The sequence below is a fragment of the Clostridium cellulovorans 743B genome (assembly GCF_000145275.1).
Classification (GTDB): domain Bacteria; phylum Bacillota; class Clostridia; order Clostridiales; family Clostridiaceae; genus Clostridium_K; species Clostridium_K cellulovorans.
Map to the genome: position 1 here is coordinate 3748648 of NC_014393.1, position 57671 is coordinate 3806318.

Sequence of the window (57671 nt, forward strand, 5' to 3'; positions counted from 1 at the left end):
TAAACTCTGGCAATACCATCTCCAATTTGAACAATAGTACCAGAATCAATAGTGTCTAACTTTTGGGTATAACCTTGAATTTCTTTTTTTATAATAGAAGTAATTTCTTCTGGTTTAATATTCATAGGTTCACCTCTATTCTTCCTTATACATTATATTTCTCATCTCTTCAAGTTTCGTCTTAAGAGTTCCATCAATTACATCATCACCAACTCTTACATAAACTCCACCTATAATACTTTTATCAACTTGTTCAACTAGTATTATGTCTTTATCGTACTTCTTTTCTAACTTATTTATTAATGCACGCTTTTGAATTTCATTCAGTTGCAATGCAGTAACTACAGTTGCTTCGATTTTATTATTTTTCTCAAGATGGATTTTTTCCATCTCTCTTAGTTTCTCTTCCAAGAACAGAATTCTACCTCTTGTTATTAGAATAGTTAAAAATCTTAACAAATCCGCATCTATCTTACCTTCAAAAAGTTCTTTGAAGATAACCTTCTTTTTATGGGAACTTATTTGTGGATGCTCAATCATTCTTGCTAACTCTTCATTTGTTTTAATGAGAGTAACAATTTCTTTTAAGTCATCCATAAATTCTTTAATCTTGCCTTTTTCCTCTGCAACCTCGTATAAGGCTAACGCATATCGTCTATCAAGATATTCATACATATTAACTACCTACCTTCGATAAATAGTCATCAATAAGTCTTCTATGTTCTTCCTCATCAATTGCAGCTTCGAGGGCTCTTGTAGACATTGCTACAGCAAGATCTATAGTTTCAGTTCTTAATTCTTCTATTAGCTTTTCCTTTTCTCTCTTAGCTTCTTTTTGAGCTCTATCTATAATCAATTTAGCTTCATTTTGAGCAGAGTCAAGTATCTCCCTTGAAACAACTTCAGCATTCTTTTTCTGCATTTCTACTATCTCTCTGCCTTGATCTTTAGATTTAGCTAATAACTCTTCTCTTTCTTTAACTAATAATTCTGCCTTTGCTTTTTTCTCTTCAGCTAAAGAATAATTGCTTTTTATACTTTCTTCTCTTTCTTCTATTACTATTAGAATCTTTTTCCAAAAAAACTTTTTTACTACTGCTAGTAGAATTATAAAATTGATTATCGCAGCTAAAATTACTGCAAGATTAATATCTACCATAGAGCTTTTAGCCTCCTTTCAGGCTAGAATTTAAAACTTTTTATAAAGTGTAAGCTTATATTAGGCAACAAATATAAGTAAAATAGCTATGATTAAAGCATATATTGCAGTAGCTTCTGAGAAAACTATACCAAGAATCATTGTTCTAGTAATATCACTACTTGCTTCTGGTTGTCTTGAAACTCCTTCAACAGCTTTTGCAGCAACGTTACCACAACCAATTCCTGCTCCAACAACTCCTAAAGCCGCTAACCCAGCAGCAAGTACCTTCATTCCATTTACAAAACTTTCATTCATTTTACATACCTCCGTTATTTTTATTATTCTTCTGCTATAATTTTTGTGTTTATAGTTACTAGCATTAAAACGATATACGTCTGGATTAATCCATCGAATATATCAAAATACATGTGTGGGAAAATTGGTATTACCAATGAAAAAAGATTAAACGTTAACACATGTGAAAATTCAACAGCTGTAGATGTTGCTTCTGATAAATGCGCTAAGGCTTCATAAATAAGTTCAACTAAAATAGTACCTGCAAGTAAATTTCCAAAAAGTCTGAGACTTGTAGATAATAAGAATGTTAATCTTTCTACAATATTCAGTGGAAAAATAAAAGCTACTGGTTGAGCAAAACCTTTTAGATAATGACCCAGTCCATTGACTTTAATAGCATAACCATTGATTACACCAAATGCAATTAATCCAAAAGACAACGCTATATTTATATTCGCTGCTGGTGGTTTAATCCCTATTAGTCCTATGAGATTAAGTAATCCTAAATATAATGCTAAGGTTCCAACAAAAGGCACAAACTGCTTATACTGACTTCCCATATTTTGATCTACTAATCCTCGTATAAAGTTTACAAAAGTTTCTGCAACTGCTTGCCTTCTGGATGGAATAACTTTTAAATTTCTTGAAAAATAAAAAGTTACTGCGATTATTATTAACATCACTGACCACATCATTATATTAAGTCTGATAAAGGTTGTGTCTATTTTAAATGGAACCTTTAATACATCGGTAGACCAGTATACTACATCTGCTTCTTTTCCTCCCATAAAACTATCACTCCCCTTTCTTTTTAATTATTGAAACTATTAATGGTACTTGATATAAAGTATAACCTATTATGTATGGGAAAGCATAATTGGGTACTTTCAAAATAAGGTAAATTGCCACTAATGCTATTATTATTATTCTTAATATAAAAGAAATTATTATAAATAAAACAAATGCTTCTTTATAATTATTAAGAAAATAAAAGCTCCCATGGTAATTCAATACATAAGATAGAATTCCTAACAAAAACCCTACCAAAAATGGCATAATAAATTTGGGGTTTATATATCCAAATATTATGCTCATTAAAACTAGAAGAATCATTAAAATTTTTATGAAGTCCTTTGTTATTATCTTTTGTCTCAGCAATTAGCATCATTCCTTACTACTTGATTATTATAATCTCCATTCTAACACAAATAAACTTCTAAATTTTCCTAATTTCCTATAATAGCGTTGATTTTGCAAGTTTAAGGTTTATTCCTTCACTTTTAAGCCACTATACTCATGTTTTCTATAATATATTCATTTTTTTTGCAAGTTCCTTCATTTTTAAATAAAGGCTCAATTTTCTGAAAATTGAATAAGTTATCCATAACTCCTTTACCTAAATTATTAAACTTTATACAATAGCTTTCTTAAGCATGAAATCGTCTCCGTAAACATTTACATGAGAATTTCTATCAATATATATGTTTTTTCATATATATACAGTAAAAAACTGGAGTTATTATAAAAATTATAAATAGATTATAAATTGCAATAACACTTTTAAATTATTCAAAAATTTTTTAAATTAATCATTAATTTATGTACTTTTTTAATAACTTATATGCCTTAATTATTTTTATCGTATTAACATGACAAAACTTTAACGTTTTCAATTGATAAGCTAATTATTTTTTGTTGCTTTTGGCCTTTTTATAGTAACAAAAAACAGTCTATTTACCGTAAAATACCCTGTAGTAAATAGACTGTTTTATTAAATTTTAACTAATTAGCATTTTTCAACTATTACAGCTGTTCCTTGTCCGCCACCTATACATAATGTAGCAAGACCTAATTTAGCATCTTCTCTTTTTTGTAATTCGTGAATTAATGAAACTAATATTCTAGCACCTGAAGCACCAACTGGATGTCCAAGAGCAATAGCTCCACCATTTACATTAACTTTGCTCATATCGAATTCTAAATCTTTAGCAACTGCTAAACTTTGAGCAGCAAAAGCTTCATTTGCTTCGATAAGATCTAAATCAGCAACTGAAAGGTTTGCTCTTTCAAGAGCAACTCTTGTTGAAGCAACTGGTCCGTATCCCATGATTTGTGGATCTAATCCTTTTGATCCCCATGAAACAATTTTAACTAAAGGTTTAACACCTAATTGAGCTGCTTTTTCAGCACTCATAACTACTAGTGCAGCAGCACCATCATTGATACCTGATGCATTACCAGCTGTAACTGTTCCGTCTTTCTTGAATGCTGGCTTTAATTTACCTAATGATGCAGCTGTTGTTCCAAATCTTGGGAATTCATCTGTATCAAATACTATTGGGTCACCTTTTCTTTGTGGAATAGTAACTGGTACTATTTCATCCTTGAATCTACCTGCTTTAACAGCAACTTCAGCCTTTTGTTGTGAACTTGCAGCAAATTCATCTTGCATTTCTCTAGTTAAGTTCCATTTTTCTGCTATGTTTTCAGCAGTAATACCCATGTGGTATCCATAGAAAGCATCTGTTAACGCATCATTTATCATAGCATCAACGATTTTTCCATCACCCATTCTTTGTCCCCATCTAGTTGTTGGTAATATATATGGTGCTAAAGACATGTTTTCCATACCTCCAGCAACTACAACATCAGCATCACCAGATTGAATCATTTGGCAAGCTAATGATACAGATCTTAAACCTGAACCACAAACTTTATTAATTGTCATTGCAGGAACTTCTTCTGGAAGACCTGATTTAACTGTAGCTATTCTTGCTACATTTTGTCCAAGTCCTGCTGATATAACGTTACCCAATACAACTTCGTCAACTTGGTCTCCGCTTATACCTGCTCTGCTCACTGCTTCTTTAATAACGATAGCTCCTAACTCTGCTGCTGGAACAGATTTTAATGAACCTCCAAAAGTACCTACTGCAGTTCTAACTGCACTTACGATTACTACATCTCTCATGGAATTACCTCCTAAATTTATTTAAGCTTATTGCTTTAAAACGAATTTACATTTGTCAACATATTTATTATAACTATTTAAAGCTTTTTTATCAATATAAATTGTTAAAATTTTAACTAATTTATGTATTATTTTCTTTATCCAATAAAATATTGATAATTTGCTAACAAAAAGCTACCTTAATTTAGGTAGCTTTTTTACATACATATTAGTAATACTTAAATTTGATGAATATTCTTAATATAAACTCCTCATTTAACAAAGTAAATTTTAAGAATCATCATTAAAATGATAGTTAATTTTTTATTATAGGTTAAACTGTAAATATCTTAATTTCAAATTAAATTCTAACATTTTGTTAAATAAAATATATCATCCTAAATAAATTCTATATCTGGCATTTATTTAGAACTCTTTAAATCCATAGCTGGAACATCTCTTTTACCAAAATAATATAAAATATCTTCAGCAATTCTCTTTGAGGCTTTTCCATCACCATATGGATTTGCTGCCTTACTCATAAGTTCATAAGCTTTTGGATCACGTATAAGCTTATTTGCCTCATTTACTATATATTCAGTATCTGTACCAACAAGCTTTACAGTACCAGCTTTAACAGCTTCTGGTCTTTCCGTTACATCTCTAAGCACAAGTACAGGTTTTCCAAGGTGTGGCGCTTCTTCTTGAAGTCCACCTGAGTCTGTCATAATCATATATGCATTATTCATAAGGTTATGAGTCTCTTTTGTATCTAAAGGATATAATAGATGAATTCTTTCTTCTCCATCTAGGTGCTTATATACAACATCCTTAACAACTGGATTTAAATGTACAAGATACACAAGTTCAACATCTTTATTTTCTCTAACAATTGTTTTAAGAGCCTTACAGATATTTTCTATCCCATCTCCCCAGTTTTCTCTTCTATGAGCTGTAACCATTATAACTTTTCTTTTTTTATAATTTATATAATTTAATTGTTCTGTTTTAAATTCATAATTATCTTCTACAGTATGAGCCATAGCATCTATTACTGTGTTTCCAGTAACAAAAATATCCTCTTCTTTAACACCTTCTCTAAGAAGGTTATTTTTAGCTACTTCCGTTGGAGAAAAATTTAAATCAGCTACAGCGCAAGTTAATTTTCTATTCATCTCTTCTGGGAATGGGAAATATTTATCAAAGGTCCTTAATCCCGCCTCAACATGTCCAACTTTAATTTGCTTATAAAACGCAGCTAAAGCGCTAGCAAAAGTAGTTGTAGTGTCTCCATGCACAAGAATCATATCTGGATTTTCTTGTTCAAATATCTCCTCTAAATTTTCTAGAACCTTTGTAGTTATACTTGTAAGCGTCTGTTTTGTTTGCATTATATTTAAATCATAATCTGTCTTTATCTCAAAAAGTTCTAATACTTGGTCAAGCATTTCTCTATGTTGCGCAGTTACACATACCTTTGATTCAATTTCTTCATGCTTCTCAAGTTCTTTTATTAATGGGGCCATTTTTACTGCTTCTGGTCTAGTTCCAAATATAGTTATTATCTTGATTTTTTCCATTTTACATCCTCCATGCTATACTACTCTTTAGATTTAAAGAAACCTACTTTCCAACCGATTAATACTATTGCTGCCATAACCGTAGCTAATATTATATAGGAATTTGTAGAACTAACTTCTAAAGCTATTATAGATACAATTCCCAATATGCCACTTATTATATAAATAATAACAACAGCTTGAACCTGTGATAAACCTAAATCAAGAAGTCTATGATGAAAATGCCCTTTGTCAGCTTGTAAAATCGGTTTACCATTAACCTTTCTTCTAATCATAGCGAAAAGTGTATCATATATAGGAATTCCTAAAGCTAAAATTGGTACTGCTACCGCGAAAGCTGTTGCAGATTTCACTGTTCCTACCATTGAAATTGCTGCTAAAAGAAATCCTAATAACTGTGATCCTGTGTCACCTAAAAAAATCGTTGCTGGATGAAAGTTAAACATTAGAAATCCTAAAATACTTCCACATAAAATTATTGTTAATGCAGCTACCATAGGTCTTCCATTTAAAATTGACATGAAAAAAATCGATAAAGAAGATATAAAAGCTACACCACCACACAAACCATCTAAGCCGTCGATTAAATTAAATGCATTTGTAACACCAATAATCCACAATATTGTTATTGGAATACTTAAATACTGTAGTGAAAAAAACTGGTCTCCAGTTCCAAAGGGATTGGTCAATAGTTGTATCTTTACTCCCATGACAATTAACATAACAGCTCCAGCTAACTGAAACATTATTTTGTATAATGGTCTTATTTCATATATATCATCCAATATACCACCTACAACTATAGGAAGTGCACTAATTACAATGATAAATTTTAGTTTATCAAATTCACCAGTAAAAAACAGACTAACAACAGCAAAAGCTATGTATATACTTAGTCCACCAAGAAGCGGAGTATCTTTTGAATGTATTCGCCTTCCACCAGAAGCTATATCAACCGCTCCAATGACAAAAGCTATCTTTTTCACTAACGGCACTAAAAGAAGGCATATTATGAACCCTAATAAAAATAGTTTTATGCTTATCATATTTTTTCCTCAACTCATACTAAATTACTAATATTTTAATATACATAATTAATAATTTAAAGTTTATTTCGTTATATCATTATTATTTTTTCTCTTTATATCTAAATAATACTAATAAATATTATCAATCTTTATCAGCTATTAGTAAAAAAATTCAGCATAGCTGAATTTTCCCACTATTAACCATATAAACTAATCTATTTTGTCCCAAATAATCTATCTCCAGCATCACCAAGTCCTGGAACAATATATCCTTTTTCATTTAGCTTTTCATCAATAGATGCTAAATAAATATCTACATCTGGATGAGCAACTTGAACTGCTTTTATACCTTCTGGAGAACCTAAAAGACACATCAATCTAATATATTTAGCGCCTCTTTTCTTAAGAAGTGATATCGCATCAATAGCAGATCCACCAGTAGCTAGCATTGGATCTGTTACTATTATATCTCTTTCTTCAATATCCTGAGGTAACTTACAGAAGTATTCCACTGGTTGAAGTGTCACTTCATCTCTATATAAGCCTATATGGCCAACCTTTGCAGCTGGTATAAGTTTAAGCATACCATCTACCATACCAAGGCCAGCTCTTAAAATTGGCACTATAGCAACTTTTTTACCTGCTAACATTTTGCAATCTGTTACGCAAATTGGTGTTTCAACCTTTACAGTTTCTGTTGGCATTTCTCTTGTTACTTCATAAGCCATAAGCATTGCAACTTCATTAACTAATTCTCTAAAATCTTTCGATCCAGTATTCTTATCTCTTATAAGTGCTAATTTATGTAGTATCAATGGATGTGTTATTTCAATTACTTTACTCATGGAAAACGTCCTCTCTAAACTATTTGTTATATTTTTGTTCTATTAAACTTATTTTATCGATTCTTCTTTGATGTCTTTCACCTTCAAATTCTGTGTTTAAAAATATATCTACTATATCTAAAGCTAAACCTTCACCTACTACTCTTGCACCCATAGCCAATATATTAGCATTATTATGTTGTCTTGTAGAATGAGCACTAAAAGTATCATGGCATAAAGCAGCTCTTATTCCTGGAACTTTATTTGCTGCAATACTTATTCCTATTCCTGTTCCACAAACAAGAATTCCAAAATCAAAATTCTTATCTTTAACTTCTTCTGCAACCTTTAAAGCAAAATCTGAATAATCACAAGAAGCTTCTGACTCTGTTCCAAAGTCCTTAACTTCTATTCCTTTTTCTATAAGATGTTTTTGTATTGCATTTTTTAGTTGAAATCCAGCATGGTCTGATCCTAATGCTATTTTCATATTTACACCTCCAAATTTATAAGAAAAACTAAATATTCCAAATACCTTTTTTAAGTTTTTCAATTACTAATTCAATGTTATCTTTTAACTGCATAAAGGTTCTATGATATATATCTAAATTCCCTCCATAAGGATCGGAAACTTCATCATCACTCTCAGAAAATTCTTTTAAGGTAAAGGTTTTTTCTGACACTTCCGGAAAGTATGAAAGTAAAAACTCTTTGTGCCTTGATGTCATAGTTAATATTAAATCACTGCTATCTACTAATCTTTTATTTACTTGAACAGCTTTTCTATCAATTAGTTCTACATCTAAATTATTTTTTAGTGATAAAGATGCATTTTTAGATATACTGCTGTCGGGAATTGCAGATACACCAGCAGAATAAGCTATTAGTCCTTCAACATCATTGATCTTATTAAATATAGCTTCTGCCATGCAGCTTCTACAAGTATTTCCAGTGCACACGAATAATATATTCATAAAATCCTCCTTCTCCCTTTGATCAATTAACTCTCTAATGCTGTAGAGTCATCATTATAACGAAATTATGTTATATCCAGCAGCTTTGTTTAATCGATTCATAATGGCTAATCCATATTCCTTTTCCTCAAAAGCTTCAGAAATTATGTATTCTACTCCTAGATCATCAAAGGTTCTAAGTACTCCAAAGAGATTCCTCCCTATAGAAGTTAAGTCACTTCTACTTCCTAAAGAAATAACCTCACCTTTTTTATAATAAGTTTTGGTTTCATCAGTCGCCATTATTCCAACTTTAATACCATCATCTATATAATTTTGCACTATTTCGTTTATTTTTTCAACTGTTTTATTAATTTCACCTTTAATAATTATCACAGAAGCCTTTGGTGCATAATGTTTATATTTCATTCCTGGTGCCTTTGGTTTGAAATTCTGATCTGCTTTATTTAATAATGCTGGATCAATATACGCCTCTGGCTGGATTTTCCTAATCATTTCAATGGTAATAGCTCCTGGCCTTAATACACATGGCGGCTCTACAGTACAATCAACTATGGTTGATTCTAAACCAACCTCTGAATTGCTTCCGCCTATTATACAATCTACCTTTCCCTCCAAATCCTCGATACATCTATTTATATCTGTTGGACTTGGCTTTCCAGATAAATTAGCTGAAGGTGCAGCAATAGGCACGCCCACTTCTTTAATTAAAGCTCTTGCTAAAGGATCTGAAGGCATTCTTATTCCAATTGTTTCAAGTCCTGCACTTGTCTTGTATGGTATACATGTTTCTTTATTTAATATAAACGTAATAGGACCTGGCCAAAAGTTATCCATAAGCATCTTTGCTGATGATGGTATCTCTTTTACTAAGGGGAAAATATCATCTAATTGACTAATATGTACTATTAATGGGTTATCTTGAGGTCTTCCCTTTGCAATGAATATTTTTTCCACAGCATTTTCATCAAATGCGTTAGCTCCGAGACCATATACAGTTTCTGTAGGAAATGCTACAAGTCCACCATTTCTAATAACCTCTGCAACTTCTCTAAGTTTATCCTTTTCGATATTATTTTCCTTAAAAATTAAAACTTTTGTATCCATTTCTTCACTATCCTTTTAAGTTTGTGTATGTAAAATTAAAAAATATTTGATATAAAAACGCCTAAAATAAATCCAATAAGAGTAGATATAGTTCTTGTCCTTCCATTCCATAGCTTTGTGGATTCAGGCAACATCTCACCAGTTATTACATATAGCATTATTCCTGCTGCAATAGCAATTGATAAACCTATGAGATTAGGTGATACATTTCCAATATAGGCTCCTATAAATGTTCCTATAACCGTAGGCACCGCTGTTAAAAATGCATAAAGAATTATCCTACTCCTTTTTTCTCTTGCAACCATCAATGGTGCTGAGAAAGATATGCCCTCCGGAATATCATGTATCATAATTATCAATGACATTTTAAACCCAATTGCTCCACTTGCAAAAAAACCACATCCCATTATTATTCCCTCAGGAAGATTATGAAACATAAGTCCTAAAGCTATCATAGCTGCTACCTTTTTATGGTCATTATACTTGCTATCATTTCTTCTTATTACACTCTCAAGTACCATTAAAGTTAGCACTCCTATCAAAGAAAAAATTAATGTTCCAAATAAACTCCACTTTACCGCCTCTGGTATAAGATCAAAGGCAACTACAGATAACATTAATCCCGAGGCAAATCCAACAACATTACCAAGAAATTTTTCTGACGGTTTCTTAATAATAATTCCAAGAAATGCGCCTAACACAGTTCCTAATATAGCCATAATACTGGCAATAAAAATGATATATACTACATTCATAAAATCCCCCCTATACTAATATGGTTATTTATATAGACAACATTTTATGATGTTTGTTTTTAATTATTAGAAACTTTATTAATTATTGAAATAATTACTTAATATAAGATTTGTAACATTAAAGTTAACCTATGCATTTAATTGAAACATATATAAAAACATTTATTACTTAGAACTAGCTATCTCTCTCATTGCTCCTTTAGAGAAAAATGCATCTAAAGCCCTTACATAAAGATGACTTAGTACTTCTTGCTTTATAAAGCCTCCACTAACTATACTTAAATAAAACAATTGATCTATTTCTTTAACATTTTGTATTCTTTCCGCTAACTCAACAAGTTCTTTATCATTTTCACTTAACTTATTAAGCCTTTTCCAAACCTTACCTCTAAGTTTTCTGTCTACGATTATATATAGAATAGAATTATTTTTCATATAAGAAAAATGAACTCCCTTTATAGCATCATAGGGTATAGTATTTGTTCTTTTAGGAATTCGAGTCATAATTTTTATATTTTTTAATGTAACTTCATATTTTAAATTCAACTCTTTATATTTTGTTACCATCGATAAAGCGCAAAGAATTTCTACTAAAACCAACAATAATATCAAATGCCAATCAAATATCCTTGTAACATATAACAAACTAGGAAATAAAACAAAAACAAAACCCATAGATAGCATAAATCTTTTATAAGATTTTCTTTGCTTTCTAAGAGCTTTGTTTATTTTCATCTCGGCACCTCTTAATCTATTATTGTTTTCCCATAGCTTCCATCTTTTTAGCTTGGTCTTCAGTTATTAAAGCATTAATAACTTCATCAATTGCTCCATCTAAAAATGAATCTAGTTTATATAATGTTAACCCTATTCTATGATCTGTAACTCTTCCTTGCGGATAGTTATAGGTTCTTATTCTTTCACTTCTATCACCAGTACCAACTTGGCTCTTTCTATCTTCAGCGATGGATGCGCTTCTTTCTGATTCTGCTTTTTCAAATAATCTAGCTTTAAGAACATTTAATGCCTTTTCCTTGTTTTTAAGCTGACTTTTTTCATCTTGACAAGATACAACTATACCAGTAGGTAAATGTGTAATTCTTACAGCTGAGTCAGTGGTGTTAACGCATTGTCCTCCGTGTCCGGAAGCTCTGAATACATCTATTCTTAAATCATTTGCACTTATTTCTATTTCTACATCATCCACTTCTGGCATTATAGCTACAGTAGCTGTTGATGTATGAATTCTTCCTGATGATTCTGTGTCTGGAACTCTTTGTACTCTGTGGACTCCACTTTCATACTTAAGCTTGCTATAAGCTCCAGTGCCCTTAATCATCATTACTATTTCTTTAATACCACCAAGGTCTGTTGGGTTTATAGATATCGTTTCAACTCTACATCCATGAGTTTCTGCATATCTTGCATACATTCTTGTTAGATTATTCGCAAACAATGCAGCTTCTTCTCCACCAGCACCTGCTCTAATTTCTACATAAACGTTCTTATCATCATTAGGATCCTTTGGCAGTAATAAAATTCTTAATTCTTCTTCATATTTATTCTTTAATATTTCTAACTCTTTTATTTCTTCACTTGCTAATTCTTTAAGTTCTGGATCTAATGACCCATCTTGAATCATTTCCTTGTTATCCTCAATGTCTTCAATTGTTTTTTTATATTCTTTATATTTATTAACAACTATACCTAAGTCAGAATGTTCTTTACATAGTTTTTGCCATTCTTTTTGGTTTGACATAATTGATGGATCACTTATCTTAATGGATAACTCATCATATTTATTTTCGATGAAGTTTAATCTCTCTAACATTCATTAATCACTCCGTATGAAAATTTTTTTCAATTCAACATTATAACACATAATTTTGCATATAACAACCTTATAGGTATCTTCCTAATACAACCCTGTCGTTATTTCCAAGATCTTTCTTTACTATAACATCTATAAATCCATATTCTTTTAACAATTCAGACACTTCTTCGCCTTGATCATAACCAATTTCAAAAGCCAAAAGTCCTCCCTTATTTAAAAATTTACAGCTATCCTTAGTGATTTTTCTATAAAAAATTAATCCATCTTCTCCACCGTCTAAAGCTAAATGTGGTTCATAATTCTTTACATCCTCCATAAGTGCTTCTATTACACTGGTTCTTATATACGGTGGGTTTGATACTATAACATCGTACTTCTTATGTAATCCCTCTGCAAAGCTTAAAAGATCACTTCGGTAAAACTCAACATTTTTTTCAACTTTTAATTTAAATATATTTTCTTTAGCTATTTCCTCAGCAATCTCAGAAATATCGCAAATATCTATCGTTGTAGTTGGTCTATGATATCCAATTGCTATACCTATAGCTCCAGTGCCAGTACATACATCACATATATCTTTATAGTTATTTTTATCAATATAGTTTAACACTTCCTCAACCAATATCTCAGTGTCAGCTCTAGGAATCAAAACGCCTTCTTTAACCTTAAAGGATAATTCCATAAATGTCGCATTTCCTAATATATATTGAAGAGGCCTTTTTCTTCCTCTTTCTTCGATGAAATTGAAAAATATATCTTCCGACTCTTTATCTACTTCATCCAACCCATTGATAATTAAATATAGTCGATCTTTTTTTAAAATATTAGAGAGAAGATCTAACGCATCTTCTCTACCATATTCTACATTATTATCAATTAAAGTCTTAGTTCCTATGTTTAATAGTTCCTTAATATTCATAGTAGTTCCTCTTTTTTATTCCACACTAAAATTATTTTCTTCTACAACTTCCTTATCGCTTAAACCTGCTTCCTGTTCTGATACAGATTGCTCTAATTTCGTTCCTTCTTCAGCTTTTTCATCAGACTTATCTCTTTGCATATTTTTAATTTCCTCAACAGTTTTTATACCTTCTGCTACTTGCAAGGATACTATTGCAACCTCTAGCATCTCTAAATCTGGTTGCTTTGTTGTAAGTTTTTGGAGCATCATTCCAGGATATGCTATTACATGTCCTAATTTACTTTTAGTATTTCCAAGCCATCTAATCAATTCATAGGTGATTCCCGAAACCACAGGGAGCAATAAAAGCTTAAAAAACATTCTTTCTAATATACTTCCCCAATTTAAAAAGGAAAATAGAAAAATACTTACTGCCATGACAAGAAACATAAAATTTGTTCCACATCTTGGGTGAAGAGTTCCAAACTTGTCAGCATTTTCTGGTGTTAATTCTAACTGATTCTCATAACAATATATGGTCTTATGTTCTGCACCATGATACTGAAACACCCTATAAATATCCTCCATTTTACTTATAGCAAAAAGATATAACAAAAATATAACGAGACTCATAATCCCTTCTATAAAACTTAGGATAAAACTACTATCTACATTCATCTTCTTTATTAATCCAGTTATTGCAGTTGGGACTACCATAAACAATAACATTGCCAATGCAACTCCAAGAAGCATTGATATTCCTACCACAATATCCCCTGCTTTATCCTTAAACACCTTATAAAACCATTGTTCAAATTTAGATGGTTCTCCATCCTCTTCATCATCTTCAAAGAAAGAAGATGAATAATTTAAACTTTTAACTCCTACTATTAACGAATCTATCAAATTTAAAAAACCTCTGATAAAAGGTAAAGCAGTTATCTTATTCTTTTTTGTTATAGGAAATATAGGTTCAAGTTTTATCTCAATTTTGCCATCAGCTTTTCTTACCGCTGTAGCTATACCTTTTTCGCCACGCATCATAACGCCTTCAATTACTGCTTGTCCTCCAACCTTCGCTTTTTTACTCATATAATTCTCCTTCTCGTGGCACCTGATGACAGTTTCTACATCTTGCCTCATAGGATTCCGTTGCCCCAATCAAAACTATTTTATCTTCATATTTAGCTGGCATTCCGTTAATTAATCTTTGAGTCCTTGTAGCAGGATTTCCACACTTCATACATATAGCGGTTATCTTATCAACGAATTCAGCAATAGCCATAAGCTTAGGCATAATCCCAAAGGGTTCCCCTCTAAAATCCGTATCCAATCCTGCACATATTATTCTTTTATGTTCATTTGCAAGTTCAGAAACAACATCAACTAATTCATCATCAAAAAACTGAACCTCATCTATAGCTACGACCTTTGTATCATCTTCTAATAGTTCTAATATTTCTCTAGAAGAACTGACAGCCACTCCATCAACTCTTTCTCCACAATGTGAAACCACAGCTTCATCATCATACCTATTATCAATAGCAGGTTTAAAAACTTGCACCTTTAGATTACCTATCCTAGCTCTTTTTACCCTTCTGATAAGTTCTTCTGATTTACCACTATACATAGGTCCACATACTACTTCAATCCAACCATGATCCGTAGGTCTATACATTTATACTACACCTCCACTAAATTAACAAACCTATTGTAGCAGATAAAAAAATTAATATAAAGTCTTTTATTTTTTCAAAACAGTCAAATTTTTATCAAATAATCACATACAAATAATTATGTATGTTTTTTAATTAAATCTTCTTAGTACATACAATTTAACTAACATCGATATCATAAAATAATTTTATTAAAATATCTATTAACGTTTATTTTAATTTGGGACCACCAAAAGAAAACATTAATTGGAACATCTATATGTTACCCTAAAACTTGTATTTATTTTATTGACCTGTTCAAATACTTATGCTATACTTTTAAGGGTTAAAGACTAAACATAATAATGTTTAAAATATGTGAGGTGAACAATAATGAGAGAAGGCATACATCCAGAATACCATAGCGATGCTTTGGTTAAGTGTGCATGTGGAAACACTTTTACAACAGGTTCAATTAAGAAAGAATTAAAAGTGGAAATATGCTCTAAATGCCATCCATTCTTCACTGGTAAGCAAAAACTAGTTGACGTTGGTGGAAGAGTAGAAAAATTCATGAAGAAATTCAACTTAGAGAACAAATAAAAAACGAAGCAGCTTCTAAAGAAGCTGCTTTATTTTTATCTTATATAAAACTTATAAAAAAAGTGCCATTACTTAGTTTCATCTAAATAATGACATTTTTTCAATTAATAATTAAACTGATCCGAGTAAGCACTTAAAAATGCAGCACCTAAAATTAATAATACAAGACATATTATAAGTCCTATAACAGATAGTATAATTCCCGCAGTAGAAAAACCACTTCCACCTTGTTTTTTTACTTTACTTACAATTCCTAGTATTAATCCTATTAATCCACATGGACCTGCAACAAACCATAAACATGAAGTTACTACAGAAACGATTCCTAATATCATAGAAGCAATAGCTAAACCCTTGCTTTCATTTTGATACCCATTTTGGTTAAATTCTGACATTTTTTCTCCCCCTTTGCAATATTGTAAAGAATAATTTCATTATATTCATGTATAAAGATCAATTCATAAGATTACCTATTTTATTATACTTTATTTATAATGAATCAAACTTTAATCAAAATATATTAGAATTCCACATATTATTTTACTATACTTTTTATTTTTCTTCAATCAAATAGTAAATCTTCGAAAAATCATTACGATTAAGCGCTAGTTCCACTAAATGTTAACTAACTTATTTTATATTGTTTAATCTCTTAATCAATTCATCATTCGATTCTGTTTCACTTAGTATATTTAAAACCATCTCCGTTACAGCTTGAGGATTATTCTCGTTATATAGTTTTCTTCTTACGTTTATTGCAGCATTGCGTTCATCTGTTGAAAGTAAATATTCTTCTTTTCTAGTACCAGACTTATATATATCAATAGCAGGGAAAATTCTTCTTTCTTGAAGTTTTCTATCTAAATGAACTTCCATATTACCAGTTCCTTTAAATTCTTCAAAAATAACATCATCCATTCTACTGCCTGTCTCAACAAGAACCGTAGATAGAATTGTTAAACTTCCACCATTTTCCACATTTCTCGCTGCTCCAAATAACCTCTTCGGAAGATGAAGTGCTGCAGGATCAAGACCACCAGATAAAGTTCTTCCTGTTGGATCAACTCTAAGGTTATTAGCCCTTGTTAATCTAGTCAAACTATCTAATAAAATTACTACATCTAATTTTTGTTCAACCATACGTTTCGCTCTTTCAAGAACCATATTAGCAATTCTTATATGGCTTTCTGTTTCTTGATCAAAGGTAGAATATACTACTTCACCTTTTATGCTTCTTTGCATTTCTGTAACTTCTTCTGGTCTTTCATCAATTAAAACTACTATTAATTTTACCTCTGGATGATTTTCAGTGATACTATTTGCAACATTTTTTAGAAGTGTTGTCTTACCAGCTTTAGGGGGAGCAACAATAAGACCTCTTTGACCTTTTCCGATAGGACAGATGAAATCCATCAGTCTAGTTGATAATTCAGAACTTTTTGTTTCTAACTTTAATCTGTTTTCAGGATAGATTGGAATCAACTTTTCGAAGGGAATTCTTCCTATTGCTTTTTCTGGATTTTCACCGTTTACCTTCTCAACAAAACGTAATGCTTTAAACTTTTCGCCTTCTTTTGGTTCTCTTACCTTTCCCTCTACCTCATCACCAGTTCTAAGATTGAATCTTCTTATTTGAGATGGTGATACATATATATCTTCCGATGTGCTTACAAAATTTCCAGCTCTTAAAAATCCAAAGTTATTAGATTCATTTATTTCCAAAACACCTTTAGCACTATTAAGATCTTGAATAGGTTCGTAAGATACATCCCTTTGTTCCGTTCCTTGACTTAAATTATTATTATTATTATTATTTTGTTCTCTAACTACCGGGGGCACTTCTGATATATTTCTCTCACTAAGCTCTACACTAGCAACCTTTGGTTTAATATTCTCCCTAAGAATCACTCCCTCTTTTTCAATGGAAGGAGTTGAAAAAACTTTTGTAGTCTTAGCTTTTTCTTTAAGGATTTCGTCTATCAGCTCAGTTTTTTTATATTTTGAAGTATTTTTTATTCCTAATTCCTTTGCAATTATCTTGAGTTCGTCTAATTTCATTGTTCCATATTCATTTATATCCAAATTTACACCTCCAACCCAATTTACATTGAGCTTAAATCCGAAAAATCTACCATAAAAGTACTTTTATGATTATACCCCATTTATAATTTTTTATCCACAAAAAAATATGAGCCTTAGCTCATATTTATAACATTGCATAAATATACCTTTCAATACTATTATTTACACTAATATATTCATTAACAAGTTCATCTTTCCCTACAATAATTATCGGGCTTCCAGAAGATACGCAACCTCTTATCGTGATACTTTCTTCCTCATCAAAGAGCTTAAACTTATAGAAGTGAAGATTATCACAAATAGGGCACTTTATGCTTATCTCAAGTTCTTTATCCTTATTTATTTTGGCTCCTTTGATTAGCTTAATCTTATTTAATGCTTCCAGCTGAAATAATGAAATCCTATATAATCGATACCCGCCGTCATCACATTTAATAGCAATAGATATTTTAGTATCATATATCAATAGTGTCTCACCTCCAAAACCTTCTTCACTAAATATAATTCTATAATTTCTTTTTAATTCCTCTAAATATAATGGTGATTTTACAAATTTTTATTCGACTTTTTTCTGCCTTTGATACATATTTAAACACATTTGTGTTTTATATTACTTTTTATTTAATTAAAACCACTTTTTCATAAAACTATAAAGAAAAGAGAGACTCATAGCAGTCTCTCCATACAATATAACTCATGTATACAAATTGATAAAAAATCTTATACACAATATAAACACCTATTTATATCTTATCCAAACACTCATTTCTCCAAGACCTCTATTCCCCCACATAAAATATGGTATAGCTGTTATATTAAAAGGCATCTCTTTTACATTAAAAGAAGTGTATAAATCTTGGCTTTCAGAAGAAACAATATATCCGCTTGCTTTTAATTCAATAGCTCCACCTAAAACTTCTGGATTATACTGTTCCTTAACAGGTTTTGAAGTGTCTATAAGTATAGATGATAGATTTTTACAATTATCTATTTCTTCAAGACAATAAACTAATGGGCCTCTGCAGATAGCTACCTTCCCAGCATTTGCTCTAACTAATGGGTTACTTGCTACAAGCACAGTTTCAATTTCCATAGATATTTCAACAACATCTGAATTTAAGAATTCTCTTGTTATATAAAGGTATCCTTTATTTAAGTCTAATTCTCTATATTCTTCATTGTTAATAAAAATCTTATAATTTTTACACCATTCTGGAATTCTTAATGCAAAGGTAAACTCATTATTTTCAGACATATCAAAAACAAAAGTAGCCTTACCCTCTGAAGGATAATTTGTAGTTTGTTTTACTGTTACCTTTTTATTGTTAACTGTAAAATCTGCCTTGCTTCCTATATATAGATGAGTAAATATAGTATCATTACTTTCTGTATAAATATACTGTCCTAAAGAAGTAAGTAATCTTGCAACATTAGGTGGACAACAAGCACAACCATACCATTTTTGTCTTTCTGCTTTTACATGTCGCTTAATTGGGGATTTTTCTGAAGCTTCTGGTTGAACTTCAAGTGGATTAACATAGAAGAAATGTCTGCCATCCAACGCCATTCCACTTGTTACCGTATTATACAAAGCTCTTTCTAATACATCTGCGTATTTCCTATCTTGATCAAGCTTCAGCATTCTTTGAGCAAAGAAAATCAGTCCGATTGCAGCACAGGTTTCTGAATACACTGTATCATTAGGAAGATCATAATCATAGGTAAAAGCTTCTCCATGAGCTGTAGAACCTACCCCACCTGTAATATACATTTGTTTATCTTTTATGTTATTAAAAATAGTCTCGCAAGCTTTTTTAAGAGTTTCATCATTAGTTTTTGCTGCAATATCAGCCATTCCAGAATACATATATACTGCGCGCACAGCATGACCTACAGCTACTTCTTGTTCACGAACTGGCTTATGAGCTTGATTATATGGTAGGTCTAGAGGAATTTTAGTTTTAAGAAAATGAGATACTCCATCTCTTTTTTCATATTCTTCCTTAAAGTAATTAGGCTCCTGCCCTCTTTGATCTATAAAATATTTAGAAAGGGCAAGATACTTAGAATTATTAGTTACATCATATAGTTTTACTAATGCCATTTCTATAACTTGATGTCCTGGATATCCTTTAGCTTTATGTGGTTCCGGTCCAAATATAGTGTCAACATAATCAACAAATCTGCAAGCAATATCTAAAAACTTTCTTTTTCCCGTTGCATTATAATATGCTACAGCAGCTTCAATCATATGTCCTAAACAATACAATTCATGACACTCACATAAGTTATACCATCTTTTATCTGGTTCCTTTATAGTAAAATAAGTATTTACATATCCATCGTCACCTTGAGCAGCCTCAATTAAATCAATAGCTTCGTCAGCTATTGCCATAAGTTCAGGATTTGGATTAGTTTCTAAACTATAAGCTACTGCTTCTAGCCATTTATAAAGATCACTATCCTGGAATACCATTCCACCAAATTCTCCTTCTTCAAGGCCAGCAGCTATTCTAAAATTCTTTATTGCATAACTTGGTTCTGCATCTGGCAAACGGTCATTTAATGCCTCCCATTGGTATGGTATTACTACTTCATTTACTAAATCAATATATTTACCCCAAAAATCATCTTTAATTTCTACAGATTTAATCGGTAGCACTTCACTAGTCAAAAATTTATCCATTTTCATTACCTCCATACTATATCTAGCTTCAAATATTCTTAATACTCTCTATTGTTTTAAAAAATAAATTTATCATACCCTTAAACTACTAATATTGTTCCAAATTTAACCTTTTAGGATAATCAAAGCTTTCAGATTAAAAATCTATAATATATTTCAACAAATCATGATTTATATTATAATGATAACAATATAAATATATATTTTCGACATACAAATCAGTAGAATAGGTGGATAAATCCGACTATGGAATTTCTTAAAGCAAATCTTGAAACCCCCGTACAATTTATATCTTGCGGACAATTTGTAGCTCTTGATAAGTGGACCCATATGAAAAGAGTAATAGATAATTACGAATTGATAATAGGCGTTAAAAATACAATATTTATAAGGCAGGAAAATAAAGAATATGAAGTAAATCCCGGAGATATCCTACTACTTTATCCTGGCTACACTCATAGTGGTTATAGATATTCTGATAAAGGTACCTCCTTTTATTGGATGCATTTTTTGTTCAAAAATAGCTTTTCACACCTTAACCAAAAGGAAGCAAATAGCGAAATATTACCCATGCTTAACAATCCAATGATGAATAAAAAACATAATTCAATAATATTGCCAAACACTATGGAACTGAGTCAATTTGAAGCACTAAATATTAAGGTAAGACAACTGTTTCATGCTACTACAGAAGAATTTATCTATCCTTTCGCTTTAGACTACTTACTTACTTCTATCCTCATTGAAATCTCTTCTCAGTACTTAATAAGCAAGCGTAACGTTTTTGATAGAAGTAAACCCGCTAAGCTATATAGCGTTGTGGAATGGATAAAACTAAATATCGAAAAGGATATAACAATAGATGAAATAGCTACTGAATTTTCATATAACAAAGATTATCTAACAAGACTTTTTAAAAAGCACCTTGGAGTAAATCTGATACAGTATATAAACAACTCAAAAATAGTGAAAGCCAAGGAACTTCTCATTAATACTGACATGACAATAAAAGAAATTGCCTACTTTTTATCCTTCAAAGATGAAAAATACTTTATGAGACTTTTTAAGGATTATGAAAATATAACTCCTACTGGATATAGAAATGCGTATTATAAAGGGCTGCTATTCTCAAGATAGCAGCCCTTTATAATTATTTTTGTTAACTTTTTCATCATGAAGGTTAATATTTTTTTATATTTATTGACAATTAATATAACTATTGTTATATTCTTTTAAAAAGGAGGGGTTTACCTTATGATCAAAAACTTTCTAAAGAAAACTTTAATTACCACAAGTCTATTATTAACTTTTCAATTGTCAATAACAACACCAACCAATACAACCGTTAACGCGGCTACAGGCTCCAATTACACTTGGAATAACACAATTCCAGCAAAATATCCGTCTGCTACAAACGACAACGGAAAACTTGTATTATTCGATAACTCACATGGTGAAACAGCAGGTCAAGCAGATTGGGTGCTCGATGGAGGTTTTTCAGATTTCGCTGACGATCTAGTAAATCACGGTTACACTGTAAAAGAATACAGAGGTATCGATAAAAATGGTGATGGCTGCATTCGTTACTATGATGATAGACAAACTTCTAATGTAGATTCAAACGAAGCAGTAATTACATATGATGCTATAAAAGACGCTGATGTATTTATTATGGCAGAAGCAAATAGACCTTTAACCATTTCTGAGCGTTCTGCATTAAAGCAATTTGTCGATTCAGGAAAAGGTCTTTATCTTATATCAGACCATTATAATGCAGATAGAAATATGAACACTTGGGATTCAACAGAAGTGTATAACGGTTATAACAGATCCAACAGCACTATATATAATATGGGCTTAACTTACGGAGATATGAGAAATCCTCAAGATGCTACTAAAGGTTGGCTTGCCGAAAACTTTGGATTAAGATTTAGATTTAATGCTATTAATTTAACTGCTGGATTTAGCGGAATAAGAAGCACTACTGATTCTGAAGGTATAACAGCCGGTGTTAAACCTATTTTAATGGCAGCAGGCTCAACTCTAGCTATAGTAGATGGAAGTAAAGCAAAAGGCTTAGTTTATTTATCATCAACAGATAAACCTAGCAAATGGGGAAGTGCAGCTGATACTGGCTTATACTTTGGAGGAGAAAAAGAAGGTGCCTTCGTTGCAATTTCAAAACCAAGTGCAGGTAAAGCAGCTTTCATAGGTGATTCATCTCCAATCGAAGATGCAACAACTAAATATAAACACGAAGGAACTGGGAATTCAAAATCAACTCATGCAGGCTATACAAGTGCAGGTAATGCTGCCACTCTTTCAATAAATATAGTAGATTGGCTTTCTACACCAGAATCATATGTTGGATTCGATGGAATAAATCATACTAAAGGCATTGCTACAGATACCCCAATGGCTACTATAGAAAAAACAGAATCCCAAGCAGAACCATGGGCAACACCTTCTTATAATCCTTGGAATACGGATACTTTCGCTTATGGGGCATATAACGCACCACAAGGTCCAATCTCTACAAGCACTGGTGGAAGTGGAACAGGAACTACAACTGTTAGTGTAACAGGAGTTTCACTAAACAAAACCTCACTTTCGCTTACCGCTGGAGCAACTCAAACATTAACAGCTACCATTGCTCCTACCAATGCTACAAACAAATCCATTTCTTGGACAAGTAGCAATACTTCTGTAGCAACAGTTAGTAGTGGTACAATTACAGCCATTAGCCTTGGAACAGCTATAATTACAGCAAAAACTACTGATGGTGCAAAAACAGCTACTTGTGAAGTTACTGTTTCAGCTTCTTCGACCGGCACAGGTACAGTAACATTAATAAGTGAAGGCTTTACTACAGTACGTGGAACAAGTTCTGCAATATCCTCTGGAATCCCAACAAATTGGATATTCTCATCAGGACTAGCTGTATATACCACTACTGGTAACTATGGAAAGTCTTCTCCATCAATAAAAATGCAAGGTACTAATAACAGAGTCACTACACCGACTTTCACCCTATCAACTCAAGGTACTTTAAGTTTTTGGATTAAAGGCAATGGAACAAACTCAACTTCTGCATTACTTGTAGAAAAATATGATGGTACTTCTTGGTCAACAGTAGCCAATATAACATCACTCCCAATAACAGGAACTACAAAAACTTATACAATACCTCAAAATACTATACAAGTAAGACTTACTTATACAAAGAGTGTTGGTAATGTAGCTCTAGATGACATTAGTATAAAATAATCTATTTATTATAAACTCAATACTAAAATATCTTAATTAAAATGAAATGCACCACAAATGCTAGATATAAACAGATTTCTAAGTTTCAGGTGGAGTTTTTTACTCCATATGAAACTTAGAAATCGTTATCCAGGGACGTAGTAGCCGCTAACTCCCACCTTGTAGAAGATGGGAGTGTTACGGATAGTAGTCATTGGATAAAATCTAACATCCAGTGGTGCATTGTTCATTATCGTATAATAAATATCTCTACTCTTCTGTTTCTTGCTCTATTCTCTGCAGTGGAATTATCAAACCTTGGCATATATTCACCATATGCTTGTATAGATACTTTCTCAGGATTAAGCTTTCCTGTATCAACCATAAAGTTCATTACATTAATAGCTCTCATGGCACTTAAATCCCAATTTGATCTAAATTTAACTGTGCTAATGGGAACATTGTCTGTATGTCCTACAATCCTGATTCTGTTATCTATATCCCTTATTAAATGTGATATCTCAGTTAATAAGGGCGATACTTCTTTCAATACATTAGCATCTCCAGAATTAAAAAGAATAACGTCTTGAATAGAAATATACAAACCATCCTTATTTAACTCAGTTATAACTTTATCAGAATATCCTTCTCTAGCTATCTCTTGATCAAGTTTAGCTTTTAACTCATGCATTTTATTTTCTTCTTCAGCATTTCCAGCTGCAGCTTTTGCAGCCGCTTCCTGTGCAGCTTCTACAATAGCGTTAGCAATACTGCTACTGTCAGCACCACTACTACTTTGAATTATGCCACTCCCACCTGCAAAAATTGCATTAAGTTGTTGGCTAACTTGGCTAACTTTTTGATTATCGAGTTTACTCATAGCAAACATAACAATAAAAAGTGCTAATAGAAGAGTAAGCATATCTGCATAAGGAATAAGCCAGGTTTCATCCACATGCTCTTCATGATGTTGTTTTTTCTTACTCATTCTTATTCTCCTTTATTTGGGCCATTGGATTCTTCCTCAAATTTAGCTCTATCTTTAGGTTCTAGCATACCTGTCAATTTTTTTTCAATACTCTTTGAGTTTTCACCAGCTTGAATCGAAAGAATTCCTTCTAAAATAATATACATACTACTAATTTCTTCATGTGATTTTCTTTTTAATCTTGATGCGAATGGGTGGCATATTACATATCCAAAGAAAATACCATATAACGTAGCAACAAAGGCTGCAGCTATCATATGCCCTAGTTTCTCAGTATCATTTAAGTTTCCAAGAGCACCTATTAGTCCTATAACCGCACCAAGAACTCCAAGGGTTGGAGCAGCACCACCAGCAGTGGTAAAAATAGATGCACCAGAGCGATGTCTTTCCTCCATTTGCTCTATTTCAATAGTTTGAACTTCCCTAATATAGTCTTGTTCTATACCGTCTACTACCATTTCAAGTCCTTTTCTCATAAATCTATTCTCTGTACTTTGTACAACACTTTCCAGTGCCAACAATCCATTCTTTCTTGTTGTTTGAGACATTTCAATTATCTGTTTTATGATTTCAACAGGATCGTCAGTCTTACTTTCTTTAAATAGTACACGTGCTATCTTCGGAATTCTAAGAAAATCTTTTTTCGGGAAGGAATTCATTACTGCTGCTATAGTTCCAATAATTATAATTATTGCCGCTGCAGGATTTAATAAAACTGTTACATCCGCCCCCTTAACAATCATACCAACAACTACTGCAAGTAAACCTGTAACAACGCCTATAACCAGAAATATGTCCATCTACTTTTAACCTCCGTAAAAATTTTATGTTTTAAATTTGAATAAAATTGAATTTTTTTCACAGGCATTTTCAACCCTACTCTTCAATCACATTTAAAGTATCGAATAATTCTTTTAAACATTTAGTTAGTTTTTGTATAACTATGACGTTTTTTATCGTTTGTTGTAATGTATTTTATTTATTTAACCCTTAATATAGATACCCGTAGCCATAACTAAAAACATCGAAAAATCTTTTTACTATTACACCAAAGAAGCAAGGCTATAAATTTAACTAATAACTTTGATTTAGGCTATTAGCATCTATAATTAGACCTCTAATGCTAAAATTAAAATTTTTTCATTTAAAAGTTAACTTATTTATTCTATTAAAAAGCTAAAAGTTACTTAAATAATTGAACTCTAATTAAAATATATTAATAATTATATAGAAACAACCGATAATAAAATTAGGCTATCTATGTTCCAATAAGGATTCTACATAGAACTTATTGGTATTTGGATTAGCATCAATCGTTTATAGTATAAATTTATAAATTGAGGTTTAAAAAAATATATAAATCTATATTAATTACAATGCCTAATTGAAAGGGGGATAGCTTTAATGAGTGTCTTATGAATAACAATTCACTCATTAAAATGCAATATGAAAGTAAAGATAGGACAACAAATTAAATTCACAAAAAATCACCAAGTTCCAACTTCTAAAGGAAAGACATTGCTTGTAAAAGCTGGTGATGTTGCTAGGGTTTTAAAAAAGGTTGATGAAACAACAGGTGAAATAGTCTATTTAACAGGCGAAGCAAAAGGATTTAGTCATAAAGTTCCACTACAGGTAGATGATTCTTTGGATGTTGATGCAATTGCAAAAAAAATTCTAAACGATATACAATCCTAAAACATTATCCGGAGCAAATTAATTAATTCGTTCCGGTTTTTTTCTTTCATAAAATTTCAAGATATATCACCACCTCTTATAAATATCAAAGTTTTTTCAAAAATCATATTATTGATCAATAACATTTTATTTATCTTCGAATACATTATTGTTAAAGGAAGTGATGTATTTGAATATTTCATCAATTAGTAATTTAGGAGTAACCTATCAATGTTATCTTCAAAATACCGGTTGGCAAAACTGGGTTAGTAACGGTCAATTAAGTGGAACAGTTGGACAATCTATAAGAGTAGAAGCAATACGAATAAACTTATTAAATGCTCCAACAGGAGCAAAAATTAAATATAGATGTCATATGCAAAATTTCGGATGGTTAAATTGGGTTTACGATGGAGCTGTTAGTGGGCTAGTTAACCAAAGCAAAAGACTCGAGGCTATCTCTATAGCCTTAGAAGGGTTACCTTTAGGCTACCATGTAGCCTATAGAGCTCATGTACAAGATATAGGTTGGCAAAATTGGGTATTAGATGGACAAGTTGCAGGAACCGTCGGGTTATCTAAAAGATTAGAGGCAATAGAAATTTTTATCTTAAAAGACGATGTTGGTGTAATCTATCAATCTCATATCCAAGACTTAGGTTGGCAAAATTCAGTATACAACTGTACTCTTAGCGGTACTGTTGGACAAAGCAAAAGACTTGAAGCAGTAAAAATCCAGTTGGCAAATGCCCCATTAGGTGCAAGAATTAAATATAAATCTCATATTCAAGATATTGGGTGGCAAGATTGGTTTTATGATGGTGCAACCAGCGGTACTGTTGGACAAAGCAAAAGACTTGAAGCAATATCAATGATACTAGAAAACATGCCTACTGGCTATCACGTGGAGTATAGAGCACACGTTCAAGGTTTAGGTTGGCTTCCTTGGCAACGAGATGGTTCAATTGCTGGTACCACAGGTAAATCTTTGCGATTAGAAGCTATAGAAATATTTATATCCAAAGACACAACAAATATTTCTAAAGTAATAGAAACTTCTTCAAATATATTTATTGGTCCTTCTAATTCTTTAGATATTGTAAGAACTCTCCCTCAAGACAGTATAATTAATATTTTCCAAGAAAGTAATGGTTGGTATAAGCTTGGAAACAATCAATGGATATTTAAAAAATCAACAATCCCTACTTCATTAGACTGCTCAATATATGACAACACCACTTTATCTTGGTATTATATTCCTGCTCCTCAGAACGTTATACCAGCAGCTAATACTGAAATATCAAAGTTCAATGGTTACTATATATTTAACTCCAACTCAAAAGTTATTTATCTAACCTTTGACTTAGGCTATGAAGCTGGTTATACCAATACAATTCTAGACACCTTAAAAAACAAAGAGGTTAAAGCTGTATTTTTTGTTACAGGAAATTATATCGATAACAACCCTACTTTAATTAAAAGAATGGTAAATGAGGGGCATATAGTTGCAAACCATACAGTAAATCATCCTACGCTTCCTGATTTAGCTGACACTCCAGCATTATTTAATGCTGAAATACTAGGAGTAGAAAATAAATACAAATCCGTAACAGGTAAAGATATACTCAAAATGCTTCGTCCCCCTTCTGGATATTATAGTTATAAAACACTATGTCTCCTAGAACAATTAAAATATTCGACAGTGTTTTGGAGTTTTGCCTATAATGATTGGGATACCAATAATCAACCTGACCCAGTTTTTGCATTAAACAAAATAATATCCTCCGTCCATCCTGGAGCTATTTATCTTCTTCATGGTGTATCTAGTACTAATACCAGTATACTAGCTACTGTTATTGATAGAATGAGAGCTTTGGGCTATAGCTTGCAACAACTACTATTGTAAAATAATTTCAATAAGCTATTATATTTTTTAGTTATCCACGGCAGCTTCCACAAGACATTTTATAAATAATAAAAAAAGAATCCCTTCTAAACAATTATTACTAAAGCATTTATTGTCTAGAAGGGATTTTCCATTTGAACTACTACTTAAAGTTTCCATACATTGCATTTATAGCGAACCAACATCACTATATGCAATCTTCTTAACTAAAACTATTTTTTATTATCTAAGGACGCCTTGATGAAATCTCTAAATAATGGATGAGGATTGTTTGGTCTAGATTTTAACTCAGGATGGAATTGAACTGCTACATACCATGGATGGTCTTTTACTTCTACAATTTCAACAAGTTTTGTATCTGGACTTGTTCCTGATAAAACTAATCCACCTTCAGTAAGTTCTGTTCTAAATTCATTGTTAAATTCATATCTATGTCTATGTCTTTCATATATGGGATTATCTCCATATGCAGCTTCTGCATTAGTACCCTTTAACAACCTACAAGCATATAAACCAAGTCTCATAGTTCCGCCTTTTTCATCAATATCTTGTTGATCTGGCATTAAATCTATAACTGGATATTTTGTATTTGGTGCTATTTCTGCACTATGTGCTCCGTCAAGACCAATTACATTTCTAGCATATTCAATAACTGCACATTGCATTCCTAGGCATATACCGAAGAATGGAATTTTATTTTCTCTTGCATATTTTATTGCAGATATTTTACCTTCAACTCCTCTATCTCCAAAGCCTCCAGGTACTAAAATTCCATCAACATCCTTTAATACTTCATTTACATCTTGATCTTCAAGTTCTACAGAATTAACCCATTTTATGTTAACTTTACTGTCATTTGCAAAGCCACCATGGTTTAAAGATTCAACTACAGAAATATATGCATCATGAAGCTCTACATACTTACCAACTAAAGCTATATTAACTTCATTTTTAAGGTTTAATATTTTTTCAACCATAGCTTCCCATTCTGTATTATCAACAGGATCGCAGTTAATATTTAATTTCTTAATTACATAATCATCTAATCCTTCTTTATGTAACATTAATGGAACTTCATATAAATGTCTAGCATCTAAGTTTTGGATAACAGCTTCTTTATCAACGTTGCAGAATAAACTCATCTTAGCTTTTAAATCATCGGAAATTTCTAATTCTGAACGGCAAACTATAACATCTGGTTGTATACCTATACTTCTTAACTCTTTAACAGAATGTTGAGTTGGTTTTGTTTTTAACTCTCCACCCATCTTTAAGTGTGGAACCAAAGTAACATGTATGTAACAGACATTTTCACTACCTACATCATATTTAATTTGTCTTATAGCTTCAAGGAATGGAAGAGATTCAATATCTCCAACAGTACCACCAATTTCTGTGATAACAACATCTACATCCTTATCCTTTGCTACTCTATATACTCTTTCTTTTAACTCGTTTGTTATGTGTGGAATTACTTGAACAGTTCCACCTAGGTAATCCCCTCTTCTTTCCTTCGACAAAACACTCCAATATACTTTACCGCTTGTTACTGAACTGGATTTCGTTAAATTTTCATCAATAAATCTTTCATAGTGACCAAGATCTAAATCTGTTTCAGCTCCATCGTCAGTTACAAATACCTCTCCATGTTGATATGGACTCATAGTACCTGGATCAACATTTAAATAAGGATCGAACTTTTGTATTGATACTTTCAATCCTCTATTTTTTAATAGTCTTCCAAGTGACGCTGCCGTAATCCCTTTTCCGAGACCTGATACAACTCCGCCGGTAACGAATATGAACTTAGTGTTTTTCATCTACCAATTCCTCCTAAAATAATCTACTAAACCTATTGACAACAATCATTATATATATTATAATTAAAATTACCCTATAAAATAGGGTTCTTATTGCTTGTTAAAAACATATCCATTATGTTAACATAAATCTTTGTTTTTTGCCAGCCTTTTTTTATTTTATTTCAACTTTTCATTTTTTTCCGTAATTTTTCGACTATTCTTGGATTTTTTCATATATATTTTTTTCATACTCGTAATACAAATTTCTAAATTCTTTATTTATTAATAAACTCTCTTTAGCTTTTTTACATCCGTAGTTTATAGATTTCTTTGTTTTAAGATTAAAAAGCTTCTGTAATTCATCATATTCTATACAATTATTATTTTTTAATATTAAAAGAAATATATATTTAAAATTTTTGTTTTGTAATATATGAATAAGCTCTTCTGTTTGTATATTATTTTCATCACAGATAGCTTTTATAATCTTATAATAACGTTTTTTATCCAGAATTCTCACCTCATTAGGTGATTTTATCCACAATCTTATAATTTAATTCCACATTTTTTTATAATTATTTAATCCCTTCCTCCTCATCATCCTTCATAGTTCTTATATTGATATGCATCTTAGTAAAAATAGGCATATCTTGATCCAGATTAATAGAATAATCTATAAATACCTCTCCACCATTTTCATTGACATCAATATCTACAGACTTTGTGTGCATTTGTAATTCAATATCCCCATATTGTGTGCTATATATACACATGTAATGATGATTGTCAGCAAACTCCATCTTACCTTTGGTTGTGCCAGTTCTTATGAGAATAACTTTTCCATCTTTAATTTTTAATGTGGTAGTGGTCCCTTTCATGCCAGATATCTCAGTTTCCTTATAAACTGCATAATATCCCCCATTACGTTCATAGAACTGACCAGGTGTTATTGATTCTATTTTTTCGTCTTCTATACTTTGCTTACTAGAAATTGTTATAATCGCTCTTTTCATAATGCTCCTTTTCAGCCACTATTTTAATACTTCAAGGCTCTATTCAAAAATTATATAATTATTTTTTAGTGCATATTTGAAACTCTTTTATTCAGCATTTTTTATCAATATATTTATCAATTCCGTAGGAGTTACTCCTGCAACTTCCCATAATTTTGGAAAACTACTGAACCTTGTAAAGCCAGGAATGGTATTGATTTCATTTAAATAAATCTCGCTAGTATATCTATCTATAAAGAAATCTACCCTAGCCATCCCCCTACAATCTAATACTTTATATGCTTTAAGTGCCAGTGCTTCAATTTTATCCATAACTTCAGTTTCAAGTTTTGCAGGAACTATTAATTCATTCATTCCTTCAGTATATTTCACCTCATAATCATAGAATTCCTTATTAGAATTCTTATAAACAACTTCACCTATTTTTGTTTTAAGTTCTATACCATCCTCAATAATTGCCACCTTTATCTCTCTTGCAGCTATTGCTTTCTCAACTAAAACTCTTTTATCGTATTTAAAAGCTTTTTCAATAGCTACTTCAAAACTATCTTCTGCTTTAAGCTTCGACACCCCTACACTAGATCCACCATTAGATGGTTTCACGAAAACCTCTTCCCCTAATTTCTTAATAACTTTTTCTTTATAACTACTTTTGTTATTTAAGTATTCTCTTTCTTCTATCACCTCATAAGGAGTAACATTTATGTTAAAATCCTCTAGTATGTATTTTGAATAAGCCTTATCCATACATAATGCTGACGATAAAACACTAGCACCTACACAAGGAAGCCTTAAAAGTTTACATAATCCCTGAATAGTTCCATCTTCTCCACAAAAACCATGTAAAAGTGGAAATACCACATCTACTTCTTTATTGAATAACACCCTCTCCCCATCTGGTATTTTGTAATATTCGTCATTAATCCAAGATCCATCCTCTATTTTATCTATAGATCCGGTATATTCATACCATAAACCTTCCTTAGAAATCCCTATAGGGTAAACCCCGTATTTTGTTTTATCTATATTATTTAGCACATAAGCTGCTGATGCTAAAGATATATCATACTCTGATGATTGTCCTCCAAAAATAACTGCTATATTCTTATTCATTGTCCCCCTCCTATATTTTGCTCATCCATCTAATATATTATTAAACCACATTCCACAGTATATGAAAATGCAAATATAACTGAATATTCGTGAATATTATTAGGTAAGGACAAGATTCTTAAATTAATCTATTGAAAAGTTATTTATTTCTTTTTTTTAACCACTATTTGAAATTCATAACATTATAAATCTTTATTTTATTGTCATTAAAGTATATAATACTTATACTGACATAAATATCTTATCAATTTCTTTTAATTAAGGTGGATGTATATGAATACAATGATTCTTTCAGTAGCAGTTGGCGGTGGTCATGGCCACGCTGCAAATGCAATTAAAAATAAAATACTCCAAAAGGAACCAGATTCAAAGGTTGAAATCATAGATACTATAAAGGTTATTAATCCTGTTTTAGATAAAGTAATAGTTGGAAGTTATCTTCAAAGTTTGAAAATATCCCCTTCTATTTTTGAGAAATTATATAAATCTACTGATGTAGATACTCTCGAGGACACTGGTTTTACTTATTCTGTTTTGTCTAAATTTAATCAGATTATAGCTAGCAGGATCAGTGAACTGATAAAAGACTGGAATCCAGATCTTTTAATTGCTACCCATCCTTTTTCTGCAAATATAATATCGTGTTTAAAATTAGAATACAATATAAGCTGCCCAGCTATCACTGTCCTTACAGACTATGCACCTCACGCTACTTGGCTTCATCCAGGCACAGACGCTTACATAGTCTCAAACAAGGATATGAAAAATGAAATGGTAGAGAGAGGTATAGATAAAAAAATTATTTACCCTTTAGGAATACCAATTGAAAATAATTTTTTAAAAAAATTCGACCGAGTTTCAACTCTAAAAAAATACAATTTAGATCCAAATAGAAAAACAATAACTCTTATGGGGGGAAGTTTAGGTCTTGGCAATATATCTGATATCTATAAAAAATTCATAAAAGAACAAATCGATGTTCAACTAATTGTTATTTGTGGAACAAATAAAAAATTATATAACAAACTTATAGAACTTAAGGAAACTTATACCCATGATTCTTCTAGAATTTTAGGATATACACAAGACGTTAATAAAATCATGCAAGCTAGCGATCTTCTTCTTACAAAGCCTGGTGGATTAACTATCACTGAAGCACTTATATGTGAATTGCCAATGGCGATAATTTCAAAACTCCCAGGGCAAGAAGTAAGAAATATCGAATTTTTAACTAAACATAACCTTGCAATTGATCTTGTTGAAGATAAATACTATATATCAACTATTAAAAAGCTTATAGAATCTGACTCAAAGCTCATCTCAATGAAAAGAAATTGCCAAAATTTTTCAAAGCCTAATAGTGCAGAAGATATTTATAAACTTTTAAAATCACTTTTGGATAATTCAAAAGGCTTAAGTCCAGTTATCTCTTAGGACTTAAGCCTTTTTTATGCAAGAAATTTCTTATTCTATTGGAATCCTTAAACCAATTTATCCATTGAGTAACTTACATTATTCTACTTTATTCTGAACTTGCTGATAAGTTCAAGTAAATGTGATGACATTTGACTTAACATAGCAGCTGAGTTTTCTACTTCTTCCATTGTTGCTAACTGTTCCTCAGTATATGCAGATACATTCCTTGAACCTTCTGCAACATTTTTTGTTATTTCATTGATAGTCTCAAAGTTCTCTACTAGTTGTTCTGTATCTTTGCTCATATGCTTACACGCTATTGAAACATCTTCAATTGTATCTCTTACTTCACCAATAGAGTTCTCTATTATTTCAAAAGATGTTCCTGCTTTATTAACAGCTTCAATTCCATCTCTAACTTCTCGTTCACTTTGTATAACCGCATCTATAGTTTTATTAGTCTTTATTAAGATATTATTAATAACTTCCGATACTTGCTTTCCAGAAGTTGCTGTTTGATCAGCAAGCTTACTTACTTCTGACGCTACAACAGCAAAACCTTTTCCGGCTTCTCCTGCTCTTGCCGCTTCTATTGATGCATTTAGTGAAAGTAAATTAGTCTGAGATGCAATATCTGTAATTAATCCAATGATCTCATTTATCTTATTAGATTCATTTCCAAGTTCACGAACTATTTTCGCAATCTCAGCTACCGTATATTGAATAGAATTCATTTGTCTTACAGCTTTATGAACTGCTTCATTCCCCTCTACTATCACATTAGAAGCCTTAACCACTTGCTCTCTTACATCATAGGACTTTGTATCAATTGCACTAGCTTCATTATTCATTTCACGTACTGATTGCACACCTTCATCTACACTAACAACTTCACGATCTGTCCCAGTTGCAACTTCTTGTGTAATAGTTGCAACATATTTTATCGCTTCTTTACTTTGTTTTGATCCCTCGAATAAATCTTCTGCTGATCCAGCTACCTGTGAAGCTGCTGCTCCAACCTCTGCTAATATATCCCTTAAACCATTGGTCATCTTATTAAAAGCTTTCACCAATTCACTAATTTCATCATCACTATTGTTTTTTATTTCTTCACCTGTAAGATCACCTTCTGCAATTTTAGCAGCCTCTTTAGAAAGTTTTATAATCGGTTTTGAAATTAAATTACTAATCCAGAGTGATATATACAGTCCCAACACTAATGCAATAAGAGTAATAACTGTGATAATTATTTTTGCGGAATCAGCCATCTTTTTAGTATCATCAATCTCTTTACTTAAAATATCTTCTTGAGTTTTAACAAATTCCTCTGAAACTGCACTAAAAGTTTGAACTAATTTTCCTTGACTCCCAGCTGACGAGGTATACTTTTCAACTTTATTTTTTCCTTTATCATCAATCATTTGATCTGCAGCAATAACATATTGCTCTTGAATTAAGTCTAACCCTTGCAGAGTTCTCCAACCTTCTTTATCATTTATAAGTTCAGCAATTACTTTACTTTTTTCATTATAGCTATTAAACGCTTGTTGATAAGCCTCTAGATAAACTGGATCTCCAGTTATAAGATAATAATTTACACTAGCTTGCTCTTCACTAATTGCACTACTTAAACCTTTAATATGATTTACGATGGTTACAGTATTACCAATTAAGTTTGAGTAACTACTATTTATTCTACTAGTTAATACATAACTTCCTATAAATACAAAAATCAAAAACATTAGTACTATAGAAAACCCACCATATAATTTTCTGCGAATTGTCATTCTCATATTATTGCCCCCCTTTGAAACCTTCTAGTATCTTGTTCCCTTTCTCTCGAAACTTTTTTGAAGCTTCCTCTGGTGTGGTTTTTCCACTTATCACATCATTATATAAAATTGATAAAAGTGAATTCACATTCCCTGAAGTATTAGGATTTGGTGGATTTACTTTTACTGAACTAGGATGTTGCTTAATATATTCCATAAAGGTATATTGCTGCTTATCAGCTTCAGTTATTTTTTGTTGAAGGCTCTCACTAACCTTATCAGAAATTGGAACCCCCCTATCTCCCATCAAAATATTATTAGCTTCTAAATCATTTGTAAAAAAGTTAATAAATTCTACAGCCTCTTTTTTATATTTAGAATAAGACGACACACTAAAAAACATCGATTGTCTAATAGAACTAGTTATATTTCCTTTTGTAACTGAAGGAACAGTTATTATCTTCATAACTGTTTTTGCCGTTTTACTTATTCCAGCAGCACTATTACTAGTACCGTACATCAATGCAGATTTACCAGATGCAATTAATGTATTTTTGTCCGTCTTATTACTTGGTGGCACAATAAGCCCTTCATCTACCCATTTTTTCTGAATAGAAAGATATTCTGCCATAATTTTATCATCAGTATAACCTAGTTCTGTACCGGATTCTCCAAAATAAAAACTACCTTTTGATCTAACAAAACTATTAAAATCAATAAAGTTTGCTATCGGATAAAAATCCGAATCTGTTATCTTTGCTTTTAATTCTTTTGCTGTCTTATACAAGTCATCATAGGTATAACCATTTTCAAGAATACCTACTCCAGCTTTTTCAAACACAGTTGGGTTTACAACTAGGCAATAAGCATTAATCCCCAGAGGTACCCCATATAATTGTTCATTAAGCCTTCCACCTTCAAGAGACGCTTCGTCCACATCAGAAAGATTTAAAACATTCTGATCAATGTAAGAATCAAGAGGTTCTAGCAGCTTACGCTCAGCATAATTATATATAAAGTCCAAATCCATTTGTATAATATCTGGGATTTCACCTTCTGCTGTTTTCAAAGCTAAATCTTTTTTTATATCAGCTGTACTAGAAACACTTTCTGTTTGAAATTCCACATTTGGATGATTCTTCTGATATAGTTTAATAACATCCTCTGTTATTCCCTTTCTTTTATCATTTCCCCACCAAAGCATTTTTAAAGTAACCTTTTCACCACTTTTATTTACTGATTCATCCTTAATATTTTTATTACTACACCCTAAAATACCAGGAATTAAAGTTGCCACTAATACACCTACTAAAAGTTTCTTAAAAATTTTATTCTTCTTCATTCGTAATTCCTCCTTGTAATCATTGTAAAGAGAATTGTAATAAGCGGATTACATAAATATCACAAATTTTATCTGTGATTTACATTTCTATTCCTTGCAATGCTATTCAATTATTTTTTCATTATACGCAGTATATCGTTTTCATTCAACAATCACTTAATATATTTTTCGCAAATTTTTAATTTAATTTAAAAAGGTGACTCAAAAACTTAAGTCACCTAAATTTAAAACCTATTAAAAACTTATATGGTATTTTAATACTACTTATTAAATATATCATCAATCACATCTACTACTTTAAATCTAACTTCAATCTTTGTATCTTCCCCATCATTTTTATTTTCTTCATCATTATTACCAGACTCATTTTTATCTTCTTCCATTGCTGACTCTTCCTTTTGGGCACTATCATTGTTTTCTTCTTTACTTTGCAAACTTTCATTACTTGAATCTTTTTCTTTATCTATATAACTATATTCTTCATCATTTAATACTGTCTTCATTTCTTCCTTTGTTTCCTCATAAGCAACTTGTCCCTTTGTTATATCAACAAAGCATAGAGGTGGAAACATAACACACCACCAGTTCTTACCTTCACCATCACCTATGACAATTCTATAAGCTTCATATTCTCCTGCAGGCAAAATTATATTACCATATTCTTTAACTGGAAAATTGCATTGTCCTAGCGTTGTTTTTACTGAATAATTATATCCATTTTTATTTATTATCTCTTTTGCTATATTTTTTATATTTTGATCATTTTCCATAATCAAACCTCTAGATTCATCAATAGATTTTGATTCCTTGAGCTTAGGCGCAATAAATTTTAACACTTCATCTCTCACCTTAAGCTTCAATTTCTGATCATCATCGCTATCACTATTTGCAATTACATGAAATCTAATTAACTTTTTTGCAATTTCTTCTTGCATAACTTGTCCATTTTCATTTTGTTCTTTAGTGTTAAGAACTCCTATTTCACTAGTATCTTTCACCTGTTGGGTTATAACATTTCTTCCATCAATAATACCTTGTACTTCCTCATTACTTGGTATAGCCAAAAATACAATTAACAAAATTATAATAACAACAGAAAGTTTCTTCATACACACCTCTCCTTTTCTTCTCTCTACTGCTATTATTTACATATATTTACTTTTATATTCATAGTATTTGAAACTTTAACTAAAAATATTCCATCAAAAACTACACTTGTATCTAGCAGATATATTATTACTACTAAAAAACAAGTGTAGTTCGCTATTAGGTTTATTTTGTTAATCCTATTCTTTTTACCTTTGTGTCTACAGAAATATTGATTTCAGAATTTTTATATACCTCATCCCAATTTTCCTTTATTTTAATCCATGTAGGATTATGAAATGCCTCTATACTATCGCTTAAACCCACAAAATCAACAACATTATCTTGTAGCTTGAACTTCATAATTCTTGCACATTCTTTTCCTATAGCTTCGTTGAAATTTTTCTCTATGTCGCTTATTAAGTTAGGATCCTCTAGCCTATCGTGATAATAATAACCAGAAATATCCCCTTCCATTGTTAATTTTAAATCAAACACAAGCTTATCTGGATTATTAGTATTTGTCTTTATTTTTGTCTTACTCTTCTTTATTGTAAAATCTAATGGATGTCCTTTATAATATATAACCTTACTAATACTGCCACTCCCACCTTTAAGAAGCTTTATAACACCTGATTCTAAGTCATTTAATTCTTCTACAACTTTATAATCCTTAATTAAAATGGAGCCAGTAAGATTTACTTCATCCTTTGTAACATCATATTGAATTCTTGGCAAAATGGCGTTACCATTTTTATCTAAAGTCGTAATAAAATCATTCAACTTAACTGCAATGATCGATGCATTTTCTTGGGTATTTTCCATTAATCCAGATATAAAATTTTCAAGATTCGCTTCCGCATTAGGCTTATATTTTATATAATCTTCAGCTCGCCCTTCACAAGCTATTACATACATTGATTTATTTATACTACTGTTCCTTGAAATATAATCTAAAACTTCCCTAAAGGTATCTTCATACTTAAATATATCCTGAGAGATTACAAGTGCCCTCTCCATTCCATAATTAAGCTTTCTACTACTTTTAGAGGTGTTTTTTACCATTGCATCTTCCATAGAGTACGCCTCTGATGTAAAATATAAAACCTTTGTCTGTGTCCCCTTACTCTCTCCTAAGGAACTAACATCAGGAAAACCATAAGTAATTTTTAGCTTTTTTATTTCTTTCTGTGCAAAAGGATCGCTTGGATCAATCTTTTCTGCTATTTCTTTTTCTTTAACGATTTCTTTTCCTATATCTATACCTAAAATCGATATTATATTTCTTCTGTCAATTTCTACACGATCAACACAACCGGTCAAAAATATTGAGACCGTAATTATACCAGCTATAAGCCTATTTTTTCTCATGATTCTCCCCCCTTTTCTTACTAGACAGTATGATCAAAATCGGAATTATCACTAAATTTATAGCTAGTAATAAAGGTAATATTAAAGTCCTTATAGCATTCACTGCCGCTATATTCTGAGGTAATCTAGAAAGCAAATACACAAGTGGTATAGATATTGTCATTGCAAAGCCTGAATAGCTAAAGCAAAATATTTTTTTAATAAGTTCTGATAAGAAATAAAACAAATTACAAAAGGCAGTTATAGTAGAAAGTAAAAATATCGTTACTATAATACTATCTAACCGTTCGAAAAAACTTGATACTTCGTTAATATTTTTCACCATCGATATAAATGGATATTGAAAATCCTCCAATTTTTGTGCTCCAAAAAAGGTTAAGAAGGTGAAAAATAAAAAAACATAATATATCGTTGATAAACAAATACTTTTTGTTAAAACCTTAGGTACATTTTCTTTATCTTTTAATAGCGGTATAAAAAAATATATTAAAATTATTGCACCAAAGATTTCTATTCCATCCTTAAAACCAGTTAGTACTTCCTTCCTTTCTAGATCTACAAAAGGTAAAGCATTTTTAATTTCTCCTCTAAACATGCAGTAAACTAACAAAATAACTACAGGTACAATAACAATCCAAGCAATTATCTGATTAAATCTTACTACACTTTCCGAACCTCCTCTTGCCAGGTATATAGCAATTATAAGATATGTAACCATTATAAGTTCTACAGCTGTCCTCTCTAGTAGAACCGTCCCAGCTGCTAATGCATAAACCCTCAACTGTATAGATGTAATTATCAATAACGTTATTATCATTTCGACAATAAATACTTTTCCCAAGGTAGTACCAAAAGCTTTTTCTACCACCACATCAAAAGATCTAAAATGATTGAGTTCCATAGCTTTATATACCAATAACATAGATAGATATACCGCCAAGCCTGCAACTAATACGAATATCATCCCACTTTTTCCAACACTTTTTGATAGGTTGGATCCAAAAATAAAACCTCCTAAACCTACGTTACATATAAATATAGTTTTTATAAAATCAAGATTTGATAAATTATTTAATTTTCCCTCTTGCATTCTATTCCCCACCTACCTTTGTCTTATCTTATCTCTAGTATGAAGAAATTTAGGTCTAGCTTTTAAACTACTAATTGGAGCCCTAAAAAATAAATCCTTCATATCTTCCTTGTGAGTATTCACTATAGGGGATAAATAAGATATTCCAAAACTCTCCAATCTTATCAAATGCACTAAAATTAAAACCATTCCTACAAAAATCCCGTAAATGCCAGCTATCATAGAACATATTATTAGAAAAAATCTTAAAAGTCTAAAGCCATTAGTTATACCATAGTTTGGCGATATAAATGTTGTTATCGCAGTTACACCAACGATGATTACCATAATTGGACTAACTATCCCTGCACTAACAGCCGCCTGACCTATAACAAGTCCTCCAACTATACCTATAGTAGTCCCCATAGATTTAGGCAATCTTGCAATAGACTCCATAAGGACAATCAAGGCGACTTCCATAATTATAACTTCTACAAAAGCTGGAAAAGGAACCCCCTCCCTAGTAGCAGCTATAGAATAGGCTAGCTTTGTGGGAAGTATTGTTATATTAAAAGAAGTGACAGCTATATAGGACCCCGGCAAAATAAGACTGAGTATCACTGCAAAGGTTCTAGTCAGTCTTATAACCACAGTATTTAACCATCTTTGATTATAGTCATCAGGAGATTGCATAAAAGTTGGCAATGTCGCTGGAACTAAAAGTGCAAAAGGGGAGTTATCTACCAATATAGCAACTCTACCTTCATATATAGCTGCAGCAGCCACATCCGGTCTTTCAGTGCTTTGAATCTGAGGAAAAACTGAGTTACTATTATCCTCTATCAATTGCTCCACATAACCACTGTCAAGAATAGCATCTATATTAATGTTATCTAATCTCCTTTCTACCTCACTAATAATCTCTTTATTCGCTATATCCTCAATATACATTATTGCTACATCGGTTTTAGAACGACTTCCTATGGATTGCGCCTTAACCTTTAATCTAGAGTCTCTTATATTTCTTCTTATTAGCGCCGTGTTAAATCTTATAGTTTCATTAAATCCATCCCTGGGACCTCTGATAACAGTTTCTCCATCTGGTTCTCCTATGCTTCTTGTGGGCCATGCTCTTGATGCTATAACTAACGCATTTGCTAGGCCATTTATAAGCATCAAAGTATCTCCAGATAACATGGCATTTATAGCATCCTTAAACGTTGGTGCTTCTTTAATATCTGTAACAGTTAAAATATTATCCTTTATATCAGCAGCATTGGCTATCTTGTCTTCCATGGTCATTGCTGGATTTACGATAAAATGATTTAAAAGAATCTTATCCGCCATTCCATCGATATAAACTAGCAAAACAGGAATATCTTTTATTTTAAAATCTCTATATACTATATCCGTTGTATCTTTAAACAAATTCTTTAAATAAGCTTTGTTTTTGTTTATATCAGCATCAACTTGTTCTTGAAGATTTTCATTATGCATAATTTAATCACCTACCTTAAAAATATCTGAGTTAAAAACAATAGAGCTGCTATGCTCATAGTTGTGATACCTATAGTTTTAGCTTTTTTCTCGAGTGCTTCCTGCTTTTCATTTTTATACTTATATGAATCAACTAACCATAGAACCATACCGTAACCACCAACTAACACCAGAAAATAAATATCAAAGTCCAAGTTTCCAATCATCCTCATATACCTTCACCTCTAAAATAATTCATAAAAGTATTTTTTGCTAAGTAGCTAAAATTATTCAGTGGAATATAATTGAACCATTAGGATATACTTCTTAGATATAACTGGTAACCATAACCTCTAAATATGACCCTTATTCCTAATCTTTAGATATACAACTTAAATATAACATCTAAATCAATAGACTAGAGGTGACATGCTTGGATAAATTCTTATATTCACTAGACAGGAATACGATAAGAGCTGGTTTATTATCAATATCCCTAATAAACTTAGGTTCTTTTTATGAAGCATTTATGGAAAGAGATATAAAACTAGTACTTCTAGGAATAGCTCTATCCTTTTGTATGACTGTTATATTCTCCATGGGATATCTATACGACTTATATATCTGCATTTTATCTGAGTATATATACATTCATCTTGGCGAAGATTGTACCTTAGATTACTTAGTAGATATTTATTATCCTATGTGCAACCCAAACATTATTAAGGATTATATAATAATCAGAAACTCACTAGATTCTTTTTATCTAAAAAAAGGCTCTAAGCTTCTTATTCCTTTTATAAAATAAAAGAAGTATAAAGATGTTTTTACTGCATCTTTATACTTCTTTTACAGATTTGCAAACTATATTTTTTTCCTTATCAAATTAACTTGCACTAGGCAACTAGTATTTTTAAGTATTGATTAATTCAAATTAATATGTTTTTCCTTAAATCGTTCTAGTTATATAAGTTTCTTTATATTTAGTCTTTAGTTCTTCAAAAGCCTTTTGTGCTTTTAACATATCAGTGAAGAAGCCAAAAACAGTTGGTCCACTACCACTCATCATAGCCCCTTTTGACCCCATTCTCACCATGTCTTTTTTTATACTAGTTATAATCTTATGTTTGCTCACCGTTACACTTTCTAATAAGTTTTTCATATTGTTACATACATAAGTTAAATCACTTTTTGCCATAGCCTCTTGCAATTCTTTAACCTTAACATGTTCATCGATCTTTGATAAATCTAAGGATTGATATACTTCTTTTGTTGATACTCCAAAGTTAGGTTTTACAACAACTAATATCTTGTTTCTAAAAGGCTTTAGTTTTGTAATCTTTTCTCCAATCCCTTCACATAAAGCAGTTCCACCAACTATACAATAAGGCACATCAGCTCCAAGCTTAACTCCAAGATTCATCAATTCTTCATCAGTTAACTCTGGTTTGAAAAGACTTCTCATAGCCTTTAAAACTGCAGCTGCATCAGTGCTTCCACCTGCCATTCCTGCAGCAACAGGAATGTTCTTTTTAATATTAATATTAACCCCTGTTTCTATATTGTACTTCTCCTGAAATAGCTTTGCTGCCTTCCAAGCTATATTAGTTTCATCCAAAGGTACAAAAGGTTTATTGCATGCAATCTTTATTCCTTTTTCAATTGGTGTTACCTCTATATCATCATATAGATCAATTGTTTGCATAATCATTCTTAAATCATGATATCCATCTTCTCTTTTTCTAATAACATCTAATGCTATATTTATCTTTGCATAGCCGCGAACATACATAGCTACTCCTCCAACTCCTCTAGTTCATTCCAATATCTTCATGGTTCCATTTAGCCTATATAAATAAATTATAGGCTAAAAGAGAGTTTTTATAAACCTCTAGTTTCTAAATTATTTCATCAAGTTATATCCGTTACACAAAAATAAAAGTGTCCTAAAAGCTCGGCTTCTGGACACTTTATTGTTATTAATACTATCTATTTAAATAATTGCTCTTCCTTCAATAATGAGTTTTTCTCCTGGTTTAATACTATCATTTACCTCTAAATCGTTAATCTCTGATAATCTCTCTACTGTTGTAAAATACTTCTTAGCTACTTTCCATAAAGTATCTCCATTTTGAATAGTATAAATGGTTACACTAGCTTTTTTCTTTGGAACTTCTCCTTCTATAACAGAAACATCATCAATAAATTCCTTATGAGCATTATATTTTACCGTTACATCTGCTCCTACTACTGACTTAATTGCAATAGTATTTGCTTCGATACTTCCCTCAATACTTTCAAGATTTAAGTTAGCAATCACATCCATACCAACTCTGCTACCCGGAATATCAATAGAGCAGCTAAATGGAAGTTCTTCATCCAAAGAAGCTAGATAAATATTTTCATTATTAGTCTCATAAATTACCGATGCTTTAACTAATCCTTCAATCAAAACTTTATCATCAATAATTTTTTTCTCAACAACAGAGATATCACCAGTTGTCATAAGACAATTTATAGGTTTAGGCATATTTCCTGGTATTTCAATATTATCTTTCACTATATTCTCTAAATACTTATGATCAAAAATTATATTCAAATCATAAGGCTTCTTCATTAGGTTTAATCTTACATCTGGACAATATGCATCGTCAATTATATCAATATCATCTTTACCTATGATTTCTACTGTTCCTTTAAAGAGAACTTCTACATCGATCACCCTTGATTCGCCTAAATCGTCGTCACTTACATTATACTCTATAGATTCTATAGACACATCTGACAAAGCTAACATATCACTAGTTGCACCATCTATTGGGATTTCACCTGATACCATAGCTTCTTCTTCTACTGCTACAAATTCCCTTGTATCTTTGCCCTTATATAAAAACTTTATATTTGCAGAGCCTTCTATAATAACTTTACCGTCCATTACTTTGATAGACTTCTTATGAAAGTTAACGTTATTCTTTACAACATTAGCTATCTGAGGCTTTTCTATAGGAACTAAAATTTGAGTTTTTGCTATAAGGTTGCAATCTCCAGCACCGATTTTTTTATCAACAGTTAGAGGATAGTATAACATCTGAGTGTTCTTTGTATCTGAAAGACCTTTTACATAATCAAAGGCATGTATCGCCTTCACTAGAGCATTAACTGTTAAAACACCTTCTAAACATATTTTTCTTTCATTTAGTATTCTACATTCCATATGTTCAACGAAGCAGTTAACAACAGCTTTCATATCATGCTCACAACCAGGCATATCTACATACCCGTTGAACTTAGATTTATATACTAAATTAAAAGCTTCTGTTCTTTCCTCCGATTCATCTGCAATGTATAAAATACTGTACTGAATTACTCCCTCTACATAAACTTTATCCTGTACAATTTCCTCAGTTGTTATTACAGGCTTTACATCTACAGAAATAATATTCTTTACGTCAGGATGAGAATCTGGAACAATATATTCTTCTTTTTGTATGAGGTTTACTACATTTTCTCCAAGCAATTTTTCGAATTCTATAGTGTCTTTAACAAGTTCAACTCCCATATAATTCCTCCATTACATTTCTACTTTAAGTATATAGCCACACTAATAAAGATATGAGAACTTTCCTTGTTTATTACTAATTTTTTTTCTACAAACTTAATTTCGAAAAAACTATTAACTTTTATAGAAAGAATAAAAAATTGATATTGACTTAGTATCCCTTTCATAGTATCATTATCATTGTTGTGAGCAAAATAACTGCTCAATAGTTAAGAATACGACTGTATTCTTCAAATAGAAACTATTATTGAAAATTTAAAAGCCGACATCCTAAAGATATCGGCTTAAATATATTACGCAAATACTAATTGCACAGTCCTTGTCAAAACATCTGAGTAACTAAAGGTTACAGTCCTCTGGGTGTCACTTTCAAGTCTAATTAAAAATATGCTAGGGTAAGCCTTCTCAATAGTACCTTGCTTAACAACATATTTTTTTCGTCCGTTGTTTGCTTTAAGAGTTACTCTTTGACCAACATGATTTTGTATGTTAGTTTTTATGGAAGATAATGTGGTAGTATGTTCCATTTTTATACACCCTCTTTCGATTATACATTATAGCACATAGTTAAATAATTGTCAAACTCGTCTACAAGTCATAATCAATATATTTTCATTTCAATTTGAACATTTATGTATAGTTCTATGAACCATTCTAGATTTTCTATATACTCCTCTTTATAAATTTCATAAAATATCTTTTAACTATAAAAAATCTTCAATATATAAGCTATATTCATCTTAACAATAAATGTCCATACAACTATTATTAATATATATATGTTCCAATAAAAACTCTCCACAGAAGTATATCGACTTTTCAATATACAAATAAACTTTTGGTGTAGTTTCATTAATAAAACCTATATAATTTAATATGCAACAATATAAATCTTGTAGACAATGATAAATAAACTTAGAGAAATTCTTAAATATTAAATACTTCTAGCTAGCTAATTAACTTGAACTTCACGTCGACGCAATTTACAGATAGATAAGTCTTCTAATAAAAACTTACCTACCTATTACTTAACTGAATTCTCTTCTGTTCCTATAAAGTATTCCCCTAAAAGTAATTATATATACCTATTAAGTAACAACATAAAAAATTCAAAGACTTTCTCAGAATTCATACTTGCTTTAGGCTTTCCCCCTATAAAAATAAGCCTACCATCATAGTTTTACTTGATGGCAGACTTTAAGAATGCCTAATAAATCTTCTTATATTTTTTAAATTTTGAATTTATCAACTTGTTCCATCATTTCTTTCGTTCTTAACTCAAGGTTTTTTGCAGATTGAGAAACTTCTTCTGATGAACTACTCATCTCTTGAGTAGATGCAGAAATCTCTTCTGTTGTTGCTGATGTTTCCTCTGATATAGATGCTGTAGCCTCAACTTTTTCGATTATCCCATTCTTTTGGTCATTAATATCCAAAGTAGCTTTATTTATATTCTCAATCTTAGGTATAACCTCACTTATCGCTTCAGAAATGTTACTAAAGGATGATAATGTATCTTCAATAACAACTCTTTGATTTTTAAAGTTCTCTCCAACCAATTTAGTGGTATCAACCATAACTTGATTTTCTCTTGATACACTATTAACAAGTTCTGCAATATTCGCTGCTGAATCCTGTGACTGTTCTGCTAACTTTCTAATTTCATCAGCAACCACAGAGAATCCTCGTCCTGCATCACCAGCTCTTGCAGCCTCAATAGCCGCATTAAGAGCTAATAAATTCGTTTGCTCTGATATAGAATTAATAAGAGCAGTTATTTCATTTATTTTATTTATATTTTTTCCTGATTCAATAATCTTATCTTGGAAATCCCTTAAAGTTCTAGTAGTACTCTCAACAGAATCAGCTAATTCATTCATCTTACTATTACTATTTTCAGTAAGTTTCATAATTCCTTTAGAACTGCTGTCTACATCCTTGATGCTTGCAGTTATCTTTTCAATATTCTCACCAAAGCCATTTAATACTTCTGTTATTTCACCTAACTCTCCAGCTTGTGAAAAAGTACCTGCTGAAACCTCTTGAATTGCCATAGCCACTGCTTCTGATGCAGCATTCATCTGAGTTGAAACTGCAGAAAGATTATGAGCATCTGCATCAATTTTTTCTGAATTATCAATTACTGCTTTGAGCATACCTCTCACAGATTCTTGCATATTATGTACTGCTTTTATCATAATACCTAATTCATCTTTCATCTTCATATGTTTATCGGATACTTCACCAGTAAAGTCCCCATCTGCAATTGTAACTATGTAATCAGTAGCAATTTTAATTCTCTTTACAAGCATACTTGAAATAAAATATACAATAGATACTGAAAGTAATAAGAATACAACAGCACAAACTGCCATAAGTTTTTTAAGCAGAGATACTTCTGATAATACTTCACTTTGCTTTACCACAACACCAAAGGACCATGTAGTATTAGGAACTGGGGCAAAAGCTAAATACTTTTCATCGCCATTATAAACGTAAGAACCAGACCCCTTCTGTCCTTTAATCATTTTTTCTTCTAATTTTACAACCTCTTTTAGACTACTATCTTTTTCTACGTTAACAAAATCATTATCCATTTTTTCAACTAAACTATTATCATAATGAGCTATTTTAGTTCCATCTTTCGATAGCATAAAGGCCTTGCCACTTTCTCCAAAAGTAATTTCATTAGATATATTGCTTATCTCACTGCCAGACTTTGTAGCAGTTAATACACCAATAATCTTACCATATGACTTTATAGGCACAGCGTAAGCAACAATTACACTTCCATTCATCTTACTTATTATTGGATCTGAAACTGCTCTTTCTCCCTTTAAAGCCTTTTGAAAATAATCTCTATCTCCTAACTCTATATATTTTCCATCACTACCTAATGCACGTCCTTTAACATCTGCAATCAATAGACCTACATATTCATACTTCTTCATTTCATCTCTTAACACATCTATTTTTTCTTGATCAGTTTTGCTTCCAGTGATTTCATCTCTAATAGAGAGAGATTCCAATATCGACAATTGTTCCTCAACCTCAGCTGATACAACATTCGCACCTTGTTCAGCAATTGCTGGCATCGTTTTATCTAGAGTTTTTCTAAGAGAATTAGATGATATAGCAATAGATATTACAGTTAACAATAATATAATACCTAAAATCATTAATTCAAAGTATACTATTAATTTCAACTTAATACTTTTCATTTTATTCGCCTCCCAATTATACTCGTCATACAAAATGATTAATTGATATACAACATTCTATTGATTAATTGATTCCCCCTCACTTTCTTCAAGTAGAAACTTTTGGTTTATAAATTTCCATCACTATATAATAAAATATGAATAAACAAACCTTCCACTTCTACATATCATTCAGATTGTGGATCATTCTATCAGTTATCATTTACATCTAAATAAAATACCAACTTTTCGACATAACAATCCCTAAACAGCTAAATTATCCCATTATTAAATTGTACTATTAATCAAATATGTTGTAAACAGTAATTAATGTAAAATAAATAGTTATTTATAATGTATTTACTATTTATCCGACAAAGCCAGGTTCCTGACTGTTCTTGTTTATTTTATGCCATTCTAATATGTTTCAAATATTTAACTGAACAGCTTAGTTTAAGTTAAAATTTCTTTTCCCTGTAATGTCTTACTAAAAATAAATCTACAACAGTTTTTTATATTATGGCAAATAAAAAACTGTGACAAAAGTCGCAAACTTCTGATGCAACTTTCATCACAGAAACTATTTTTGTTTCATTTTTTAATTTTCTATTTATATATAAGTTTATTTGGGAGTCTAATTATTATAGGTTATTTATAAGTTTAATAATTTTTCGGGATTACTTCGGGTTTAAAGTTTATTTTAGGGATTTCAATTTCAGAATGCTTCTAATTTCAAGAATTACTTTATTTTAAATTTAAGCCACTCCTAAAATCACTTTTTTCAGCATTGCTAAATCTATTGCATTAACTTTACTATCATTATTCATATCTGCACATTCCATATTTATTAATATCGTATTATCTAAAATATATTTTTTAAGATAAGCTAAATCAATTGCATTAACAATTTTATCTCCATTAACATCACCTTTAATTACTGCTATAGCACTATCAATAAGCTTAATATTATCGATGTATATCGTTCCACCTCCAGTTGTACCCAAGCCTTGTCCAATGTACATAGAGTATTCTGTAATTGATTCCAAATCAAACACTCCATTTCCGCCACTGTACCAACTTGGATGTGTAAATTTGCTAAATTCTAAACTTACATTCGTCGCAACTAAAGAAGATAATTTATAAGTTGCTTCCCAATACTCACCACTTGTCTCTTTAATCTGTATTGTAAAGTCTCTGTTTGAACCATCCGGTGATATCCAGAAAGCTACTCCTTTATAGCCTACAAAACTCTTTCCACTCAAGTCCTTTGTTATACCTGCATAATTTGGGGAACCTATAGTATAAGCATAAGACATACTATATGAACCTTCACCCTTAATAGCAGATTCAAGCATAACTGCTACAACATTACCACTGCTATTTTTTACATACGCTGTTTGTAAATTCGGATTTGTAGCAGAATAACTTTCAAAGTTATCTATTATATCTTCACCCGTTGAATCCTTTACTGTAATTTTTAACATAGGGTCAATCCCTTGATTAAAATCAAACTTAAGACTTAATTCTCCAAGATTTTGTGATTGTAGATAACTTTTTTTAATAACTACGTTCTCACCTAGTACTGTATAATCTGTACCACCAATTAGTGAAGTAGCTCCATTTTTTAACGCTACAAAAGCATTCCCATTTGTTGTCATTGAAATTGTAATATCCGCTTGTTTTCTGATATTCTTATCAAAGATCGCTACCTCTGGAGTTACTGTTGAGTTTAGTATTCCCGAATCTGTTATAGCTATTGTCACTATCGGATCATAACCTGAACTTATATCAAAGGTAAATGTAACATCTTCAAAAGGTAAGTTCCCTAAATAATTCTTACTAATTACAACTTGTTCCTCTTCTACAATATAATCTATGCCTTGTTTCAATTGAGTTTCTCCATTTTTAATTGCTACTAAAGTATTCCCTTCAAGCAACTTCATCGTTAAAGCGATATCCTCTTGCTTATCCGCTTTTCTGTCAAAAGTAGCTTTTATAGGAGTTACATAATTTTCAGGTACATTCTTTACTGACATTCTTGCTGAATGAGCTTTAAAGTATTCTAAAATAGAATCTCCATGAACTACTGTAAAGTTACTCAACCTTCTAAAATTATATTCCCAGAACAATCCTCCTGCTGCATTATGTTCCTCAATTTCTCCAAACACAGAAACCCAATAAGCTTCTTTATTATCATGAGTATTAAATTCTCCTGCAACAAATGGTTTTCCCACTATATTATGAGCATCACTTATCCATTTCTCCATTAAAGAAGCATTCTGTGATGGTGTAAGATTCGCCCATGATTCATCTGGATATGGATGAGATGAACAGAAATCTACTCCTGGTGATTGTTGTATATATATAAATGGATTTCCCTCGTCACCACCAAAGCCATATCTTGATTCATGACCTTCAATACCTGCACAAACCATATGATTAGGGTCTATGCTCTTAATATATCCACCCATTTCATCTACCCATTTTCTTAGAGTAACACCTGTTGCGTTTTCATTTACTTTAGCATCTTGATATCTCGGTTCATTCATCAAGTCCCATGCAAATATCGTAGGATCATCTTTATATGCTACACCAGTATAGTGGTTTACTCTATTTATAAAATGTTCTGCATACACTTTGTAATGAGCTTTACAGTTTTCATTTGTAAAGAACTGAGCCCTTGCTGTATGGCTTCCACCACTTAAACCTTCCCATTGAAGCTTCTTATCTATTCCACCATAAGCTTCCCAATAGTTTTCAAGAGTAATTATTACCTTTATTCCATTCCTTCTTGCAGAATCCATTATGTAGTCGAAAAGCATAAACTCCGCTTCATTATATACGCCTTTAGCTGTCTCAAAGCCATGCCAGGTCTCATTTGAAAAACCCCAAGTTCTTAGAACCGTAACTCCATCCGACGCCATTTGGCTCATAATATTGTCAATCTGACTCTTATACATAAACTTAGTTTCAATATCTGTTGTCGTACTAGTACTAGAGCCATCTCCATAGGTGAATAAATCATAAGAATTAGCACCTGCAAAATAAAAAGGATGTCCATCAACTACAAACTTTGTTCCATCAGCCTTTACAAACCCAGTAGGAAGAACCGACTTTTTAACTGCAACTATCAAGGTAGGATCTGTTCCTTGATTAAAATCAAAAGTTAAAGCTGTTGTCCCATTCTCAAGTTTCGAAAGATAACTTTGTTTAATCGTTACATTATTACCTGATATTACATAATCAGTGCCCTGAACTAGAGGTGTGTAAAGATTAAATAATGTCTTAAGAAGATTTCCATTTGGAGTTATGGTAACAGTTATATCATTTGGTACAGTTTTATCAAAAGTTACGCTTGTAGGTGTTATCGTTGAATCAACCACAACAATGTTAGAATCTATTACGGATATTGCCATAACAGGGTCGTAACCTGCACTGATATCAAAAGTAAGCAACGTACTACCTAGTTCTAAGGTATCTAAATAAGCTTTTTCAATAATGATGTTATTTCCTAATACAGTATAATCAGCACCTGCTACAAGAGCCCTTGTACCATTTTTAACAGCAGCGAAAGTTCCTTCTTTTGGATCCACTGTTACAGAAATAGACTGACCTTTTCCAACATTCTTATCATAAGTCGCCGTTGAAGGTGTAATTTTATTTCTTATATTAGCAAGATTCTTATTAGTCATGTTTGTTGCATGATTTTGGATAAGTTTTGCCGTTGTTGCTGTAGGATTGTTTGGCACATCCCAATACACAGTATATTGATCGTAATCTGGGTAAACAGAGCCATCCTTTTGTAGTCCTGCAAGCATCCAATAGTTGTCTCCAGCTAATTCTAGTCCTGAATATTTATTCCCTTCAATTACATTTAACCAATCAGTAAATACTTGATCTCTTGTGGAACGATCTTTCCAACCGAATTCTTCAAGAATTGCAGGTTTATTAAGTGCTTTTGCATCTTCCGCATGCTTTCTAATCCACTCAGTACCCCAAGCGGCATTTGTACCCCATTGATCACAATAAATGTGTATTGTGCCAAAATCGATTGTTGGTAATGCTACTATCCTATTCCAATCAATTCCCTCACTTCCATGGTAAGGCCAAGTTCCATCGATTCCTGCAGTATTATATGCATAATTGTAGAAACCTTCATCACCAAGACATACCATATGATATGGGTCCACAGTTTTTACATATTCACTCATTTCTTTTGACCAATTTACAACAGTATCGCCTGTTGTATCAGTTCCACATCTTGGTTCATTTGCAAGTTCCCAAGAAAATATAGTTGGATCATCTTTATATTTGATACCACTATAAGCGTTAGTTCTATTAAGAAGCATGTTAACATAATTTTTGTAGTACTGCTTTATTGTAGGATTTGTGTAAAACATATCTTTTTGACTTAAACCAAGCCATTTACAATATTGCATCATACCACCGAAAGCTTCCCAATTGTTTGTAAAAGGTATTAAAAGTCTTATACCTTTTTGCGAAGCCTTGTAAATCGCATAATCAAGAACCTTTAATCCATTATCTCCTGTATTGTAAGCCGGAGCATTAGTCTTAGTATCCCAATATTGAAAATACACGCCATCTTTGCTTCCTGATCCATCTACATTATTAGTTAAAGTTCCATCTGCATTGAGTGTTCCAACATCTAAAAATCCCCAAGTTCTTATAACTTTAAGACCCATATCCGCTGCATCATCAATAACATCGTCAACCTCTGCTTTTGATTTAAAATTAAGATAATAATTATTTGTACCTGCATAATAAAATGTATTGCCATCAAGCATAAACTTTGTTCCCTCTCTGTATACAAAGCCGGATGGAACTTTAGTTATACTCTCCATTGCTGTCTGTGCGTTAGTCTCACCATACACTGGAACTAACATACCGAGTACCATTGTTATTGTGAGAATAAGTGATAATAATTTTTTCATGTATATTCCCCCTTAAATTGATTTACTGCGATAGTTGAATCATAAATTTTGAAAATTCCAGTTACATTCTTCATAATAATTGTCAGTACTTTTACAAAGAATCATTTTCACCATAAGATATTAACCATCACTTTTAGTAAACTTGAAAGGAAGTCAATTCTTGAGAATACATATTTTTCAATTGATATTTATAAGTATCTCACTACTAATAGTCTTATAGATACCTTTAATATCAATGCTTTTAAATACAACCAGGCTTTAATACTAATTAATTTTTTAGGAACCAATATTTCATCTTTCTATTTCTAGAAGAATTTCAGCAAACTGAGTCACCTATGAAGCAACAAACCACTGGCTTTAAGACTCTAGTTTATCTGTAAACGTTATGTCAATGAGATCATTGATAATACTCACTTTAGTCCCCCACTATTTGTGTATACCCTTAATTTAGTTCCTAATATATTAGAGTTTTGTGTTATTCTTACATATATAACATTTTTAACTGGTGCATTTGAAACATTTTTGCACAAGAATTGATACCCTCATTATACAAATTCGTTAATCCAGTAATTTTTATGTCGCATTTTTTTAAAAAAAGATAATTATTATGCTCCTTTTTCTCTTTTATAAGTATTTTTTTTCATTTATGCTATACTTTTTAAGGCAATTCATTACATTTATATATCCAAATTCAAAAGTCATCATTTGATTCTTTTTTGTTTCATCTGCACCACTTGCACCATTGAAAATTTTCTTCATCTAGGTAACATCTATGAAATAAATTGATTTTTCTATTATCCAATGTAGCATTTATGGAATTTCTATAATGTAAATACAATACTTGACATAAGAACATACTTGTAATACAATATAGCCACTAAGATGTATTACAAGGTAGGTAGGAGATAATGGCTAATTCATCACAATTATTAAAAGGGATTTTAGAAGGTTGTATTCTGAAAATAATATCTAGAAAGGAAACATATGGATATGAGTTGTATAATTCACTTAAACTTACTGGTTTTGAAGACTTACCAGAAGGCACTCTATACCCGCTACTTATTAGATTAGAGAAAAATGGTTTATTATCATCAGTTTCTAGAAACTCACCTTTTGGACCAAAACGTAAATATTATTCACTTACAAAGCTAGGTGAAGAAGAACTATTAGAATTTTGTGCTTCTTGGAGCAAAATTTCGGAATCTGTTAATAAAGTATTGGAGGATTAAAAAAATGTTTAAGATTAGAGATTTAGTTAAACAATTAAATGAATCATCAAAAAACTTATCAGAAGACAATAAGAAGATCTTTGATGAAATCATTGTATATGTTCGAACATCCAACATAAAAACAAGAGATGCTGAAGAATTTCTTCAACAAATATTAGATAGTATTTTAAACGCTGAAAACCAAGGATTATCAATAGAAGAGGTACTTGGTAGTTCTGATATAAAGGGTTATTGTAAGGAAGTAATAAATACATATAAGGAAAGCTATAATTTGCTTTCACTTAGTAGCGAATATGTTATGTATGCAGGTACTGTTATATTCATATTGCCATTTTTTCATTATATCTTTAACACCATACCTTCAATTGCAAAATACGGACTAAATAATTTGACTTTTAACTTAACTATTGATTTAAAGCTAATATTTCAAATTCCACTTCTTGTTTTAATGATAATTTTCACCATGAAAGCTGTTAGAAAAAGTTGTTTCAAAAGTTCTTCTAAGTATTATAAAATTAAAGAATTTTTCATTTTATGGATTTTATCAATTCTATTAATACTTTTACTTGTGGCAACTCATTTTGTATTTAATAATATATTCTTATTTAACGTAAATATCTTTATTATACTTTTTATAGGAACTATATTATATTTCTCGGGGAATTATCTATCAGAACAATAGTATTCGATTATAAAAAAGGTTAAAGGAACTATGGCTATACCATTCCATTAACCTTTTTTTATAAATCAAAGTTATTTTTTCAAACTTTACTTCCAAGTACGATATATAGCCAATTGATTATATATAGCAAGTTCATGTGCAAGCCTTATCTTTTAAAAAAAATATTTATCTTATAAAGAGTTTTTTCTATTAAAAGGGCTCTATCTTAATGAGATGTATAATCAACAATGGAAACTACAAAATATCTATTAAAAACAATTATAGAAGGAGATAAGTAATGAGTTTACACGAAACTATATCAAAATCAATAAATGGTGACTTATCTAGTTATGAATATCTAGTTAATGAATTCCAGGGCTTAGCCATAACCTATGCCTATAGTATATTACGTGATTATCAACTAGCAGAAGACGCCGCACAAGAAGCATTCATTCTTTTGTTTTTGAATATAAAAAACTTAAAAGAGCCACTAGCCTTTGTAAGTTGGCTAAAAAAACTAACTTTTACCTGTTGCAATCGCATAACACGAAAAAAGAACTTAGAAGTCTATGATGAAGATCTGGAACAAAAACCTTCAGATAAATCAATTACAAAGATAATTGAAATATCAGAAAAAGCTACCCTCGTGCAAGAATCACTTTCACTCCTTACTAATGATCAAAAGGAAGCAATTATTCTACACTATTATTTAGATAAAAAATATTCTGATATAGCAAATATGCTAGGAATTACCGAAACGGCTGTTGCCAATAGAATTTACTCAGGCAAGAAAAAACTAAAAAAAATAATGCTAATTACTATGAAAGATTATTTAGTAGAGCTATCAATGAATAAAGACTCCTTTACTCGTAAAGTTTTAGAGCAAGTACCTAATATAACTACTCAAGATCCAAGAGTTCAAGAAAATTTTCAATTCTGCGGTTGTATGAGAGCTATAATGCAATATTTGAATAAAGATTCTTCCTTAGACTTCATTTATTTTGCAGGAATTACGGGAGCGCTCTTCTGCAACGTATGGAGTTACAATCCCAAATGGCAATATAGTGAATCTACTGTTTCATTTTTCCAATATAATGGTAGACAAGAAATAATTGTATCAGCTTTTAGATCTATAGGCTACAAGTGCGAAATTGTATCTGAAATAGACTTAAAGGAAAATACGAAAAAGTACTTAAAAAAGATCGTTGAATCATTAGATAGTGGATTTCCTGTTATGACATATGGAATTGTTGGACCGCCAACCTGTTCGCTGATTACAGGCTATGATGAAGGAGGCGAAGTTCTAATTGGTTGGTCAGCATTTCAAAATGGTGATCATGGGTTTCCGGATGGATATGAACCTTGTGGCTATTATAGAAAACGTAATGGACTTGATGAATCCTATGGACTAATTTTCTTTGGTGAAGAGTGTGAACCTATGAATAACCAGGACATTGTAAAAACTGCATTAAAGAACATAAAGCAAGTAGTGAATCTTCCAAAAACAAACAGAAACTTATATGGAATAGATGCATATACTGCTTGGGCAGAAGCATTTCTTCAAGATAAAGACTTTATAGAAAACGCCTCTGAACTTGATACATATCTAGATGTACATTGTGGTCAAAAGGTCATTGTTATGACAGGACGTACTTATGGGGCAGAATTTTTATCACGACTTAAAAATTATGATTCTCCCTATAACATTTTAATCGACAAATTAATAGACTTATGTGAAAAAGAAAATGCTATCCTAAATAAGTTTTGGCAACTTGAACCCTCATTTTATTTTGACTCTAAAAATTTAATTAACCAAAACTATCGTAGACAAATGGTTGATATAATTTTAGAAGCATCAGAAATATATAACCAATTTGTACATACTTGTGATTTATAATAATAACTCCTCTATCCTATATTGTTAAACTATGATAATAAAGGTGGTAACAATAATTAATTAAGATCAAACATCTATACTATAATTAAAGAATATAAATGTAACTTGTATTTTTCCAGTAGTTATCTATCAAAACAATAAGATTCAATTATAAAAACGGTTAAAGGAATAATACTGTGATGTTCCTTTAACCGTTTTTATTTAACTGATAACCTTCTCATTGCTATATGTACTTATTTTTTCTTCTTCTAACTTTTTAGCAAAAGGGAAAAACTTATTTCCTTCAAAAATACTAAAAGGTAAAATAAGAAATAGCCAACAAACTATAAAAGAATATCTATCCTGTGATTCTGTAATTAAAAATAATAAGCCATATCCACAAAAAATAAAATAGAATAGATTCACTAATTTATTTTTTAAATACTGTCGCTTATTAAATAATCCTATATATGTTGTAGTGATTACTATAACATACATCA

52 protein-coding genes (2 of these 52 only partly in view) are annotated in these 57671 nt (G+C 31.2%); 10 read left to right on the forward strand and 42 right to left on the reverse strand.

Annotated features, from left to right (window positions below; genetic code table 11):
- The 18 genes from atpA to CLOCEL_RS15380 all read right to left on the reverse strand — a co-directional run.
- A protein-coding gene (gene atpA, locus CLOCEL_RS15290; protein ID WP_010075836.1) for a F0F1 ATP synthase subunit alpha crosses the window boundary here: on the reverse strand, nucleotides 1-125 show its 5' portion. The gene continues 1387 nt to the left of window position 1, outside the view; the window shows 125 of its 1512 coding nt (coding positions 1-125); the start codon lies at nucleotides 123-125; the stop codon falls past the left edge of the window.
- Between the two features lie 10 nt (nucleotides 126-135).
- The gene (locus CLOCEL_RS15295; protein ID WP_010075837.1) at nucleotides 136-675 is read right to left on the reverse strand and encodes a F0F1 ATP synthase subunit delta; all 540 of its coding nucleotides are present in this window, start codon (nucleotides 673-675) and stop codon (nucleotides 136-138) included.
- A 1-nt stretch (nucleotide 676) separates the two neighbouring features.
- The gene (locus tag CLOCEL_RS15300; protein WP_010075838.1) at nucleotides 677-1159 is read right to left on the reverse strand and encodes a F0F1 ATP synthase subunit B; all 483 of its coding nucleotides are present in this window, start codon (nucleotides 1157-1159) and stop codon (nucleotides 677-679) included.
- Nucleotides 1160-1219: 60 nt separating this feature from the next.
- Nucleotides 1220-1456: an ATP synthase F0 subunit C gene (gene atpE / locus CLOCEL_RS15305; protein WP_010075839.1), complete on the reverse strand. Its 237-nt coding sequence runs from the start codon at nucleotides 1454-1456 to the stop codon at nucleotides 1220-1222.
- Nucleotides 1457-1479: 23 nt separating this feature from the next.
- Entirely contained in the window at nucleotides 1480-2226 is a 747-nt protein-coding gene (locus CLOCEL_RS15310) for a FoF1 ATP synthase subunit A (RefSeq protein WP_010075840.1), read from the reverse strand.
- A 998-nt stretch (nucleotides 2227-3224) separates the two neighbouring features.
- Complete coding sequence (locus tag CLOCEL_RS15320) at nucleotides 3225-4409, reverse strand: acetyl-CoA C-acetyltransferase (RefSeq protein WP_010075843.1); 1185 nt, start codon at nucleotides 4407-4409, stop codon at nucleotides 3225-3227.
- A gap of 401 nt (nucleotides 4410-4810) precedes the next feature.
- Nucleotides 4811-5968, reverse strand: coding sequence for a non-hydrolyzing UDP-N-acetylglucosamine 2-epimerase (wecB, locus tag CLOCEL_RS15325; RefSeq protein ID WP_010075844.1), 1158 nt, complete (start codon nucleotides 5966-5968; stop codon nucleotides 4811-4813).
- A 20-nt stretch (nucleotides 5969-5988) separates the two neighbouring features.
- On the reverse strand, nucleotides 5989-7014 hold the full coding sequence (locus tag CLOCEL_RS15330) for an MraY family glycosyltransferase (protein WP_010075845.1): 1026 nt from the start codon (nucleotides 7012-7014) through the stop codon (nucleotides 5989-5991).
- Between the two features lie 197 nt (nucleotides 7015-7211).
- Complete coding sequence (gene upp / locus CLOCEL_RS15335; protein ID WP_010075846.1) at nucleotides 7212-7841, reverse strand: uracil phosphoribosyltransferase; 630 nt, start codon at nucleotides 7839-7841, stop codon at nucleotides 7212-7214.
- 19 nt (nucleotides 7842-7860) lie between these two features.
- Nucleotides 7861-8310 carry a ribose 5-phosphate isomerase B gene (gene rpiB, locus CLOCEL_RS15340; RefSeq protein WP_010075847.1) on the reverse strand — a complete coding sequence of 150 codons (450 nt, stop codon included), beginning with the start codon at nucleotides 8308-8310 and terminating at the stop codon, nucleotides 7861-7863.
- A 28-nt stretch (nucleotides 8311-8338) separates the two neighbouring features.
- Nucleotides 8339-8794 carry a low molecular weight protein arginine phosphatase gene (locus tag CLOCEL_RS15345; protein ID WP_010075848.1) on the reverse strand — a complete coding sequence of 152 codons (456 nt, stop codon included), beginning with the start codon at nucleotides 8792-8794 and terminating at the stop codon, nucleotides 8339-8341.
- 54 nt (nucleotides 8795-8848) lie between these two features.
- Nucleotides 8849-9901, reverse strand: coding sequence for an L-threonylcarbamoyladenylate synthase (locus CLOCEL_RS15350; RefSeq protein WP_010075849.1), 1053 nt, complete (start codon nucleotides 9899-9901; stop codon nucleotides 8849-8851).
- A 35-nt stretch (nucleotides 9902-9936) separates the two neighbouring features.
- A complete protein-coding gene (locus CLOCEL_RS15355) occupies nucleotides 9937-10656 on the reverse strand; it encodes a ZIP family metal transporter (RefSeq protein ID WP_010075850.1) in 720 nt (239 codons plus the stop codon).
- Nucleotides 10657-10821: 165 nt separating this feature from the next.
- On the reverse strand, nucleotides 10822-11391 hold the full coding sequence (locus tag CLOCEL_RS15360; protein ID WP_010075851.1) for a hypothetical protein: 570 nt from the start codon (nucleotides 11389-11391) through the stop codon (nucleotides 10822-10824).
- Between the two features lie 19 nt (nucleotides 11392-11410).
- Nucleotides 11411-12487 carry a peptide chain release factor 1 gene (prfA, locus tag CLOCEL_RS15365; RefSeq protein ID WP_010075852.1) on the reverse strand — a complete coding sequence of 359 codons (1077 nt, stop codon included), beginning with the start codon at nucleotides 12485-12487 and terminating at the stop codon, nucleotides 11411-11413.
- 70 nt (nucleotides 12488-12557) lie between these two features.
- Nucleotides 12558-13409: a peptide chain release factor N(5)-glutamine methyltransferase gene (gene prmC, locus CLOCEL_RS15370; RefSeq protein WP_010075853.1), complete on the reverse strand. Its 852-nt coding sequence runs from the start codon at nucleotides 13407-13409 to the stop codon at nucleotides 12558-12560.
- A gap of 15 nt (nucleotides 13410-13424) precedes the next feature.
- Nucleotides 13425-14483 carry a DUF1385 domain-containing protein gene (locus CLOCEL_RS15375; RefSeq protein WP_010075854.1) on the reverse strand — a complete coding sequence of 353 codons (1059 nt, stop codon included), beginning with the start codon at nucleotides 14481-14483 and terminating at the stop codon, nucleotides 13425-13427.
- The gene (locus tag CLOCEL_RS15380) at nucleotides 14476-15069 is read right to left on the reverse strand and encodes a thymidine kinase (RefSeq protein ID WP_010075855.1); all 594 of its coding nucleotides are present in this window, start codon (nucleotides 15067-15069) and stop codon (nucleotides 14476-14478) included. The genes CLOCEL_RS15375 and CLOCEL_RS15380 overlap by 8 nt, the downstream gene beginning before the upstream one ends.
- A gap of 370 nt (nucleotides 15070-15439) precedes the next feature.
- Between CLOCEL_RS15380 and rpmE the strand changes: the two genes are divergently transcribed.
- Entirely contained in the window at nucleotides 15440-15649 is a 210-nt protein-coding gene (gene rpmE, locus CLOCEL_RS15385; protein WP_010075856.1) for a 50S ribosomal protein L31, read from the forward strand.
- Nucleotides 15650-15753: 104 nt separating this feature from the next.
- On the opposite strand, the gene CLOCEL_RS15390 is transcribed toward rpmE, so the two are convergent.
- From CLOCEL_RS15390 to CLOCEL_RS15405, 4 genes are all read right to left on the reverse strand, one after another.
- Nucleotides 15754-16044, reverse strand: a complete 291-nt coding sequence (locus tag CLOCEL_RS15390) for a DUF4190 domain-containing protein (protein WP_010075857.1) — start codon at nucleotides 16042-16044, stop codon at nucleotides 15754-15756.
- A gap of 235 nt (nucleotides 16045-16279) precedes the next feature.
- Nucleotides 16280-17731: a transcription termination factor Rho gene (gene rho, locus CLOCEL_RS15395; protein WP_013291822.1), complete on the reverse strand. Its 1452-nt coding sequence runs from the start codon at nucleotides 17729-17731 to the stop codon at nucleotides 16280-16282.
- A gap of 124 nt (nucleotides 17732-17855) precedes the next feature.
- Nucleotides 17856-18197: a hypothetical protein gene (locus tag CLOCEL_RS15400; protein WP_010075860.1), complete on the reverse strand. Its 342-nt coding sequence runs from the start codon at nucleotides 18195-18197 to the stop codon at nucleotides 17856-17858.
- Between the two features lie 273 nt (nucleotides 18198-18470).
- The gene (locus tag CLOCEL_RS15405; RefSeq protein ID WP_010075861.1) at nucleotides 18471-20417 is read right to left on the reverse strand and encodes a glycoside hydrolase family 127 protein; all 1947 of its coding nucleotides are present in this window, start codon (nucleotides 20415-20417) and stop codon (nucleotides 18471-18473) included.
- Nucleotides 20418-20663: 246 nt separating this feature from the next.
- On the opposite strand from CLOCEL_RS15405, the gene CLOCEL_RS15410 reads away from it, so the two are divergent.
- Both CLOCEL_RS15410 and CLOCEL_RS15415 read left to right on the forward strand, forming a co-directional pair.
- The gene (locus CLOCEL_RS15410) at nucleotides 20664-21554 is read left to right on the forward strand and encodes an AraC family transcriptional regulator (RefSeq protein WP_010075862.1); all 891 of its coding nucleotides are present in this window, start codon (nucleotides 20664-20666) and stop codon (nucleotides 21552-21554) included.
- A gap of 117 nt (nucleotides 21555-21671) precedes the next feature.
- Nucleotides 21672-23684, forward strand: coding sequence for an Ig-like domain-containing protein (locus CLOCEL_RS15415; RefSeq protein ID WP_010075863.1), 2013 nt, complete (start codon nucleotides 21672-21674; stop codon nucleotides 23682-23684).
- A gap of 229 nt (nucleotides 23685-23913) precedes the next feature.
- On the opposite strand, the gene CLOCEL_RS15420 is transcribed toward CLOCEL_RS15415, so the two are convergent.
- Both CLOCEL_RS15420 and motA read right to left on the reverse strand, forming a co-directional pair.
- Complete coding sequence (locus tag CLOCEL_RS15420; protein ID WP_010075864.1) at nucleotides 23914-24651, reverse strand: flagellar motor protein MotB; 738 nt, start codon at nucleotides 24649-24651, stop codon at nucleotides 23914-23916.
- 2 nt (nucleotides 24652-24653) lie between these two features.
- Nucleotides 24654-25451 (reverse strand): flagellar motor stator protein MotA, encoded by a 798-nt coding sequence (gene motA, locus CLOCEL_RS15425; RefSeq protein WP_010075865.1) that lies wholly within the window; start codon nucleotides 25449-25451, stop codon nucleotides 24654-24656.
- Between the two features lie 646 nt (nucleotides 25452-26097).
- Between motA and CLOCEL_RS15430 the strand changes: the two genes are divergently transcribed.
- Both CLOCEL_RS15430 and CLOCEL_RS15435 read left to right on the forward strand, forming a co-directional pair.
- Nucleotides 26098-26349 carry a hypothetical protein gene (locus CLOCEL_RS15430; RefSeq protein ID WP_010075866.1) on the forward strand — a complete coding sequence of 84 codons (252 nt, stop codon included), beginning with the start codon at nucleotides 26098-26100 and terminating at the stop codon, nucleotides 26347-26349.
- 163 nt (nucleotides 26350-26512) lie between these two features.
- Nucleotides 26513-28234, forward strand: coding sequence for a polysaccharide deacetylase family protein (locus tag CLOCEL_RS15435; RefSeq protein WP_013291823.1), 1722 nt, complete (start codon nucleotides 26513-26515; stop codon nucleotides 28232-28234).
- Between the two features lie 212 nt (nucleotides 28235-28446).
- Here CLOCEL_RS15435 and CLOCEL_RS15440 read toward each other — a convergent pair whose 3' ends face one another.
- From CLOCEL_RS15440 to CLOCEL_RS15455, 4 genes are all read right to left on the reverse strand, one after another.
- Complete coding sequence (locus CLOCEL_RS15440) at nucleotides 28447-30054, reverse strand: CTP synthase (RefSeq protein WP_010075868.1); 1608 nt, start codon at nucleotides 30052-30054, stop codon at nucleotides 28447-28449.
- A 196-nt stretch (nucleotides 30055-30250) separates the two neighbouring features.
- Nucleotides 30251-30580 carry a hypothetical protein gene (locus CLOCEL_RS15445; RefSeq protein ID WP_010075869.1) on the reverse strand — a complete coding sequence of 110 codons (330 nt, stop codon included), beginning with the start codon at nucleotides 30578-30580 and terminating at the stop codon, nucleotides 30251-30253.
- Between the two features lie 31 nt (nucleotides 30581-30611).
- The gene (locus CLOCEL_RS15450) at nucleotides 30612-31049 is read right to left on the reverse strand and encodes a YwiB family protein (RefSeq protein ID WP_010075870.1); all 438 of its coding nucleotides are present in this window, start codon (nucleotides 31047-31049) and stop codon (nucleotides 30612-30614) included.
- An 87-nt stretch (nucleotides 31050-31136) separates the two neighbouring features.
- Entirely contained in the window at nucleotides 31137-32162 is a 1026-nt protein-coding gene (locus tag CLOCEL_RS15455) for a D-alanine--D-alanine ligase family protein (RefSeq protein WP_010075871.1), read from the reverse strand.
- 273 nt (nucleotides 32163-32435) lie between these two features.
- On the opposite strand from CLOCEL_RS15455, the gene CLOCEL_RS15460 reads away from it, so the two are divergent.
- Nucleotides 32436-33596, forward strand: a complete 1161-nt coding sequence (locus CLOCEL_RS15460) for an MGDG synthase family glycosyltransferase (RefSeq protein WP_010075872.1) — start codon at nucleotides 32436-32438, stop codon at nucleotides 33594-33596.
- A gap of 83 nt (nucleotides 33597-33679) precedes the next feature.
- Here the strand turns inward: CLOCEL_RS15460 and CLOCEL_RS15465 are convergent, their stop codons facing one another.
- The 7 genes from CLOCEL_RS15465 to CLOCEL_RS15495 all read right to left on the reverse strand — a co-directional run bounded on the left by CLOCEL_RS15465 (nucleotide 33680) and on the right by CLOCEL_RS15495 (nucleotide 41927).
- The gene (locus CLOCEL_RS15465) at nucleotides 33680-35371 is read right to left on the reverse strand and encodes a methyl-accepting chemotaxis protein (protein WP_010075873.1); all 1692 of its coding nucleotides are present in this window, start codon (nucleotides 35369-35371) and stop codon (nucleotides 33680-33682) included.
- Between the two features lies 1 nt (nucleotide 35372).
- Nucleotides 35373-36692, reverse strand: a complete 1320-nt coding sequence (locus tag CLOCEL_RS15470) for an ABC transporter substrate-binding protein (RefSeq protein WP_010075874.1) — start codon at nucleotides 36690-36692, stop codon at nucleotides 35373-35375.
- Between the two features lie 260 nt (nucleotides 36693-36952).
- Nucleotides 36953-37801 (reverse strand): stage II sporulation protein R, encoded by an 849-nt coding sequence (spoIIR, locus tag CLOCEL_RS15475; protein ID WP_010075875.1) that lies wholly within the window; start codon nucleotides 37799-37801, stop codon nucleotides 36953-36955.
- Between the two features lie 163 nt (nucleotides 37802-37964).
- On the reverse strand, nucleotides 37965-39149 hold the full coding sequence (locus CLOCEL_RS15480; protein WP_010075876.1) for a Ger(x)C family spore germination protein: 1185 nt from the start codon (nucleotides 39147-39149) through the stop codon (nucleotides 37965-37967).
- A complete protein-coding gene (locus CLOCEL_RS15485; protein WP_010075877.1) occupies nucleotides 39136-40239 on the reverse strand; it encodes an endospore germination permease in 1104 nt (367 codons plus the stop codon). Before CLOCEL_RS15485 ends, CLOCEL_RS15480 begins: the two co-directional genes overlap by 14 nt.
- Nucleotides 40240-40251: 12 nt before the next feature.
- Nucleotides 40252-41715 carry a spore germination protein gene (locus CLOCEL_RS15490; RefSeq protein WP_010075878.1) on the reverse strand — a complete coding sequence of 488 codons (1464 nt, stop codon included), beginning with the start codon at nucleotides 41713-41715 and terminating at the stop codon, nucleotides 40252-40254.
- 11 nt (nucleotides 41716-41726) lie between these two features.
- On the reverse strand, nucleotides 41727-41927 hold the full coding sequence (locus CLOCEL_RS15495) for a CLC_0170 family protein (RefSeq protein ID WP_010075879.1): 201 nt from the start codon (nucleotides 41925-41927) through the stop codon (nucleotides 41727-41729).
- Nucleotides 41928-42118: 191 nt separating this feature from the next.
- Here CLOCEL_RS15495 and CLOCEL_RS15500 point away from each other — a divergent pair, with 191 nt between their 5' ends.
- Nucleotides 42119-42502, forward strand: coding sequence for a hypothetical protein (locus tag CLOCEL_RS15500; protein ID WP_242655170.1), 384 nt, complete (start codon nucleotides 42119-42121; stop codon nucleotides 42500-42502).
- Between the two features lie 141 nt (nucleotides 42503-42643).
- Here the strand turns inward: CLOCEL_RS15500 and ispE are convergent, their stop codons facing one another.
- The 6 genes from ispE to CLOCEL_RS23710 form a co-directional block, all read right to left on the reverse strand.
- Nucleotides 42644-43486, reverse strand: coding sequence for a 4-(cytidine 5'-diphospho)-2-C-methyl-D-erythritol kinase (gene ispE, locus CLOCEL_RS15505; RefSeq protein ID WP_010075881.1), 843 nt, complete (start codon nucleotides 43484-43486; stop codon nucleotides 42644-42646).
- 201 nt (nucleotides 43487-43687) lie between these two features.
- Complete coding sequence (locus CLOCEL_RS15510) at nucleotides 43688-45253, reverse strand: DUF3794 and LysM peptidoglycan-binding domain-containing protein (RefSeq protein ID WP_010075882.1); 1566 nt, start codon at nucleotides 45251-45253, stop codon at nucleotides 43688-43690.
- Between the two features lie 293 nt (nucleotides 45254-45546).
- The gene (locus tag CLOCEL_RS15515; protein ID WP_010075883.1) at nucleotides 45547-45780 is read right to left on the reverse strand and encodes a Veg family protein; all 234 of its coding nucleotides are present in this window, start codon (nucleotides 45778-45780) and stop codon (nucleotides 45547-45549) included.
- 702 nt (nucleotides 45781-46482) lie between these two features.
- A complete protein-coding gene (locus tag CLOCEL_RS15520) occupies nucleotides 46483-48474 on the reverse strand; it encodes a methyl-accepting chemotaxis protein (protein WP_010075884.1) in 1992 nt (663 codons plus the stop codon).
- 734 nt (nucleotides 48475-49208) lie between these two features.
- Nucleotides 49209-53405 carry a X2-like carbohydrate binding domain-containing protein gene (locus CLOCEL_RS15525; protein ID WP_010075885.1) on the reverse strand — a complete coding sequence of 1399 codons (4197 nt, stop codon included), beginning with the start codon at nucleotides 53403-53405 and terminating at the stop codon, nucleotides 49209-49211.
- Nucleotides 53406-54029: 624 nt separating this feature from the next.
- Complete coding sequence (locus CLOCEL_RS23710; RefSeq protein ID WP_010075887.1) at nucleotides 54030-54164, reverse strand: hypothetical protein; 135 nt, start codon at nucleotides 54162-54164, stop codon at nucleotides 54030-54032.
- Between the two features lie 149 nt (nucleotides 54165-54313).
- Between CLOCEL_RS23710 and CLOCEL_RS15530 the strand changes: the two genes are divergently transcribed.
- The 3 genes from CLOCEL_RS15530 (at nucleotide 54314) to CLOCEL_RS15540 (ending at nucleotide 57192) form a co-directional block, all read left to right on the forward strand.
- Entirely contained in the window at nucleotides 54314-54634 is a 321-nt protein-coding gene (locus CLOCEL_RS15530; RefSeq protein ID WP_010075888.1) for a PadR family transcriptional regulator, read from the forward strand.
- Nucleotides 54635-54638: 4 nt separating this feature from the next.
- A complete protein-coding gene (locus CLOCEL_RS15535) occupies nucleotides 54639-55316 on the forward strand; it encodes a hypothetical protein (RefSeq protein WP_010075889.1) in 678 nt (225 codons plus the stop codon).
- Nucleotides 55317-55593: 277 nt separating this feature from the next.
- Complete coding sequence (locus CLOCEL_RS15540) at nucleotides 55594-57192, forward strand: sigma-70 family RNA polymerase sigma factor (RefSeq protein ID WP_010075890.1); 1599 nt, start codon at nucleotides 55594-55596, stop codon at nucleotides 57190-57192.
- Nucleotides 57193-57393: 201 nt separating this feature from the next.
- On the opposite strand, the gene CLOCEL_RS15545 is transcribed toward CLOCEL_RS15540, so the two are convergent.
- On the reverse strand, nucleotides 57394-57671 hold the final stretch of the coding sequence (locus tag CLOCEL_RS15545; protein ID WP_013291824.1) for a glycosyltransferase family 39 protein. The gene runs 1279 nt beyond the window's last position; the window shows 278 of its 1557 coding nt (coding positions 1280-1557); its start codon lies beyond the right edge, outside the window — the gene reads right to left on this strand; its stop codon occupies nucleotides 57394-57396.

Bases quoted from the DNA above. Each gene is read 5' to 3' on its own strand.
- CLOCEL_RS15295 (WP_010075837.1), bottom strand. From the start codon at position 675: ATGTATGAATATCTTGATAGACGATATGCGTTAGCCTTATACGAGGTT.
- CLOCEL_RS15300 (WP_010075838.1), bottom strand. From the start codon at position 1,159: ATGGTAGATATTAATCTTGCAGTAATTTTAGCTGCGATAATCAATTTT.
- atpE (WP_010075839.1), bottom strand. From the start codon at position 1,456: ATGAATGAAAGTTTTGTAAATGGAATGAAGGTACTTGCTGCTGGGTTA.
- CLOCEL_RS15310 (WP_010075840.1), bottom strand. From the start codon at position 2,226: ATGGGAGGAAAAGAAGCAGATGTAGTATACTGGTCTACCGATGTATTA.
- CLOCEL_RS15320 (WP_010075843.1), bottom strand. From the start codon at position 4,409: ATGAGAGATGTAGTAATCGTAAGTGCAGTTAGAACTGCAGTAGGTACT.
- wecB (WP_010075844.1), bottom strand. From the start codon at position 5,968: ATGGAAAAAATCAAGATAATAACTATATTTGGAACTAGACCAGAAGCA.
- CLOCEL_RS15330 (WP_010075845.1), bottom strand. From the start codon at position 7,014: ATGATAAGCATAAAACTATTTTTATTAGGGTTCATAATATGCCTTCTT.
- upp (WP_010075846.1), bottom strand. From the start codon at position 7,841: ATGAGTAAAGTAATTGAAATAACACATCCATTGATACTACATAAATTA.
- rpiB (WP_010075847.1), bottom strand. From the start codon at position 8,310: ATGAAAATAGCATTAGGATCAGACCATGCTGGATTTCAACTAAAAAAT.
- CLOCEL_RS15345 (WP_010075848.1), bottom strand. From the start codon at position 8,794: ATGAATATATTATTCGTGTGCACTGGAAATACTTGTAGAAGCTGCATG.
- CLOCEL_RS15350 (WP_010075849.1), bottom strand. From the start codon at position 9,901: ATGGATACAAAAGTTTTAATTTTTAAGGAAAATAATATCGAAAAGGAT.
- CLOCEL_RS15355 (WP_010075850.1), bottom strand. From the start codon at position 10,656: ATGAATGTAGTATATATCATTTTTATTGCCAGTATTATGGCTATATTA.
- CLOCEL_RS15360 (WP_010075851.1), bottom strand. From the start codon at position 11,391: ATGAAAATAAACAAAGCTCTTAGAAAGCAAAGAAAATCTTATAAAAGA.
- prfA (WP_010075852.1), bottom strand. From the start codon at position 12,487: ATGTTAGAGAGATTAAACTTCATCGAAAATAAATATGATGAGTTATCC.
- prmC (WP_010075853.1), bottom strand. From the start codon at position 13,409: ATGAATATTAAGGAACTATTAAACATAGGAACTAAGACTTTAATTGAT.
- CLOCEL_RS15375 (WP_010075854.1), bottom strand. From the start codon at position 14,483: ATGAGTAAAAAAGCGAAGGTTGGAGGACAAGCAGTAATTGAAGGCGTT.
- CLOCEL_RS15380 (WP_010075855.1), bottom strand. From the start codon at position 15,069: ATGTATAGACCTACGGATCATGGTTGGATTGAAGTAGTATGTGGACCT.
- rpmE (WP_010075856.1), top strand. From the start codon at position 15,440: ATGAGAGAAGGCATACATCCAGAATACCATAGCGATGCTTTGGTTAAG.
- CLOCEL_RS15390 (WP_010075857.1), bottom strand. From the start codon at position 16,044: ATGTCAGAATTTAACCAAAATGGGTATCAAAATGAAAGCAAGGGTTTA.
- CLOCEL_RS15405 (WP_010075861.1), bottom strand. From the start codon at position 20,417: ATGGATAAATTTTTGACTAGTGAAGTGCTACCGATTAAATCTGTAGAA.
- CLOCEL_RS15410 (WP_010075862.1), top strand. From the start codon at position 20,664: ATGGAATTTCTTAAAGCAAATCTTGAAACCCCCGTACAATTTATATCT.
- CLOCEL_RS15415 (WP_010075863.1), top strand. From the start codon at position 21,672: ATGATCAAAAACTTTCTAAAGAAAACTTTAATTACCACAAGTCTATTA.
- CLOCEL_RS15420 (WP_010075864.1), bottom strand. From the start codon at position 24,651: ATGAGTAAGAAAAAACAACATCATGAAGAGCATGTGGATGAAACCTGG.
- motA (WP_010075865.1), bottom strand. From the start codon at position 25,451: ATGGACATATTTCTGGTTATAGGCGTTGTTACAGGTTTACTTGCAGTA.
- CLOCEL_RS15430 (WP_010075866.1), top strand. From the start codon at position 26,098: ATGAAAGTAAAGATAGGACAACAAATTAAATTCACAAAAAATCACCAA.
- CLOCEL_RS15435 (WP_013291823.1), top strand. From the start codon at position 26,513: ATGTATTTGAATATTTCATCAATTAGTAATTTAGGAGTAACCTATCAA.
- CLOCEL_RS15440 (WP_010075868.1), bottom strand. From the start codon at position 30,054: ATGAAAAACACTAAGTTCATATTCGTTACCGGCGGAGTTGTATCAGGT.
- CLOCEL_RS15450 (WP_010075870.1), bottom strand. From the start codon at position 31,049: ATGAAAAGAGCGATTATAACAATTTCTAGTAAGCAAAGTATAGAAGAC.
- CLOCEL_RS15455 (WP_010075871.1), bottom strand. From the start codon at position 32,162: ATGAATAAGAATATAGCAGTTATTTTTGGAGGACAATCATCAGAGTAT.
- CLOCEL_RS15460 (WP_010075872.1), top strand. From the start codon at position 32,436: ATGAATACAATGATTCTTTCAGTAGCAGTTGGCGGTGGTCATGGCCAC.
- CLOCEL_RS15465 (WP_010075873.1), bottom strand. From the start codon at position 35,371: ATGAGAATGACAATTCGCAGAAAATTATATGGTGGGTTTTCTATAGTA.
- CLOCEL_RS15470 (WP_010075874.1), bottom strand. From the start codon at position 36,692: ATGAAGAAGAATAAAATTTTTAAGAAACTTTTAGTAGGTGTATTAGTG.
- spoIIR (WP_010075875.1), bottom strand. From the start codon at position 37,801: ATGAAGAAACTTTCTGTTGTTATTATAATTTTGTTAATTGTATTTTTG.
- CLOCEL_RS15480 (WP_010075876.1), bottom strand. From the start codon at position 39,149: ATGAGAAAAAATAGGCTTATAGCTGGTATAATTACGGTCTCAATATTT.
- CLOCEL_RS15485 (WP_010075877.1), bottom strand. From the start codon at position 40,239: ATGCAAGAGGGAAAATTAAATAATTTATCAAATCTTGATTTTATAAAA.
- CLOCEL_RS15490 (WP_010075878.1), bottom strand. From the start codon at position 41,715: ATGCATAATGAAAATCTTCAAGAACAAGTTGATGCTGATATAAACAAA.
- CLOCEL_RS15495 (WP_010075879.1), bottom strand. From the start codon at position 41,927: ATGAGGATGATTGGAAACTTGGACTTTGATATTTATTTTCTGGTGTTA.
- ispE (WP_010075881.1), bottom strand. From the start codon at position 43,486: ATGTATGTTCGCGGCTATGCAAAGATAAATATAGCATTAGATGTTATT.
- CLOCEL_RS15510 (WP_010075882.1), bottom strand. From the start codon at position 45,253: ATGGGAGTTGAACTTGTTAAAGACACTATAGAATTCGAAAAATTGCTT.
- CLOCEL_RS15515 (WP_010075883.1), bottom strand. From the start codon at position 45,780: ATGGAACATACTACCACATTATCTTCCATAAAAACTAACATACAAAAT.
- CLOCEL_RS15520 (WP_010075884.1), bottom strand. From the start codon at position 48,474: ATGAAAAGTATTAAGTTGAAATTAATAGTATACTTTGAATTAATGATT.
- CLOCEL_RS15525 (WP_010075885.1), bottom strand. From the start codon at position 53,405: ATGAAAAAATTATTATCACTTATTCTCACAATAACAATGGTACTCGGT.
- CLOCEL_RS23710 (WP_010075887.1), bottom strand. From the start codon at position 54,164: ATGAAGAAAATTTTCAATGGTGCAAGTGGTGCAGATGAAACAAAAAAG.
- CLOCEL_RS15530 (WP_010075888.1), top strand. From the start codon at position 54,314: ATGGCTAATTCATCACAATTATTAAAAGGGATTTTAGAAGGTTGTATT.
- CLOCEL_RS15535 (WP_010075889.1), top strand. From the start codon at position 54,639: ATGTTTAAGATTAGAGATTTAGTTAAACAATTAAATGAATCATCAAAA.
- CLOCEL_RS15540 (WP_010075890.1), top strand. From the start codon at position 55,594: ATGAGTTTACACGAAACTATATCAAAATCAATAAATGGTGACTTATCT.